Consider the following 57,671-nt stretch of genomic DNA (forward strand, 5'->3'; position numbering starts at 1 on the left):
TACGCAGGCATCGCGCAAAATGCAGCGCTAAAGGGACCGATGACATACACGGTCCGCATTGTCGCCCGCGCATCCGTTGAGCTCCGTTATATCATACTGGACGCGGTGGACCGGCGGACCGAGGAGCTTCTTGGGCGTGTGAAGATGGAGCTCAAAAGCCACAATTGGCAGGAATACGAAGCCAGCCTGCCCGTCTCCAGAAACTGTGCCGACGCGGAGATCTGTGTCTATGTTCCGGCAGACCATCCCCGTTGGACCGACCATGTTTCCACCGGCATGCTGTGGCTCGATCACGTATCCCTGCTTCCTGAGGACAACATCGGGCTGGTGAAACGCGAGGTGATCGATATGGCCCGGCCGCTGAATGCGGGCATGATGCGGCTCTCGGGGAATTACATCAGCGCATACCACTGGGAACATGGCGTGGGTCCGGTGCTGGAACGGCCAGTGATGTACAACGAAGCTTGGGGCGGATGGACCAGCAAGTATTTCGGGACAGACGAATTTATCCGGTTTTGCCAAGAGCTGCAGGTGGAGCCGCTGATCTCCGTCAACGACGGGTCTGCTACGGCCGAGGAAGCCGCACGGTGGGTGGAATACTGCAACGGAAGCATCGACACGCCGATGGGAGCGCTGCGGGCGGCGAACGGTCATCCCGAGCCGTACAACGTAAGGTATTGGGAAATCGGCAACGAAGTATGGGGCGACTGGCAGGTGGGAACCTGCTCCGCCGATGAATTCGCCGAGCGCTGCAAGGCATTCGCGCTAGCGATGAAGGCGGTTGACTCGTCCATCGTCATCTTGGGCTGCGGGCATACCGACCCGGAATGGAACAAGCCGGTGCTCGATATTGCGGGCGAACAGATCGACTACTTGACGATGCATTTATACCACGGCTTCGGACGCTTTGGGATGAACCGCGATACGCCGGCGGAGGAACGATATAAAGCCATCGCAACCTTCCCGGAATGGACCCGTGAAGATATCCGGCAGGCGGAGGAACTCATACGCGCGAACCCGAAGCACAGCCATGTGAAGCTCGCCGTCACCGAGTACAACACCATGTATTTTCCGAACACGGTCCGCAAAGGGCTGCCGGATGAGCACACGCTGGGGGCCGCCGTGGCCAACGCCGCCAACCTGAATGAAATGCTCCGCAGGAGCGATATGGTGCACATCGGCAGCTTCTCCGATCTGGTGAACGGTTGGCTTGGCGGCTGCATCCGTGTGGGCGATTACTACGCCGATCAATACCGCGGCAAGAAGCCCGGCTGGAGCGGCCTGCCGCTTACAGTGTACGGAACGCCGACCTATGAAGTGTTAAAGCTGTACGCCAACCGGGACATCCGGCGAATCCTGCCGGTGGATGCAGAGTGCGGCACCTTTGCCGTGCAGTCGCCGAAGCAGACGCGCATCGGGCTTGATGCGGTGCCTGATTTGGACGTGACTGCTGGTATTAACGAGGACAGCAGCGTCATCACTTTGTTGATCGTGAACCGAAGCCTGCATGAAGTAAAGGCGAAGCTTGACCTGCTTTCATTCGAACCTTTCGGTGACACTATTTTACATGAGATCACAGGCGACTCTTTCGAAGACATTAACTCCGTTTTCGAACCGGACCGCATCAAATGCGTGCCCCGTGTCGTTCCGGTTTCAGCTTGGCAGGACGGTTATCCTTTACGGAAAACATCGGTGTATGCGGTTGAAATCAAGAAAGAACAAAGGTCAGGAGTGGCAAAATGACAACCAGAGGCTATATCAAGGATTATCCCAGGCCGCAGTTCGTCAGAGGCGACTGGATGAGCCTGAACGGAGTGTGGGATTTCCGATTCGACGACCATAACGCGGGAGAACAGGAACGCTGGCAGGAGACGTTCGCTGAAACGCATAAGATCAACGTTCCTTTTACGTACGAAACCCGGCTGAGCGGAATCGGGATCGAAGAGTTCCACCCTTACGTCTGGTACAACAAAAAGGTACATATCCCGAAAGAAGCTGGGGGAAAACGGGTCATCCTGCATTTTCAAGCCGTCGATCACGTTGCCAAAGTGTGGATCAACGGCCAAATGGCCGGCAGCCACCAGGGCGGGTATGCCGCCTTTTCCTTTGATATCACGCCATACTTGGTCTTTGGCGCCGATAACCAAATTACGGTGAAAGCAGAAGACAGCGACAACTGCACCCAACCGCGCGGCAAACAGCGCTGGACGAAGGACAACTTCGAATGCTTTTATGTCCAGACGACGGGCATTTGGCAGACAGTATGGCTGGAATATGTAGAAGAGCAGCGGCTGGAAACCGTCAAAATCACACCGGATGTCGACCGGTCGATCGTCCGTTTCGATTACCAAGTGGAGGGGGTGGAAACTTCAGGCGATTTGAGGCTGGAGGCGATCGTTACATTGAAGGGCAAGCCTGTGAAGCGGGTGAGTTTAGTGATTGACCGCCCCTGCCTGACGGTGGAAGTCGATCTGATTCATGAGGCGAACGGGCCGTGGAAAAAATGCCTTTGGTCGCCGCAGCACCCGAATCTGTACGATGTTGAGTTTGTCCTGACTTTGGACGGCCAAGTGGTGGACCGCGTCATTTCCTATTTCGGGATGAGAAAAATCTCGATCGAAAATGGCCGGGTGCTGCTGAATAACGTGCCGATCTACCAAAGATTGATCCTGGATCAGGGGTACTGGACGGACAGCCATTTGACACCGCCGAGCGAGGAAGCCCTGATCGAAGACATCGACAGCATGTTAGCGATGGGCTATAACGGTGTTCGCAAGCATATGAAAATCGAAGACGCCCGCTTCCTCTATTGGTGCGACGTAAAAGGTCTGCTGGTATGGTCTGAAATGGCTGCGACCTTTGAATTCCACGATCAGGCAGTCGAGGCGTTTACGAAGGAATGGCTGGAGATCGTCCGGCAGCAGTACAATCATCCGAGCATTATCACGTGGGTTCCTTTCAATGAATCTTGGGGGATTGCATCGATCCTTCGCGACCAAAGACAGCAGAAGTTCACCGAGGGCATTTATCATTTGACCAAAGCGATTGATCCGTACCGGCCGGTAATTACCAACGATGGCTGGGAGCATACCGTATCCGATATTTTGACACTGCATGATTATGTCGAAAATGGAGACGGGTTCATGAAGCGGTACTCGAACCTGGAGGCTGTCTTAACATGCGAAACGACCTGTAACCAATGGAAATTCGCTTTTGCGGAAGGGTATGAATACCGGGGTCAGCCTATTATGATCACCGAGTTCGGCGGCATTGCGTTCCGGTCGGACAAAGGCTGGGGTTACGGACGTCAAGTCTCTACTGAAGAGGAGTTTCTGAGCCGGTTCGAGGGATTGACCATGGCAATCAAGAGTGTTGATTCCATCGTTGGCTACTGCTATACGCAGCTGACTGATGTACAGCAGGAGATTAACGGAATTCTGAACGAAGACCGTACGCCAAAATTTCCGCTCGAGAAAATTAAACAGATCAATATGGCATAACCAAACGCCGATACTCCAAGAGCCAAAAGAATCATGTTTCTTTTGGCTCTTCCCGTGTTCAGATCCATTTACGAAAAACGTAATCTATCGTACAAATTAGGGAGGTAATATCATAGTGAAATCCTTGCGATGGCTAATCATGGTAGCGGTTACATTTTCCCTGATCACCACGGTGCCCACCGAAACCTCTGCTTATCAAAACCCGAGAACACTTCCTGACGAATGGGGGCAGTATGGACTCGGAGACCCTTACGTTTTGAAATTTAACGGATATTACTATTTGTATGTGAGTACGCGAGATACGGATGACGGCGTTAAAGTATGGAGCTCCAAGGACTTGGTGAACTGGTCCTACCGGGGTTTGGCCGCAACGGACCCGATTACGCATGGCGCTTATGCGCCTGAGGTCGTCTATTGGAACGGCATGTTCTACATGTATACATCGCCGGCAGGCCAAGGACATTACGTCCTCAGCAGCACGAGTCCTACCGGTCCGTTCAATGTCGTTACCGGCAATCTCGGTAAAACGATCGACGGCCATGTCTTTATCGACGACGACGGATCGTTCAGCTTCTATCATGCAGGGCAGGGGCGCATCGATGCAGCACCGATGAGCAGCCCGACCTCGATCGGAGCGAGCTCGTCTACAGGTGTCGGCATGGGAGGCTGGACTGAAGGGGCGACCGTGTTCAAGCGGAACGGCAAATACTATATGACCTATACCGGCAATCACGTGTTCAGCAAAGGATACCGGGTAGATTATGCAGTGAGTACGACAGGTCCGCGGTCCGGTTACGTTGCCGACAGCCTGAATCCGGCGTTAATCAGCACGGAAGGCCCGACCGTGGGACTTGGTCACAACACCGTGGTGGTCGGCCCTAACCTTGACACCCATTACATCGTGTATCACAACTTGGAAGGGCCCGGCGTGGTTGGTCCGCTCCGTCATCTCAATATGGACCGCATCGTTTGGAACAACGACAAGCTGATCGTTCAGGGACCGACAACAACGCCGCAGCAGGATCCGGCGATGCCCACATTCTACGATTACTTCGACCGGACGTCGATCGGCAGCGGGTGGACCAATGTCAACGGCGGCCATTGGGGCATCTACAATCAAGAGCTGATGTGGCAGGACTCGATCGGCGATACAACCTGGTACAAACAGATTTCGTCGGCAACCAGCTCTTCCGATTATACGGCCGAATTCAATACGAAAGAAATGAAGCGGGGCACTTCCGCTAGCCCAAGATACGGTGCCACCTTCTCGTATACGGACGAGAACAATTATGGCGTAGCGCTGCTAAGCTCGAAAAACAACCGCCTTGCGACGTCCTTCCGGATCAACGGTGTGGATCAAGCGTGGCAAACGTTCGACCTGCCTGCAGGTTTTGATTACACGAAATGGCACAGCATTCGTATCGAGAAGTCCGGCACGACGTTTAAGTATTATGTGGACGGCATGCTGAAAGGAACGCGGACGGCCAATTTGGTCGGAGGTAAAATCGGTGTCCTGACGGAAGATACGCATGCGGATTTCGGCTATGTCGCTGTCAGTAACGATGTCAACGGAAGCAGCGCATGGGATGCTTACAAACCGGTTCCAGGGACGATCGAAGCGGTGCATTACATGAAGGGAGGCGAGGGTGTCGCCTATCATGACACGACCGCGAATAATATTGGCGGCGCGTACCGCACGGACGCGGGCGATATTCGTCTCAACAGCGAGGGGCTGTTTAACCTAGGCTGGAATCAAACGGGAGAATGGTATAAATACAAAGTTAACGTGGAATCAAGCGGTTATTACGATATCGACTTCCGAATGGCCACAACGATGAACGGTGTGCAAATCCGCCTGTGGGACGGATCGACGGACGTAACGGGAATCATCGACGTGCCGAACACAGGGGACTGGGATAACTGGCAGACCGTAACGAAGAAGGGAGTCTATTTGAATGCCGGGCAGCGCGAGCTTCGAGTCGAATTCGTTAAAGGTGAGGCCGATTTCTCGCGGATGACGTTCCATAAGAGCGCACAAGTCACAGCGCTTAGCGATGATTTTAACGATGGTAATGACAACGGGTGGACGCGTTTTGAAGGGACATGGGCCGTAGAGAACGGCGAGTACAGCGCTGGAAGCTCTGGACCTGCCAAGTCCACGATCGGTGACGCGAACTGGGCGGATTACACGGTCGAAGCCGACGTCAAAATGATCGACGCTGGAGGCGACGGTGGATTGCTCTTCAGGGTGTCCAATCCTTCCCATGGCACGGAGCGGGGGCAAAACAACTATGACGCCTTCCAGGGGTACTATGCCTATTTGACGACAAGCGGGGTTAACCTCGGCAAGATGAGTTACAGCTGGACATTCATCCAAAGTGCGCCGCAGACTTATGCGACAAACACCTGGTACCATATGAAAGTGGTGGCGAAAGGGACAAATATAAAAGTTTACGTGGATGATATGAACCAACCGAAAATCGATTATACGGACAACAGTCTGAACCCGTTCACGCATGGTAAAGCAGGTGTCAGAACGGCCAATAAGCATACGCATTTCGATAACTTTAAAGTTTCGCCGTAAGCCGTAACAGGAAGGTATCCCGATCTCTGCGTACTCCCCGTAACAGCAGCAGCCTGCCGATTTCTGGATCGGCAGGCTGTTCTCATGATTGCATCATTTCGATTTATAAAAGTTCTCCGCTTTTTGGATCATATGTTTTTCTTCGTCCGGCACATCCGTATCGTAAAAAACGGCTCCGACCGGACAAGCTACCTCACAAGCACCGCACTCAATACAAATATCCGCCTCGATAAAAAATTGGTCCGGGCCTTCCTCGATGCAGTCTACCGGACAAACGTCCACGCATTCTGCCGCTTTTTCATCAATACATCCCGAAGTAATCACATAAGGCATTGGGTCTCACCCTTTCGATGAAATGCTTACTACCGGCGTATCACGCGTACCGGTAAAGAGATCAGCGTCTGTCCGGCGGCGGATGGGGTCAAGTGATCTTCCAGCTTGAACCCTGGAACGGGATCGATCCGCTCAAATTGGTCCATGAACAGCCCCAGGCCGATGTTGGCTTCTAGCCGGGCCAGCGGTGCTCCCAGGCAGAAATGCGGACCGCTGCCGAAGGTCAAATGCCGTTTATTGTTGGAACGGTGGATGTTCAGCGTGAACGGGTCCTCAAAAACCTCTTTATCCATATTCGCAGCACTCATCCAAGCGACGACGACGTCTCCTTTTTTAAGCTCCACGCCGAGCACGTTATTATCCTTCTTCACTGTACGGTCCATCTTCGCCATGTGGAACCGGTAGCGAAGCATTTCTTCCACCGTATTCGGAAGAAGCTCACGGTTAGCCTGGACCTCACCGTAGATCTGGTCGTTATCATACAGGAAGGAATAGAACGTGCTGGACAGCAGATGGCTTGTCGTCTCAATGCCGGCCCCGAGAATGAACATGGTCATCCGGACGATTTCGTCATCGGTCAAACGTTCGCCATCGACCTCGGCCTGGATCAGATCGGAAATAATATCATCAGTGAGCTGGCTTCTTTTGGCGATGACATGCGGATAGAGATAGTTGTAGTAATTCGTGGCCGCCTGCCGCTTCAGTTCCTGAACGTCTTCGACATTGTCGGCCGGAAGAGGGAGGAACAGATGATCGACCCATTCCTTAAACAAGAAGCGGTCTTCGGACGGAACGCCGAGCAGGTCGGCGATTACGATGGTGGGCAGCGCGCTTGAGAAGCTCTTTACGATATCGATAACCGGTTCGTCATCCATTTTCTTGATCAGCTGGCTGACCACCTCATGGATGCGCGGCTCCCACAGCTTCAAGCTTCTTGGCGTGAACGCCGCTGACAGCAGGCTGCGGCTTTTGCGGTGTTCCGGAGGATCCGAACTGAGATCGACCCGTCCCGAATTATGCTGGCCGGCTTCATTATCGGCGCCGACGCTGATCGTCGTTCGTGCCCTCACGCTGGAGAAGTACTCGTAATCGCTCAGTACTCTTTTAACATCTTCATACCTGAAAACATTCCAGGAATTCGTTTCCTCATTATAGCTGATCGGATCATGTTCCAAGTGGTGCCTGTACCATTCAAAGGGGCTGAATTCTTCCACGGCGGATCGAAATTGGGTGATTTTAGCTAAGGAGATAATTTCCTTCTGCATAATACTCCCTCCCGGTTTGAATTATTTGGATTATGATTAAATTAACATATGTTAATTTAACATATAATCATCAGAGGGACCACGACCGAATGACCTATGCCTAAAGGTCCGCTTACCTGTTGTAACGGTTGGATCAAGACTATGGGCGGACCCTTAGGCCTCACTCACGACGCTTTTTTTGATCGCATCGGATGAAATCTCAATACTCCGGGACGTGCGCTTGATAAAGAACGAGAGCAGCAGGCCAACAATACCGATGCCGATAATGACAACGTAGGCGTCGTTAATTCCTTGGATGGTCGCTTCAAGCACCATTTGCTTCTGATTCGCCGCTGCGCCGCCGGACGCCATCATGTCCGTCAGATGCGTTTTCGTCCGGTCGGACATGACCGTTACCAACAGGGAAGTACCGACCGCACCGGCCACTTGACGCACGGTGTTGGATATGGCTGTTCCATGCGCGTTTAATCGGGCAGGCAGCTGGTTGAGACCTGCGGTCTGAATCGGCATCATCAGCAGTGCCATACCGATCCGGCGTCCCGTCGACATGAGCAGCAGATACGCATAGGTGGTATGATCCGTCAAGTTGATGAATCCGGCTGTGGTTGCGATCGTAATGACCAATCCGGCAACGGCAAGCCATTTGGCGCCGAAGCGGTCAAACAGGCGACCGGTGACGGGCATCAGCAGTCCCATTACAAGCGCGCCCGGGAGCATCAGCAATCCGGATTCCAGAGCGGAATAGCCGCGTGCATTTTGCAGGTATAACGGAAGCAGCATCATATCCGCATACATGACCATCGTAACCATGATGTTGATCACCGTGGTCAGGGAGAACATGTTGTACTTGAAAGCCCTTAGATCCAGCAGGGGTTTCTTGGAAACAAGCTGTCTCCATACAAACAGCCCGAGGGCAATCACGCCGACGGCAATGGACACCAGCACCTCGGCGCTGGACCATCCTTGGCTCCCTGCCTGGCTAAAACCGTACAGCAGCGTGCCGAATGCGACTGTGGACAGAACGACGCTGATGATGTCCATCTTGGAGCGGACTGTCTCCGACACGTTTTTCAAATAAACAAAGCCGCAGATCATGACGATAACGGCAAGCGGGATCATGCCATAGAACATCGTTTGCCATTTGAAATTTTCCAGGATGTAGCCGGCAAGCGTCGGGCCGATCGCTGGAGCGAAAATGATGGCGAGTCCCATCATGCCCATGGCCGCGCCCCTCTTTTCCGGAGGAAACAATACCAAAATCACGTTGGTTAACAGCGGCATGATGATGCCGGCGCCTGCCGCCTGAATCATGCGTCCCGTGAGCAGAACCGGGAAGTTGACCGCGAGGGCGGACACGATGGTTCCGACGAGGAAGATCATCATCGAAGCTTGGAACAGCTGGCGGGTGGTGAACCTCTGCATAAAATAAGCCGTAATCGGAATCAGGATTCCGTTGACCAGCATGTAGCCAGTGGTCAGCCATTGAGCCGTGGTGGCCGAAATGTTGAAATCAATCATCAATTCCGGGGTGGCCACGCTCATGACCGTCTGATTCAGTGTTGCGAGGAAGGCGCCCAAAATCATAATGATCAGAATCGGACCCTTCTTGACGGAACTGCTGGTTGTGTCCATAGGATGACTCAATCTACTCCTTCCTTTCTTTTCTCTCTAGACTTAATTTACAATGTGTTGGATAATTAACATTGTATAAATGAGATTATAGACAGAAGAGTGGAAGCTTACAAACAACGTTTTCACAGAAAATGTAAATTAGTTTTCGTTTCACCGTTTTAATGTTGATTAGTGATAAGATTTACTGCACATTGGTATTAAATTGTCTATTACGCAGGCCAGGAGAAAGGAAGGAAAAAAATGCCCGACGTTTCCAAACAGCCGACCGACCCCAGAGTGCTTCGTACAAGGCAGCTCATCAAGGATGCTTTTATCGATCTGCTGCAGGAGATGGATATCGAGAAAATGTCCATCAGCCGGATCGCCGAACGTGCCACCATTAACCGCGTCACTTTCTATTTGCACTACCGCGATATTCCCGACATGCTGGAGAAGATGGCCGATGATATGATCGAAGATTTCAAGCAGGCCGTGGGCATCGAGCCGGAAAAACCGGCTGCGGCCGAAGAAGAGGATTGGTTCATGATGCTGCGGCTGCTGGAGCATATTGCGGAGCATCACAAATTTTATAAGGTGATTTTGGGATCGCGGAAGGCGCCCATATTCAGTGAAAGGCTGTTAAATATGCTGACTGAGTTAATTTCGGCAAGAATCGAAGAAATGGGGACCGAGTCTTTTTGTTACAAAGCAGGCATACCCAAGGACATCGCCATCTGGCATGGATCGGCAGCCCTCATTGGTACGATTGTGGCCTGGCTGCGCAATGACATGCCGTACACACCGGCCTTTCTCGCCAAGCAGTTTTATTTGCTGACGCGCAGCCGGATTGAAACGAAGGGAGAGTGAATGGCTGGATGCAGGAATTATCTTTAAAAGAGCGGTTGTTGATTTTATCGGAAACGATCCGGATGACCGAAAAAGCATTTGCGCATTGGGAGAGTGCAACCATCACACCTGATGAATTGGGGGAAGCGGCAACAGAGTTTTTCGACAAAGCCGCAGCGGCCGAGAACCGGGCTGATTTTCAAAAGGTGATGTGGGCGTATTTTGGACAGCTTCGTAACGCTCATTCGAATTATATCGACAGGGCGGCGCCGTTCCCGCATGGCGGGGCGTTTCCATTATCACTGCTGGAGTCGGATGGCTCTTGGCTTGTAAAGGAAGACGACACCGGTCTTACCTGCCCCGGGGATATGGTAGTATCCATTGCCGGAAAATCGATGAACGAGTGGCTGAACGAGATGAATCAATGGGCCAGGATTGCGGATTGGCGTATGATGGCTGGCCGTCTATCAGTGTATTTTTCGCATTATTACATGAAGGAGCAGGCAGATATCGAATTGTTGAATGAGCAGGGCCATACTCGAACGGTTACGTTAACTCGTCAACCTATAGATTACAACAGTCACAACAATGGCGATACATCAGGAAAATGGCTGCAGCAAGACAAAACGGCATATATACATATTCCAAGCTTTAACCATTCGAGGTTTGAAGAGAAGGCTCTCGAGCTGATCGGGGAATATCAACACGCTTCATCAATTATCATCGATGTGAGAGGAAACGGCGGCGGGAGCACGCCGGGAAGGTTAATCCACAAACTTATGAACCGGCCGTATCGGTGGTGGAAAGAGATGGCGCGCCATCCTGAGTTTTTATACCGTCGGCATCCGAATGCAGAAATCTCCTTTACAACGGATTATCGGTTTTCCGTATTTGATCCGGACTATACGCAAGCTTCGGCCGAAACCTCCTACCAAGGTAATGTCATCATCTTGGTGGATCGATTCACCGGTTCTGCAGCCGAAGACTTTACCATGCCGTTTATTGACAACGGAAGAGCAATCATCATCGGAGAGAGGACTTACGGTTCAACCGGTCAGCCGCTCGTTCAGCACTTCGATGACGGCAATATCGTTGTGCTGGTCGGAGCCATCCGCTCCTATTTTCCAAACGGGGACCCATTTGAGAATGTTGGCATCGTACCTGATATCGAAGTTCCGGTGAGTAGAGAAGATCTGTATCAACGAAGGGACAGAACGCTGGAGAAGGCGCTTGAGGTTATCAAAAAGGCATCATTGTAAATCGTAATAAAGCGAAGGTCGGGCATACAGTGCCCGGCCTTTATTATTTTGTGAGGACATAAAACCCCACTTATTTTTTCAACTAGGGATTGTCATGCGGAAGAATATGCCTTAATATATTCGATAATGATAATCATTATCATTACATACACAGACATCGGTACACATCGATAGGAGGTGAATTCTTGAATACGAAGGAAGGAACAACGACTAGGTTGGGGAGCGGCTATTATGCAGTGATTTTGATCTTGATGATTCTAATCGTGTTATCCGCTGTTTTTTCCGTATCGATTGGACAGGTACATATTCCTTTCAGGCAGGCGTGGGAGATCATCGTTCATGCCTTGACCAACGGCAAATGGGGATCGATGAGCCATGTCGAGAGTGACTCCTACGTCAACATCATTTTGCAAGTCCGGATGCCCCGAGTCATATTTGCCCTTTTGATCGGCATGGGGCTCTCTTTATGCGGAACGATCATGCAGGCGGTCGTGCAAAATCCGCTCGCTGACCCGTATATTCTCGGCATTTCGTCTGGCGCATCCTTGGGAGCAACTTTTGCAATCCTGGTCGGATTCGGCAGCGGTGCGCTGCTGTCCCAGTTCGGCGTCGCCTTCGGGGCTTTTGCCGGGGCCATGATCACGTCGATTGCCGTGCTGGTGTTATCCAGCATCGGAGGCAAAGCGACATCGGTAAAGCTCGTCTTATCCGGCGTCGTCATCGGTGCCTTGTGCAGCTCCTTTTCCAGTCTGGTCATTTATTTTGCCAACAACGCGGAGGGCATCAAGACCGTAACGTTTTGGTCCATGGGCAGTCTGGCTTCCTCCAGCTGGGATAAAACGCCAATCATGGCCGCGGTTGTACTGCTCGGCTGCGCTTTGTTCCTATTCCAGCACCGTGTGCTCAATACGATGCTGCTCGGGGACGAGTCAGCCATTACGCTCGGTATTAACTTGAGTGCTTACCGCAAGTTTTATATGATCGCCGCGGCGCTTATTACCGGTACGATGGTCGCATATGCGGGCATGATCGGTTTTGTCGGTTTAATCATTCCCCATATCGGCAGGGGGATCTTTGGCGCGGATCATAAGCGGCTGACGGCAGGAACGCTGCTTCTGGGCGGATTGTTCCTGATCTGGTCGGATATTTTATCCAGAACGCTGATTCATAATGTGGAACTGCCCATCGGGATCATTACGTCGGTGATCGGCTCGCCGCTGTTTATCTACATGATCGTGAAAAAAGGCTACAATTTCGGAGGGTGAGACATGGAGTTGACCGCAAAGGAAATGCAAGTCCGGATCGGCAAAAAAGATATCGTGAAGAACGTTTCGATCCAGGTCAAAAACCGGCAGTTCGTAGGCCTGATTGGTCCAAACGGATGCGGGAAATCCACACTGTTGAAAAGCATATACAAGAGCCTGGTTCCGCAGAAAGGGACCGTTTATTTAGACGACCTGGATGTGCTGAAAACGAACGAAAAGAAAGTTTCGCAGCGGCTTGGCGTCGTGGGCCAGTTCAATGAGATGAATTTTGATTTAACGGTCCAGCAGATGGTCATGTTGGGCAGAACACCGCACAAGAAGCTGCTGGAATCCGACAAAGCGGAGGATATGGCGATTGTGGAAGAGGCTTTGGCGAGAACGAATTTGCTGGATTATAAAGAGCGCAGCTATTTGTCGCTGTCCGGCGGGGAAAAGCAGAGGGTCATTTTGGCGCGGACGATCGCGCAGCAGCCGAAATTCATGATTTTGGATGAACCGACGAATCATCTCGACATTCGGTACCAGCTCGAAATTTTAACTTGTGTAAAAGGGTTGAATATCGGGGTGCTGGCCGCGCTTCACGATTTGGAAATGGCCGCTCATTACTGCGATTATCTCTATGCCATGAAGCATGGCGAGGTATATGCGCATGGCACGCCTGAAGAGGTGCTGACGCCGGAGAACATTGAAGCGCTGTACCAGATCAAGTGTAAGACATATATAAATCCGGTTACGAACGGGTTGGGATTTGCGTATGGTCTATAAAAGGGGAGGAAGACAAGTGAAAAAACATCTGCTGCTGACTGCCGGGATTGCGGCAATGCTGCTGCTCAGCGCCTGCGGAAATGCAGCGAAAACCAGTGAACCGGAGGCCCAAGCTGCCAGCCACTATCCGGTAACCATCGAAAATTTCACGAAGGCGGAAGGCGGAACGACTTGGGAGAAAAAAGAGCAGGTATTCGATAAGGCGCCAGAACGCATCATGGCCAATACCCGGCCAGCAGCAGAACTGCTGCTCCACCTTGGACTTGGCGACAAAATCGCCGGGGTCGGCGCAAATTTCGGGGCACCGGATCCAGCGGTCGAATCGGAATATAACAAACTGAATATCCTTAGCGACGAGTACGTCGGCAAAGAGGTTACGCTGGGTACCAATCCTGACTTGGTTTACGGACGGGGCGGCTTATTCGATAACGCCGATTGGGGAGTCGGCACGGTGGACACCTTGAACGGCATGGGAATCAAAACCTATGTTCTGGAATCGTCCGTGACCGGGGGAACCTATGATTCGATTTACAAAGATATTGAACATCTAGGTGAAATTTTTAACGTACAAGATAAGGCCGAGTTGTTCATCAAGGAGCTGAAAGGGAAGCAGGAAGGCATCACCTCCAAACTAGCGGGTATCCAAGCGGAGAAAACATTCGCCTATCTCCATATGAGCGATCCGAAGGAAGTGAGCGTATACGCAGCCCAACAAGAAACATTTTTCAATGATGCGTTCAAAATGGTCAAACTGGACAACGTCTTTAAAAATGAAACGGGCGAGGTCAGCGTCGAAATGCTGATTCAGGCAGACCCCGATGTACTCATCATCCCGGACTGGAGCACGACGGGCGGCACGACTCAGGATAATCTCAAAGAGGCGCTTTATGCAAATCCCAAATTGTCCAGCATGAAGGCGATCAAAAACAAGCAAATCTATGCGGTGGACTACAACTATATGTTTGGCTATGGCTACAATACGATCGACGGGATGGAAAAGCTGGCCAAAGAAATGTATCCTGACTTGTTTAAATAGTTTCATATCATATAGAAGCGCGTCATGACAACACTTTGTAATCGATAGAATCGCTGCTCCTCCATCCGATTTCCTTCCTTCTGATTTGTGTAAATAAGAAGTAACAGCCTGGGCCATACTATGCCAATAGGAAATGAATGGGAGGTGGGAGTGATGAGCGAGACCAGTATTACGATTCATTTTGTCGGCGGAGAAGCACTCAATATTATATCCGATGACGTCAGCGGTGTAATTTCCAGGCTGAAAAGCGAGGAATGGGTAGAATTGAATGAGCATCAGGTGCAAACTTCGAACATTTCCTTTTTTACGGTGTATGAGTCCGGCTTTGGCAAAAACAGCGAAAAACAGCTTCCGTCTAAAAGCTGAATGGGTCATTAGCATCGCGAACGACAGCCTGGAACGATCCGGGCTGTTTTTTTGTCGTGAAGACTTTCATATCTGTACCCAGCAGTAGGCTGATGGGCTTCTCCTCCATCCCGTTATCCTCGACTAAGGTCTAGTGATCACACTGGCCTTTTGATAGGTGTGCTCCATGCGATTTTCCTTATAATTAAGATTATACATAACCAAACAGGAAGAAACTGGGGGTACAAATGAAAAACATAATCACAGGGACGACCGCCGTACTTGCCGTCATGCTGCTCGCAGGCTGCGGAACCATGGAGGATGCTGCACAAAAGCTCAAGCAGGGGGCGCACGAAACGGCAATGACTGCCGGAACAACGGTCATGGATACAGTGAGCGGTATCGAAGAAAGCATCAAAAGCAAGGGTGACAGCATTCAGCTTACAGCCGAACGGGAAGTTGGGGCAGATTCGTCGGTACAAATTCACCATAAAGCAGGGAATATCACTCTCGTACGGGGGACAGGAAATAAGATCACCGTGGAGACCACCATCTGGTTTTTAAATGATCAGACTCATCGCAATATTGCCGAGCAAGCGGTAACCTCCATTGTGGATAAAAACGGCACGATGGAGATCGTGACACATGCAAATGGGGATCCCAAACGAGATTTATGGGATTGGGCAGAGTCCCGTTTCGGGAAATCCGAGCTGTTGATCGAGTATGTCGTCAACGTACCGGAACAGATCACCGGTTATGAAATTATTAACGATGTCGGCGGCATCACGATGAAAAACCTGAACGGATCGTATCAGGTTGAAAATAGTGTTGGCAGTATTACCGTCGAAGGAGCGCATGTTGCAGGGAAATCCAGAATCCAATCGGATGCCGGAAGCGTCCGTGTGGACATCCACGAAATGGAGAAGGACAGCACTCTTCAGGTAGGCACTGATGTAGGCGGAGTCCATGCGGCACTTGCAAGTTCCTTGTCTTGCACCTTGAAGGTTCGGAGCGAACTCGGAACCATTTCCGGTGTATCGAGCGGTTCTACCGACTTCAACGGCGGGGGCCCGGTCATTACGCTTTCCTCTTCGGTCGGAGCGATTTCGGTAGAAGAAGCCATTTGAAATCAGTGATTTGAAACCATGTATGTTTAGATGATTTGTGATTATCTTTGGCACCATGAAGAGGCTGTCCCTGAGTCCGTAGACCTGGGGACGGCCTCTTTGTTTGTTCGACATTAACTTTGAAAATATTGCCTAATCCCCAAAATATTTATATTCCTTAAGCCAGATTTACTATAAGATATAGGAAGTACAGTCGTAATTTGGGGGTTCGACCACATGGAAAACAATTACCTCGCCGAGGTTCGACGACGTTGCATCGCCTATGGAATGCAGCCAACCGATGTTCCCTCACTCCGAACAACCGTGTCCGAAGAGCATCTACAGAGACAGAAGCGGCTTTATGCCGACATTCTGGAGGTTACCAAGGGATTTGGAGAGAACACGATTCAATTACTAAACGGGCAAATGGTTTCATTCGTCGTCACGGATGACAAAGGTTTGGTTATTGATTCCTTCGGTGATCGAATTATGAGAGAAAATCTGTCGCAATTGAATATTAAAGAAGGGAGCTTACTCATTGAGAGAGAGGTGGGGATTTGTGCGACGCTGATCACGCTGGAGTACAAAATTCCATTTCAAACGGTGGGGACGGATCATTTCCATCTTGTTCTGCACGAATCCGCCTGCCACAGCGTCCCGTTTTCGTTTCCTGGCAATCATGGGGTGCGCGAAGGAACGATCTCCCTGATGACAAGCATCGTCGATTTCAGCAATTACCAGCTCGCCATGCTCGTCAATATGGCGGAATCCATGGGAAGGGAGCTGAAGCTGAGAAAAGCGAACCAGCGGCAGCTGGATCTGCACCATCTCATGGTCGACAATTTGGATACCGGAATTCTTTTGGCTGACCGCTCCGGAATTATAGTCGATTTCAACCACGTCGCCCTAAACATCATCCCCGATTATATTTCCGTCGGACAGTCCTCCTATCAAATTGCGGAGCTCGGACCGCATTTTTTGCAAACAATCGCTAACGGCCAGCGGCAGCGGGGAATCGAGGTTCATTTTCACGCCGGCGGGACACGCACGGTTTGCCTTGCCGACATCATTCCGATATTTGAAAATGGGATCATCCAAGGCGCCTATGCGCAGCTGCGGGATATTACCGAACGTTTTTTGTTGGAGCAGCAGATCATCGTCAGCGAAAAGCTATCGGCCATCGGCAAGCTGGCCGCCGGTTTAGCCCATGAAATCCGCAACCCGCTAACCTCCATCATGGGCTTTGTGCAAATTATCCGCGAGCGGCCGCTGGACCCGGACACGACCCGTTATTTGGGTTTCGTACACGAGGAGCTGGTGCGCGTCAAAAATCTCGTATCGGATTTTGTCACGATGTCCAAGCCTTCTTTTCCAATCGTCAAGCCGATCGAAATCAATCTGTTCCTTGACAGCGTGCTTGATTTTATGGAAGGACAGGCCGCGCTGCACGATATCCGGTTTATCCGGGATTACCATACCCGTGACCAGGACATCCTGTATGCCGATGCTTCGCAAATTAAGCAGGTACTGATCAATATTTTACAAAATGCCGTTGAAGCGTCCCAGCCTAAAGAAGCCGTAACCTTAAAATCTACCATTCAAAACAAACATCTAACCATCACTATTTCTGACAATGGCACCGGTATTAGTCCAGAAAACCTCACAAAAATACAGAATCCTTTTTTTACGACCAAAGAGAACGGAACGGGCCTGGGTCTATCCGTATCCTACCGCATTATTAACAACCACAACGGAGAGATCACCGTCGACTCCAGATTGGGTGCAGGAACGGAATTCAATATCCGATTACCTTTGTCAGGCATTTTAAAGGAGTGTCCTGTGTGAAAAATGTCGTAGAGCTCTTAGTTGAAACGCTGGTCAGTCTGGATATTCAGCATGCTTTCGGAATTCCGGGCAAATCCGTTGCCCCTGTGATTCTGGAATTTGGCAACCAGGGGATCGAATTTATTCTGGGAAGGCATGAAAGCGGGGCGGGTTTTGCAGCCGGAGGTTATGCTTTTGCGGGGAAAAGGCTGGGGGTGGTCGTCGGAACTTCAGGACCGGGAGGGACCAATCTGGTCACTGCCGCAGCGCATGCGAAAATGAACTGCCTTCCCGTTCTCTTCATCACGGGACATCAGTCGGCGGCGGAAACAGGGATCCCGCAGTGCCAGGATTCTTCGTTATTCGGCATCGATTTGGCGGAAATTATGAAACCCGTCACGCTGTTCAGCACGATGGTTTCCCGCGCCGATACCTTCCCGGCGATTCTTAATCATGCGCTTCGCGAAGCCATGACCGGACGCAAAGGTCCGGTACATCTGTGCATCCCGTTTGATGTGATGATTTCGCCAGTAGCCGAGACGAATATCCATATTCCGTCAAGCCGCCTAAACTATGCCGCAACCAATCTGACGGATGTGGTGAATCAGGTGCGAGTCGCCCGAAACCCGGTCATTCTGGCAGGAAAGGGGGTCGTCCTCTCCGGAGCTCAGGAGCCCCTCGCCAGGTTCGCCGCGCAGTTTCAGATTCCCGTCGTCACAACTCCCGGTGGCAAGGGGAGCATCCATTCGATGCATCCACAATATTACGGACCTTTTGGTCTGGGCGGACACCAAAAAGCCAAGCACCTGCTGGAGTCGGACGTTGACCTGATGCTGGTGATGGGATCGCGTTTGAGCGATACCGCACTGGCGGGCTTGGACCGTTCTTATTTCCCGCAAAAGATCATTCAGTTCGATATCTCTTATGAATTTATGGGCGGGATTATCCAGGCTGAGCATACGCATGTGTTCGGCGATATTACAACGAATCTCGACGAGTTGCTGCGCCTGTATCCGAATGAAAACGTGAGTGATGACTTGCGGTTTGGTGAGCGGTATCATGATCCGCTGCCCGAGCTTCAATCCCTTTCGGTCGCGGAAGTCTGCCAGGCGGTAGGGGATATCATTCCTGAGCGAACCACGGTTTTTGCCGATGATGGCGCACATGGGTACCATGCGGTTCGATGGCTGGATGTAAAGCCGGGCGTCACATTTTTCTTCGACTCCTATTTTGCTTCCATGGCCAATGCGATCGGGATGGCGATTGGTACAAAATTTGCCGACCGGGACCAGAACGTCATCTGCTTGACGGGAGACGGCTGTTTATTTATGCTGGGCTCCGAAATCTCGACCTGCGTCGCCGAGCAGCTTCCGGTTATTTTTATCGTCATCAATAACGGACAGCTGGATATGGCATTAAAAGGGATGCGCGAGTTTACCGGAAGAACCGACGGCACGGTCTTTAAGCAGCCTTTGGATGCCGCAGCGTATGCGGCTTCAATGGGAGCGGACAGCGCACGGTGCACGACGCTCAGCGAATTTACGGATGTTTTTAAACAGGCACTGCAGCTCAATAAGCCTTTTGTGATTGACGTGATCGTGGACAAAGAGGAGATCCCTTCCACCTTGGCCCGGCAAATGAAGCTCGATTAAGATATTTTTGCATAACCGAATTGACCGGATCACGCGAGAGAAGCGCCATATTGGCGCTTTTTTATTTTTGCAAATTTTCGTTTTTTTGATAGATTGGGAGGATTGTTTAGCGGCATTAGGAATTGGGTTCATCCCAAATATGGGCAAATCATGTGAGTATTTAGCCCTAATTCTTTGGAAAACGGTTTTCATAGCCAGTTATTTCTATTAGCATAATGCTAACAACTCTCAATGGAGGTATGAACAAGATGTATTCATTTCAGTCATTGATCTCAAGGAACAAGCATTTTAAATTATTCTGCTTCGTTGCTCTTTCCATCCTGCTCTTTGGGATGTCGAGTCTGACCGCCTTTGCGGCATCGCCGGGAAAAACCGTCAACGCTTCGGCGAAACTGGCATACAACCTTAAAGGACTTCATCATAAACTGGCGGTTCAGAAAGCTTATATTGCTTCGAAATACGTATATGTTACCCAGCGGTCCAAAGGGACGGTCTATCTATCAAGGCTGGTTATCAACGGCAATACCGCTACATACAAGGATGAAATGAAGATCACCAATGCCGGTCACGGGCAAACGCTTGATATGTATACCTACAAAGGGATCAACTATTTTTACTTCAGCTCAAAAGCCGATCCTTCAACAAGCAATTATTGGTCGCTCCAGGTCGCGAGACTTCAATATTCGGCCGGCAAGACCTTGGATTATACGGACCTTCACCGGTTCACGTATATGAATTACGCTAACAAAAAGGGCACAAGACTAGGCGACACGTACCGTGTTGACGGCGGCGGAAACAGCACATATACTTTTTTTCGGGTTCAAACGAAACAAGGAAAGGTCACCTGGTCCGTTTATGATACGGTTAAACTGAACAAGCTGCTGGACAGCAACGAGCAGGTCCGTCTGGATAGTGCGGCGGCGAGGGCAGCATGTGTATCCAGCTTTACCCAGTCGGGCAGTGCCATCGTGAGACCGAACGGTTCTTTCCAAGGCGCCGACCTGCTTGGCAAAACGGAAATTTATACGTCTGGCGGCGCTGAAGGAAACACCCCGCAGATTGCTATGATATCTAACACGGGAGCTTATAAGAGCCTGGTGAAAATCACCAACGTGGGAAAACATGAAATCGAGGGCGTACAAAACAAAAACGGGAACGTTTATTTTAATATCGTAACCAATCCCGACAGTAAGCAGAATACCCAGAAAATTTTTTACGTTCCAGACAGCATTTTTTAATCGCGATCGTGCTAGCTGGTTCGATGAAAAGACAGAAAACAACCTGAGCATGGTTCAGGTTGTTTTTCTATTGGGAGCGATTATGAAATTTTTCCAGGCGTCCGTTACCATGATAAAATAGTACGGAGCTATTCAACTTCTAATTATTTAACGAATCGTCATTGCAAAGGAAAGGTGAAGAAAATTGTCAGCCAAGACGAATGCCTGCCGAATACTCGACACGCTTCAAATCAAGTATTCGCTGCACGAATATGAATGGGACGAAAATCAGCTAGATGCGGCAACGGTTGCCGCGAAAGTAGGGCTGGAGCCCGGCCAGCTGTTCAAGACGCTCATTTTAAAAGGGGATAAGACAGGGGTCATCGCAGCTTGTATTCCAGGCGACCGGGAACTGAATCTGAAAAGTCTGGCCGCTGCAAGCGGCAATAAAAAAGTGGAGATGGTGCCCGTGAAAGACATTCAATCCTTAACAGGGTATATCCGGGGCGGTGTGTCTCCACTGGGCATGAAAAAGAAGTATCCACTGTATATGAATACATCCGTGAGCTCCATGGAAGTCGTCAGCATTAGCGGAGGAAGACGAGGGCTGCAGATTTTTCTAAGTGGACAGGACTTAGCGGCAGCTGCAGAGGGAGTGCTGGCCGATCTTGTGTACAGTTAGCCCGCGATGATGGAACCGGTTTAAACACATCAACCTGCAGGTCCAATCAGATTTTGCCTATTGAACTCAAAAGCTGCATAAATGCGATAAAAAAGCCGCCAATCAACACTAAAACAATGACCATGATCAATACAAATCTTTTTCCATCCATCGTTAAACACCTCAGGATGATTATACCAAAAGATAGCCCTGATCCATAACAAATATGGAACGCTAGGCGGGAACTTATTAGGAGGTAGTTATGAAGGTAGAAATTGAAGTCAAAGCGTTCGGAAAAGAAAATGTCGAAGGAACCACTGACGCATTTAAAAGCACCGAGCTTTCACGGGTGTATTATCTGTCAGAGGACACAACATTAGTGGAAGTCTTCACCTTATTAAGTGGCGCTTTCGATGAAGCGGAGAGCAATTATGCGGACCCAGAGCAATGTCTGGGGAAAATTGTGATTCGGGCGAAAAAAGAAAACGGTGAAATTCATTTCTTGGGTTAATAACAATCTTATCTATCCATAATTAGTATAGAAGAAAGGAAGGATTTATTATGAACGTACTGATTATCGGAGCCAATGGCCAGATTGGCCGGCATCTTGTAAGAAAGCTGCAGGAATCCAACAAGCACAATGCCATCGCAATGGTACGAAGCGACGAGCAGAAAGCGGCATTTGAAGAGCAGGGTGTGCAAGCGGTGCTTGCTGACCTGGAAGGAAGTATTGATGAGATTGCCCGCGCTGCCGAGGGGGCGGATGCAGTTGTATTTACTGCAGGCTCGGGCGGCCATACAGGAGCCGATAAGACGATGATGATTGATTTGGATGGTGCAATCAAGTCGGTAGAGGCTGCCAAACAAACTGGGGTGCGCCGCTTCATCATGGTGAGCGCGATCGGGGTCCATCACCGCGAGCTTTGGATGGAGAGCGCGCCTTATTACAGCGCCGCGAAGCATTATGCGGATATTTGGCTCGAGCAGAGCGGCCTAGACTATACGATTGTTCGCCCAGGAGGGCTGATCAATGAACCCGGAACAGGGAAGGTCACCGCGGCAGTTGATCTGGATCGGGGGAAAATTCCCCGCGAAGATGTGGCTGAGGCTATACTTGCATCATTGGAAAATCCTCATACCGTCGGTAAAGCTTTTGATATAATTAGTGGCGAAACCCCAATCATGGAAGCGTTAAACGCGTTATAATCACCGTAAGTTCCGTAGGGTTTTATCCCGCTTATCTCTATAGAAAACCAAGTTTATCAAAGCCGCTGAATAAGCGGTTTTTTTCTGTAGCGTCATGCCTGTTACTCAGTCCCATGAGCGTGGCTCTAAGGGAAAAGGTCGAATGGATCAAGGAGGATAACCGATCGTTATCACGAAGTAAAAAAAGATTCCGAATTGTTTTTCGCCAATTTATATCTAGTACCAATATGCCGAGTATTTCGAAAGGGAGCGGATAATCGCATGCATCGTCATCCATCGTATAATTTGCTGCTTCACGACGACGAAGAACTAGCAGAATATCTAGGCAGCCCGGTCTCACAACGGCTCACCATTCACGAGTGGCCATTATCGTGTGTTCAGCGCATGGTTACGGAGCAGGGAGGCCGCTACATTTATAAAGTTCAGGCTCCGCCGACGCTGGAAGCCCAATTTTATGCTCGTGCCCAATCTCCGCTCCTGGTGCCGGTTCGCGTGATTGAAGCGAAGGACAATATGACGGCTATGCTAATGGAAGAAATCCAGTCGCCGCGACTGAAGGACATTCCTTTAAAAGATTCGGAGGCAGCCACCATCGCCAATGATCTGATAGACATGATCTCACAGATCCATGGAGATTTGCCTGTCATGTTCGACATCAGTACGGAAGAAGGATGGGCCGCATATATCGAGGGTGCTCTTCATGATATTTCCGAATGTATTCATGAAGGAAGCTTCAAGGAAGTGGACATCGGCAAGGTCAACAAATTGCGAGAGTGGAGTCAAGCCCCGGCATTGCTTACCGAACTCCGTTCACCTTCAGGATATGTTCATGCAGACCTTAAAGCGGAAAATGTGCTGGTGACAAACGACGGGTACCGGGTCCTCGACTGGCAGCGCCCGATTCGGGGGCCGGTATCGCTGGATGCTGCAACTTTATTACATTCGCTGGGGATTGATCCTGTTCGTTACGTCCCCATCGGCATTATGCAAATCTATCATTTCCTGCATCTCGCATGGTATGCCCAAGCGGCCAGGAAATGGGTTCCTCAGGGGAAGCCGTGGTTCGACCGCCTTATTGCCGAAATTGCTCGCGACCTCGAGCTGAAGCAGATCTAACATAGCAGCGACCAACCCCAATAACAAAAGCTACCGGGCATCGTGCGAACTTACCTCTATCATGCTGATGAAGCTCGTCTCGACCGAAACGTTCCTGATACGTTAACTATAAGACACCTCTTGCATGCCCATGAGGCATTTTTAGAGGTGCCTTATTATGTTCATAACTACATTTTCAGCTCAGGCGACGATCTTTGACCTAATTAAAAGAACAGCGTTCGCTCATTTTACAGCCGTATTCTTGAAAAAGTCGATGGGCGCCGTGCCTTCGGCTTTCCATACCGTGCCGCGCTGCTCGTACTGGAATAAGTTTTCTACAGCGTTAGCGATCTGCGGCCCCAACTCGCGTTCGACCAAATATAGAGCTACGTCCAATCCCGAAGTCACGCCTCCGCCGCTGACCAGGCGTGGTCCATCCTCAACAACTCTGGCCTCTACCGGGATTGCGCCCGCCGCACCTAACGCAGCCATGCCAATCGGATTAGTCACGGCATGCCGGTCTTTCAGCAGTCCATCCATCGCAAGCAATAAGGAACCTCCGCATACCGTTGCTACCGTCACTTCTTTATCGTCCATTGCCTGTTTGATCATGCTGGTTAAGGACGTTTGCTTCGCCTTCCAAAGAAGGTTCGGAATGGTATCAGGAGTATTTCCCGCCGGCTTGCCAGCAGCACCAGGCACCACAATAATTCCCGGTTGATGGGGGTCCAGCTTGGATTTCGCTTCGAGAGAGGGTCCACCCAGTCCGCTCGGAACAGAACGCTTGCCTTCTGCAGACACCAGTTCGACCGTCACTTTGTCACCAGAATACATACCCGCAGCGGTAAATACTTCATAGGGCGCCAAGGCGTCGAGCAAATCGAATCCATCGAACAGCACGACTTGAACATGAAGATTATCCTTCCTGTTTTGATTGTCTGGTGCAGCAGTCGCACTTGCGGCGGGAACAGCCAGACTGAGTACCAATGCCAATGACAAAAATAAGGCAAACATCTTTCTCATTTCTGAATCTTCCTTTCTCTTCGCACCAAGCCCAGGCAATATAGCTCATGCGTTTTTTATTAGCAGTAGAATCATATCAAGCGAATATCACAAACGGCGTTCTATAAAAGTCACAAAAGGATCAACAACTCCTCACAATCCATGGAGCCATGAAAATATGAAAATCTTGACTCCAAAACGAGAACAATCCTTAACCCATCGCACTAAAGCAAACTCTATAATAAAACTTGTCATAAACAATCTTAAGCCTTGGACGGTTAAAGCACAGGAGATTTATTTTACAGAATGTTTTTTGCGCGGATGAAGGAGGCGTTATACATGAGAATAAGACGCAGGCATTTCAGAGCAGCAGTCCTTGTGTCCATTTTGGCAGCCGTTCTTACGGGGTGTGCTAAAGGGGCGGAACCAGCAGCGGCCGCGCTGTCTTCGGCTGATATCCCCATTCAGCCGCAGCAGGGAAAGGAGCTCATTTGGAACGGGAATACCCCGTATGATCTCCCGGTCATCGATTTCGTCGATTCAAAAACGGGATTTGCGGTCAAAGAGCGCACTGACACTCAACTATGGCTGCTGTCCACCCAGGACGGCGGAACGCATTGGCAGGAACAGAATTTGCCTGGGAAGTATATACGCAGCCTGGATTTTATCAATGTCAAAACCGGGTATGCTTTGGTCGAAGACAACTGTTCCAGTAGCGCAGGACAACTGCGGTGCAAACGGATCAGCCTGCTGAAAACCGGGGACGGCGGCCGCACCTGGAACACAAAATGGAAGTCCGAATCCCAAGAGGACCACAGCGAAGGCAATCCCATTCTGCGGAAATTGTCGTTCGTAAATGAGGAAAGCGGCGCGATGCTCGTAAACGGCCGCCTGCTTCTCACACAGGATGGGGGAAATCATTTTCAAACGGCTGTGTTTGGAATCAAGGACTTCAAACCGATCAGCACCAGTTTCCCGAAAGCCGGCACCGGCTATGTGGTCGGTACGGTCGGCAAGGATGATACCAAGCTTGCTGTTGTAAAGACTAATAATGGTGGGCGGACATGGTCCAAACAGCTGGATCTCTCTGCGAAGGATTCGCCATTGTCCGCCTTTCAAATCCAGTTTGCGAGTGAAAATACCGGTTGGCTCCTGACAAATGAGAAGGGGATGCTCAGCGGGGACGTCTATCGTACCGTTGACGGAGGTAAGCATTGGACTAAAATGAGCACACAGCGGACGGGTCGTCCTTATGTAAACGGTATTCAGCTGATCGACGGGAAATCCGGCGTAATATCGCTGCACCCGGGCGCGGGACCGATCGAAGGAGGCATTTGGCTGACAAAGGACGGCGGCCGCAGCTTTACCAGTGTGAGCAAGGCGGTGGCAGTAAATCAGGTACAGATGGTGTCCGCTAAAGCAATATGGGCCGCCGTCGACGGGATGAACGGCTCCGATTTTCTCATTCACTCGACTGACGGGGGAATAAGCTGGCAGGAGTCTTATCCGCTATCCGAGCCGTATGGCAATCCGACGGAGGACATGGCTTTTATCAATCGTCAACTCGGATTTGGCATCGGGACCCAGCTGGACAGCGGTAAGGTCCTGAAAACGATCGACGGTGGGGCGAGCTGGAAGATCATCGCTTCCCTGGATTTTTATATCCGGGTTGAGAAAATCAGCTTTGTCAGTGAGAAAGAAGGCTTCATGATGGCCTTCCGGGATAAAGACCCCCAGCATGTTTTATTGAAAACCCAGGATGGCGGGCTCACCTGGCATGAAGTTTCCAGCGAATCGCTGAACAACCTGGGGATCGCCGACGTTTCCGCCTTCCGGTTTTTTGACATAAAACATGGCGTCTTGTTCGCAACAGGAGAAGGGAAGGCTATTTATCGCACTTCGGATGGCGGAAAGACTTGGGGCAAAACGCTGGTGAGCAAAGAAATTAGTGAGATGCAAGTCTCCTTGACCTCCTATACCAGTGGATGGCTGCTGAAGCAGACGGACACCAAGGGAAGTCTTGAGCTCATTCGGTTCGGTGCGGACCATTCGGAGGAGACGGTATTGACGCTGGACAAGGACTGGTATCCGGATGCGGTGTATTTTAGCGATGAAACGCACGGATATATGCTTTTTGAAGATTTCGAAGCCACAGACGGTGTGATCACCCGCCTACTGACGACGAATGACGGGGGCCGAACCTGGACGGATCATCCTTTTCCCGCAGATGCCGAGACGGTAGACGTCCGATCGATTGGCTTTTCCGATCCGCAGCATGGCTGGATTCAGTTCCTGCAGGGAACTGCCATAACGGCTGATGGCGGGCTGAGCTGGTCCGTTCAGCAGTGATCATCGACAGGGCTAGCCGGAAATCGGAGAAGCTGAAAACATGTGCCCATTTGCTGCCGCCAAACGGCGGCTTTTTTTTATCCTTCACTTGAACTAAAATCTAATTAAATTTAAAGGAATCGTTCGTTACGCCTTTGAAGAAATAAGGTTAAACCGCGTATTTGCGCGTCATTTTGGCGGGAATCCCGCTTCGGGCAAAGTGATGGTTAAGGTAGGGATGAAATATGAAGGCACGTTACGACAGCATGCTAAAAAGAAGGGGAAGTACGAGGATCTTGTGTATTACGGACTGTTGAAAGAGGAGTACCTTTCTTGAAATGACCGGCAGCGGGTCACATGCAGCATGACCGGCTGCCGGAAAGTACTAAATTAAAGAACGGATTGCACGCGGAGAGTTGAATTCGCCAACGGCTACCTGCTGACAACACGCCATGCATTCAGCTGTCTCTGTACTTCTTTACGTACTTCATCAATGCCCGCCTGTTTCAGTTCATGATTAAACTTGGGGAGAATCGCGCCAACATCGACGGAGCCCGTCATCAGGCTGGGGTAGTATTTCTGCCAGACCATCTCAATGTTATCGGTTTGAGCCGTCATTTTGCTAAGATCCGGCGTAAATCCGAGCACGGCCGATTTGACGACTCCGGCGTTATATTGACGGAACTGCTCCCATTTATCGAGGGGATCCGGGTAGTCGCCGCCCATCGTATTCAGGATAAACCAATTCCCTTGAGTATACTGGACTCCAGCATAACGGGACGAGGCATCGGCTCCATCCTTATCTTTTGAGGTGATGGGGACAACCTGGCCTTTGTCATCAAGCGTGTAGTGCACGCCCTCAATACCGTAATTAAATAAATTCCGTATTTCCGAATCTGTGTTTAGCAGATTCAAAAACTTGATGCTCTCGGCGGGATGCTTGGTGTTGGCATTGACCGCCATAATTCCTCCCCGGACCGATTCCGTGGTGACAACGCTCGGCGTGACGGGATTCGCCACAACCTTGTAGCCGCGGTCCTTACTCCAAGTCGTCTCCGAAAGGGGACCGCCGCCGGAGGATTTCCAGAATACTTTGGCTCCCCGCTTCAAGCCTCCAGGCTCCCGCAGCGCGGCGTCCTTGTTAATGAAGCCAGCCTTGTAATAACGTCGCAGCGTATCCAGAATCTGCCGCGCTTCCTTCGTTTCGAATATATTGACGACCTGGGCGCTCGGATCCAGCGATTTGATCATTAAGGGAATTTTGTTGTTCATGATATATTCATAGCCATCGAGTGCAAAGAAATTGTGCGAATCCCGATCAAGCTCCATCGGCACGTAATCCGGTTCTTTTTGTTGAATCATCCGAAGAAGAGGTTCAAGCGATTCCAACGTATCGTACTTGGAGATGTCGATATGGTATTTATCCACGATGGAAGCAGGGTACATCCACTGATCGCGCACAGCCAGCTCCTTATTGGTAGGAATGCCATATATGCCGCCGTCATTCATGCGAACTCCCTGCCAAAAGATCGGATCAACCTCGTCGTACATCTCCTTGCCCAGTCCCTGAAGGTAGTCATCCAGCCTCAGCCAGGCACCGCGCATCGCCGTGGGGGCGTAATCGGGAACAAAGGCGATGTCGAATGGACTGCCGGCGGAGATGAGCGTGTGCAGCCGATCTTCATATTCCTGCCAACCGACCTTGATATACGTGACGGTGACGCCGATTTTGGGTGCCATGATTTCGTTGATCTTATCGTTCACGAGCTGCAAATCCTTATCAGGTTCTCCAATCGTATAATAAATCAGATTGACCGGTGCGCCGTCATCGGAGTCGCTATTTTGGCCGGACTGACGAAAGCAGCCTGTCGACGATAAGAGCAGCAGAATCAGAGAGAGGGTCATTAAGACCGGCTTGCGTCTATAATTCATAACCACCAGCAACCTCCTTTCTGAAAAGTACGCAGCTTAAGCTTTTCCGCGGAGCTCGGAAGGAGATTTTCCGAAAAAGCTATGAAAGTGCGTATAGAAATAATTGAGATTGTTGTAGCCGACGGAAAACGCGATATAAGATATTTTTTCTTCGGTTGAACGGATTCGGTCCTCTGCGAGCAGCATTCGGTATGCCATGAGGTACTCCGAAAACTTCATACCGGTCTCTTTAAGAAACAGCTGTCCCAGGTAAGTACTGTTCATTTGGAAGCGCTCCGCTACGGATTTTAACGTTATGTTCTGGGCGTATTCCATCTTGATCATCAGCAAAATGCGGTTGACCAGCTTGGAGAGGTGCTCATATTGAACCCCTAATACGGAATCTCTGTTCAGGTCCTCGCTGTTCTTATCGCCGATCGTACCGTTAAGATCCTCGACAATGATTTTCTCAATGACTTGCTGCAGCTTGGTGCGCTCCACCGGTTTGAGCAGATAGTCTTTGACGCCGCAGCGAATGGCTTCCTGAGCATATTTGAATTCACTATAGCCGCTCATAATAATGTATTTCGTCGGGATCTTAAATTCGTTAAGCCTGCTGATGGTCTCATACCCGAGCGTCTTGCCAATGCAGACATCAAAGATGGCCACGTCCGGCTGCAGGTCAACCACTTTGGTCATGGCTTCCTCAGTCGTTTCACACGTTTCAATGCGGCCAAACCCGTATTGGTTCCAGTCCAGTATCCGTTTCATGCCTTCCAAAATTTGAGGCTCGTCATCCACAATCATCAACTTGTACATGTTCAATCACCTCTTTTGATATCCGTACCGCAATCTTGACCCCGGCTTCCTCGTTATTTGCGATTTCAATCGTACAGCCGTCCCCATAGAAGAAATGCAGCCGCGTATATACGTTGCGGAGCCCGATACTTCCGGAGGAAGCGTCATCCTGGTTAAACAGCGTGCGCCGAACGGTATTTAAACGCTCCGCCGGGATTCCTTGCCCGTTATCCACAAATTCAAGCACATACCCGTCATCGGCTTCCCAGCCATTAACGACGTACAAATTAAACTCATGACCGGCATCGAAGCCGTGGATGAAGAAATTTTCCGCGAGCGGCTGCATCCAAAATTTCACGGTCGGGATCGAGAGGAGGGCTGGTTCCACATTGACCTGATAATAAAAACGTCCCGGATACTTAAACTCCATAATCTCCAAGTATTTCTGCAGCAGTTCCAGCTCGCTGGCAATCGAAATGATATTTTCCTTCTTCACGATTTCGCGGTAGAGCGTCCCTAAAGTCGCAATGGCATCGGCGGTATCTGTGTCCCGGTTGACCAGCGCAGTAGAGCGGATCACCTCCAGCGTATTGTACAGGAAGTGAGGATTAATCTGATTCTGAAGCGCTTTCATTTCGGTTTCCTGCTGCTTTATTTTCAGCAAATATTCATTGCGGATGTACTTATCCAGCTGCTGTATCATATCATCCAACTCACGGGCGATCATTCCGTATTCGTTTCTCCGGTACCGGGCCGGGCGGCTCGTCGTAAAATTGGCCGTTTTGACGCGTCCGATCGACTGGATGATGCGGTGAAGGAAGAGGGCATCATCCCGTAAATTGTAGACAATGAGCAGCAGTACGCTGACCATCGCGGCCAGCACGATCAGGAAGAGGGTGATCAGCATCCCGGCATGCTGACGAATCAGCGTGGACAAATCGATGATGCTGACGAATTTGAAATTAAACTTGGTGGAGGCGAAGGTGACATAAAATATCGGCTTCAGGATTCCCCTTGAAATAATGCCGTGTGTGCGTCCATTTTCCGCAGCCAGGCGGGACATTTGCTCCAAATCTTCGCCGTGTCCGCCGATCAGGTAGATATCGCCGGCAGCACTGACGGCCGCAGCTTCGCCAACTCGGAAATTTTGGACCGATCTGAAAACCTGCTCACTGCTGACCAAAAAGCGCAGCTCTCCGAATTCCTGAGAGCCCAGCGTAGGATTCGACAGTTTCTTGCGGTATACGAAGCCTTTCGTAATCGTGTCATGAAAAGCCTCATCTTTATTCGGAAGTCCGAACGTATAACTGGCGATACCGTTATCGTTAAAGCGTACTACATTGCCGTATTCGCCGGTGTGCAGGCTGATCTGCGTGATCTCGCCCTGCGCCCAGCTGTATAAGTAGGTCTTAAGATCTTCGGGAAAGGAAACCAGCGGCTGCGAGTAGATGCTGTGATCCAGCCTGCTCGTCAAATAGCCTTCAGCACTGCTGCTCGCAAAGCTTCTGGCATCGTCGAGCAATCCCGGATTGGAGTAAATCCGCTGCATGTAGGCCTCGATACGGTCGGCGTCATACTGCAGTTCATTCTCCACGCGCGAGAATGCGTTCGCCGCCTCGATCCGGGCATTGCCGACCCATTGGTTGAGCAGCATGGCACAGGTCAGCGTGCCCAGCGTGAGTCCGATGCTCACGACGAAGATGACATAGGCGATAAACTTGTGGCGGTAAATTTTGATTTGCAAAAAAGAGCCCATAAGACACCTCGATTGACAGCAACTCGTCGAAAGCATGAATGCTAATCCCAATGTACCACGACTAGTGCAAAGGTACCACGATTAGTACGAAACTTCATCGATGGGAAGGAAAAAGCATCCCTTAAGAGAGTCTCATTAAGGGATGCGCTTCCATTTCTTTTACTTGAAGTAGTTATCGATTTGCTCTTGAGCCGCTTTCATAATCGAGTCCATGCCGGCCGACTTCAGTTCAGCGGTAATCTTCGGCACCATTTTCTCCGGATCGGATGCGCCGGTAATAAGTTCATACTTGTATTTGTCCCATACGGCTTGGCAGTTCGCTACTTCGGTCTGCAGATTGCTGATGTCCAGCGCGAAGCCAAGGATCGTAGAGGAGGAGGCCGCTTCGTTCAACTTTTTAACTTGTTCCCATTGATCTTCCGGAGCGCCTTTCGTCACCGCCAGATTAAAGAACGTGCCTTGAGTGTAAGCAGCCAGCGGCCAAGTATCGGTTGTACGCTCGATGACCTTTTCGCCGTCGACGTTCTTGTAGTCTACGCCCAGCTCGCCAAAGGCCAGCATGTTGCGCAGCTTCGGATCGGTGTTGACCAGTTCAAGGTACTTCAATGCTTCCTTCTGATATTTCGAATTAGCCGAAATCGCGTTCAAAGAACCTTGAATTGTACTTGTGGTGTAGATCGGTCCGTAATGCTGAACCATGTCGTATTTCTGGACGTTATCATTGATCTGCCAGCTGATTTCAGCGCCAGGGAAGGCTTGTGCCGCAAAGAACGGTCTGCCTTTGTCAGCTTCGGTTTTGGTCGGAGCATCCGGATTGATGATGCCGTCTTGATACCATTGATGCAGAAGCTTCAGGTTAGCCATAACGTCAGGCTGCTCCAGAACGGAAACGACCTTGCGCGATGCATCGTCCGCTTTCACGCCAATCGGAGGGAAGCCCAGCGTTAAATCGTCGTAATCGTTAAAGAATCCGTTCAGGCCTTCACCTTGGGTCATCGGCAGCGGGTAGAAGCTTTTACCTTCCCCGGCCTTCATATCATGAAGCGGCTTATCCAGATCCTGCAGCGTCTTGATGTTGTTGATATCGATATTGTACTTCTGCACATACTTGTCATCGAATACCCAATACTGCGTCAACGCGGAATCTTTATAGGTCGGTACGGAATAATATTTTCCGCCGATTTTGGTGCCGTCCCATACGTTTTGCGGAATCAGTTTGTACAGGTCAGGCGTTTCGCTTTGTACCAGATCGGTAATATCGGCAAAAGCGCCCATCGCAACCTGCTTGCTGTACTTGCCGCTGTTCGTGAACATGATGTCGAAAGGCTCGCCGGTATTGACGATGGTGTTCATCTTCGTGTCCCACTCGCCCCAGCTGGCGACCTTGATGTCCACTTTCACGCCGATCTTTTCGGCTGTGTAGGCATTCATGGCGTCAACCGCCTTGCTGAAGTTGCTCGGCACCTGGCCGCCGATCGTCCACCAGACTAGCGTCGGAACATCCTTGGTCGTTGTTGAAGTTTCCTTCGACGGCTCCGTGGTTGTCTGCGATCCATCGGCTGTAGAAGCAGGCTTCGAACCGCCGCAGGCCGCCAGAGCTGTGGCCAGCAGGGTCAGCAAACAGAGCGTCGAGATGAACCTGAAAGATCTTTTCATTCCAAATCCCCCTTATAGATGTTGAATCACCGTGATTAGCAGTGATTTATCATAAACCAAGATGTCTTGGCTTATTTCGTCATTATCCTTTAACAGCACCGACCGTAAGCCCGGAGATAAAATACTTCTGGAAGAACGGGTAGGCGCAGGCTACAGGCAAAACGATGAGGATCGCCACAGCCATCCGCGCGGATTCCTTCGGCATCGTCGCAACAAGTACGGCGTAGCTGACGCCCATGCTTGCGGCATTCTTTGCTAGGGCATCGACATTGCTCATCAGGCTGTTGAGCAGGGCCTGCAGCGAGTACAGGTTCTGGTTGTCGATATACAGCATCGATTGAAACCAGTCGTTCCAGTAGGCGAAGCAGAGAAACAATCCAATCGTCGCGATCACAGACAGCGAGATCGGGAGGACGATAGAGAAGAAGATCCGCAGCTGGCTCGCGCCGTCGATTTCCGCCGATTCGATGAGTCCGTCGGGAATCGTGCTTTTGAAAAACGTTTTGCAGATGATCACGTTAAACGATGAGACGGCCAGCGGCAGAATCAGGGCCCAGATGCTGTCTTTCAGACCCAATAAATTCGTATTGATAAAGTAGCTGGACACCAAACCGCCGTTGAACACCATCGGAATGAATACGATCCAGGTCAGAAACCCCTTCAGCTTGTAGTTGGGGCGGGAAATGACGTAACCCATGGATGCGGTCAGCAGGACGCCGAGCACGGTCCCAATCACAGTGACAAGAACCGACACACCGAGCGCCCTCAAAATCGTCGTCCCCTGTTTGGCGATATAGGCGTATGCATCACCCGATAGTACGGTCGGCAGTAAATGATATCCCGTCTCACGGATCGAGTCTTCACTGGAAAATGAGATGGACAGAACCACAACGACAGGAATGACACAGATCAGCGCCAAGACGATAAATATCAGATGGAAAATGACGTCGACGACTCTGTGGGTACGATTAAATTTCTCCAGGCCCGTATCGTAAGCCGTTCTTGTTGACATCGACCCTACCTCCTTACATCATTGCGCTTTCCGGATCGATTTTGCGGACAATCCAGTTAGCGATCAGAATGGTGGCACAGCCCAGGACGGACTGCACGAATGCAGCAGCGGAGGCCATCCCGACAGTAGCGGTTTTCAGCTGCTTATATACCATGACATCGATGGTTGTAGACACGTTGAACAAGGAATTGGAGTCCCGCGTGACCTGGTAGAACAAGCCGAAATCAGTGTAGAAAATGCGCCCGACCGCCAAGATGAACATCATGACGATGACCAGTTTCAGCATCGGCAGCGTAATGAATCTCGTCTGCTGCCATATCGAAGCGCCATCGATAACCGCGGCTTCGTAATAGGTGCTGTCAATGCTCGTGATGGTGGCCAAGTAGATAATCATTCCGTAGCCAAGGCCTTTCCAGACGTTTAAGAGAATCAGGAAGAACGGCCAGTATTTCGGTTCCATGTACCAGTTCACCGGGTCGCTGCCCATACTGACGAGCAGTTGGTTGACGATCCCCTTATCGAAGCTTAAGAAAGCCCACCCTACGGCGGATACGACCACCCAAGATAAAAAATAGGGAAGGAACATCATCGTTTGATAGATTTTGCTGGCCTTCCGGCTGTGCAGCAGTCCTACCATAATGGCAAATAGAACAGGGAGGACGATGCCTAGAACGATAAAGATCAGGTTGTATCCAATCGTGTTACGGATAATGATCCAAGCATCGTTCGATTTGAACAGGAACTCGAAGTTTTTGAAGCCGATCCACGGGCTGTTGAACACATTGCTCAGGAATCCGCCGCTAATTCTAAAATTTTTAAAGGCGATAATGATCCCGAACATAGGCAGAAAGCAGAAGAGGATATACCATATGGTCGTCGGCAAGGCGAGCAGGGTCAGTTCCGTATCCTGCTTGTGCCAACGTGGACGTAAGCGCTTACGTTTGTGGCTTTGCTCGGCTTTTGAACTCATGTTAGTCACTCCTTCCGGTGGTTTCTCTATTGCAGCTTGCGCTTCGTAAATTCATTGTATAAAAGGAAGATTCCATGCTTCCAGATAACAAACTTGATACTATAGTCAAAAAACGTTAGGTGAACATGAAATTTTGTCGAAATAAACGCATAAAGGCACCCGGTTTCTATGACCGAATGCCTTTTTTAAATGGTGAATTAAGAAGCTTATTTGAATGATAATCGATGGGATCATCTTGAAAAGCGTTAGCCGAACATCTTCTAACCGTCCAACAAATTAGACACGAGCCAGGGCTTGATGACCGGAAGCACGGTCTCCGGGTGCATGGCTTTGGTATGGTCCATCCCGTCTCCCGTTAAGATACGAACGTCCCAGCCCATTTCTTCCAAAGCTTGTTTGGTTCTTTGCAATATCCCGGCAATGTCCACAGTGACGCCGCCGAAGTTTTCCCCATACACGATGGTATCTTTCTCTCCGGCAAAAGCCAGCTTCGGAACGGCCGGGTCCAGACTGATCGCTCGATCGTCAAAATCCATCAAATGCTGGTACAGCGTCATAAACTGTTTGGTCTGATTCGTGTCGATCTTGACCTGAACCTGGTCCCAATCCACCTTTTCCGGACTGCTCGAATCCTGCCAATCTTTCATTATAGGGGTATTTTGATTGCGTACAGCTTGTTCATAAGTGCTGCGGGTCACCACCATCATTTCTTTATAGGGCCCGTCCAATGGCGGAAATCCACCCATGATCAAGCTATCCAGCCGCTCCGTACGGATAGCCAGCTGCAGACCGACCAGTGCCAGCCAGGAGTAACCATAATAGCTAAAATGGCGGACATTCATTTCATCAGCGATGAACAGCAGATCTTCTACAATCTTGTCTGGTGTCAGATGGTCGGGATTGGGGTGCTTCATGCGATGGCCTTCATAGTCAAAGTACAAGACTTGGAACTTATCAGCCAGTCCCTCAACGAAATGCTGTCCGGATTCGGGGTCGACTCCCCACAGCTTCAGGCTTTCAGCTTCTTTGCCGTATACGGATTCCTTGGCGACAGGCAGCATAATTGTTTTGCCTCCGGATCGTCCCGCCAAACCAACTTTGATTTCGGATGAATCCTTGAGCTTGATGACTTTTTCCATTTATTTCACTCCTCAATGGTTTATACAGTCATCATATAACATTCATGCAATCTTTCGGTTTCGCGGGTTTACTTCTTTGATATACTTAAATGATTTGCAAAAATATATTGTTGTAGCACTTGAAGGTTTAACTTTAAACTCGGGCATCTCAGATTCTTCTCCAAGATTCTGTAAATTGCTGGATTCTACGCAGCCCTTCAGCGATTTCCCTCTCTGTCAGATTCCCGTATCCGAGTACCACCTTGCCGGGGGAGCGGCCTTTTAACACGGCATAGTCTTCAAAAGATGAGAGGCGGACGCCGAGCCCTTCCATGTTGTGCCAGTCCATCGGCCCGTAAGCATCCTGCTTAAAATGGAGCTGAACATGCATTCCAGCTTCGTCACCCAGCAGTTCAACGCGGTCGCCGAATAAGTGGCGGCATTGTTCCGCGATATATACGCGTTTTCGTTTGTATATCGCTCTCATTTTGTGAATATGCCTGTCAAAATGCCCGTCCAATATAAAACGCGCAAGTGCCGATTGCATGATACCGGAAGTTGTCAGGTTTAGCTCCGTTTTGGTGCGAATGACCGGCTCGATCAGTTCCGGGGGAATAACGAGGAATCCGATCCGCAGGGCGGGCGACAGCGTTTTGCTAAACGTGCCTGCATAGATGACCTTGCTTGGGGCAAGAAGCTGCAGCGGAGGGACCGGCCCGCCTTTATGCCGGAACTCGCTGTCATAGTCATCCTCAATGATATAGTGACCAGCCCTTTCAGCCAGCGCAATAGCCATCTGCCTCCGTTGAATCGAGAGAATGCTCCCAGTCGGGTATTGGTGGGAAGGCGTCAGCACGATCAGACCAGCAGGGAAGTTATGCTCAATCCGGTGGATCTGCATCCCTTGTTGATCAACCTCGACCGGATGGATGGTATGGTTTAATCTTTGGAAAATATCACCGACAAACCCGATCGTCGGCTCTTCCGTGTAAACCGTATGAAAACGGTCCGAAAGGGTAGACGCCAGCAGCAGAATTCCTTCGGAGGTCCCCGACGTAATGACAATTTGGTCCTTGCTGCACGCCATGCCTTTTACCCGGTACAAATAACCAGCAATGACCTCTCGCAGTGCGGGCAGCCCTTGAATATTGCCATACGAAAATATGTCTTCCACCGCCGAATCGGTCATCTCCCGTACGTATTTGCTCCAGAGCCTGCGGGGAAAATGAGACAAATCAGGGAGACCTCCGTCAAAGTCGATGAGCTTCGGTTTCTTAGGAACGGACTCAGATCGAGCGGTTGGTGCTGAAGAAGGCATAGGGTCGATTTTCATACCTTTGCGGGTTTCGATGCCCTCAGCGACAAACGTTCCGGAGCCGGCTCTGGACGTCAAATACCCTTCGGCGGTCAATTGCTCATACACTTCGATCACGATGTTGCGCGCTATCCCAAGGTCCATGGCGGCCCGGCGCGTCGGCGGCAGCTGGAGTCCGGGTGCGAGTGCACCACTTTCAATTTCCTGACGCAGGTAACTGCATAGCTGCTTGGTGACCGCACCTTCCCCTGGAGCAGCTCTAAATCCGAACATAGCAATGTCTCCTTTACATTGGTTCTTCTTATTTACAATTTTTCGGCACCTATGATGACCAATTATCACCATTATACGGAAGCTGAAGAACACGCACAAAGGGGATGAAGGGATGTTTAAACATGCAATGGATGCCGAGTTGGGCAGATTGCCGAGCTTGTGGCTTTGAAAGAAGAGTAATTGCCTGATTGATTAACGTAATATATATTATGTAAACCTAATTAAATTTGATAAAAATTTATCATGCTGAAACCGCTTGCCTGGGGTTTTTTTGCGCTATTAAAGAAATGGTAATCCTTGTCCTTATCAAAAAAACAACAAATTCCGACATGTTCCGCTCAGTTTTGCAAAAAAGTGATTGAAACCGTTTTAAAAATGTAATATACTCTTATCACGATAATAAATTATTATATTGATAAATTTTATAACAACACATAAGGTTTACAGGGAAGGAGACCATCCGTACATGAATAATAACCGGCAGTTCCTTGAGAAGTTTTTTCCAATTGCCTCATTTATTGCGTCTATTATTGGGCCCAAATGCGAAGTCGTAGTCCATGACGTCAGCGATCCGGAACGATCGATTATTTTTATTGAGAACGGTCACATCAGCGGGCGTAAGGTAGGAGACGCTTCCACGGATTTGGTCTTGAAACTGCTGAAAGCGGAAGCATACCGGGAAGAACAGTTTATCGCCAACTATAAGGCTTCGGGAAAGATGGGGCAAAGCTTCAGATCGTCCACCTTTTTTATCAAAAATGACGACAACGAGCTCGTCGGGCTGATGTGTCTGAACATTGACATCACCCACATGGAGGCTGCCGCAGAATGGATTCAGCATATTTTACAAGGCGGTTCGCCGCTTCCTCCAGCTTCGATTGAGGCTCCGCAGGAAGACAAACAGTCCAAGGAATATTTGCAGGGTAACGCGGATGATCTGCTTACTCATATGATCGCATCCGTAATCAGCAAAATAAACATTCCGGTCGACCGGTTATCCTCACAAGAGAAAATCGAGCTCGTACGTGAGTTAAACGAGCAGGGGGTATTCTTGCTGAAAGGCGGCGTTTCCCAAGTAGCCGCAGCATTAGCGATATCCGAGCCTACTGTCTACCGTTATTTGCAAAAGCTTAAGTAATCAGGAACTGGCATACGCAGGATCAAGGGAAGGTGACATCAATGAAAAATAATTTTGACCACATCATCAGCAGATTCGGTACGAACAGCGCCAAATGGGACGGAATGGCCCAATCCCAGGGGAATGACATGATCGCATTGTCCGTCGCGGACATGGATTTGCCGGCGCCGCTGGCCGTGGTGGACCGGATTACGGAAATGGCCAGACACGGTATTTACGGTTACACCGATCCGTTCCCGCCATATTTCGAAGCGGTGCAAGGCTGGCTGTCCAAAGCCTATGATTGGCAGGTACCGCAGGAATGGATCGTATTCTGCCCTCGAATCGTACAAGCCGTCTCTGTCCTGATTCAGAACCTGACGGAGAAGGGTGACCGCATCCTCATCCATACACCTGCTTATCAACCCGTCGCGAAAGCGGTTGCGATCAATGGCAGAGAGCTGGTTGAAAGTCCGCTGCTGCTTGTGAACGGACGGTATGAGATCGATTTTGCAGACATGGAAGAGCAAATGAAGGATGGCGTGAAGATGGTCATGCTAGTCTCCCCGCATAATCCCACCGGAAGGGTCTGGACAATCCATGAGCTGGAACGGATCAGTGAGCTGTGCATCCAGTACGATGCGCTGATCGTATCCGACGACATCCATGCGGATTTCATCCATCAGGGGCACGAGCATACCGTGATCGCCAAGCTGACGGAGCAGGTGGCAGACCGTTCGATCATTTGCACATCTCCGGGAAAAACGTTCAATCTCGCGAGTCTGGAAATCGCCAACATCATTATTCCTAACGAGCAGCTGCGGAAACGCTTTAAAGATGGGCTGCAGCAGGCAGGGATTCATAATCCGACCTTTTTTGCTGTGCCTGCCCTGGAAGTGGCCTATACGGCTTGCGATGAATGGCTGGACGAGCTTCGCGCATATATAACGGACAACATCGCCTATACGATCGATTTTATACAGACGCATATGCCCGAACTTAAAGTCATTCAGCCTGAGGGTACCTATTTATTGTGGGTGGACTGCACCGCCTGCGGCAAGGTTGAAAGCGATTTAGTGGATTGGATTCAAAACAAGAGCAGGGTTAGTGTCAGCTACGGAACCTCATTTGGGGCGACTGGCGAAGGCTATATCCGCCTGAACGTTGCCGCTCCTAGGTCTCTTCTTCGGGATGCGCTGCAGCGCATGGCAGATCATTATCCTTTGCACGAGAAGTAGTTCACAATTCATTTATCCCAGGGGGAATACAACGATGACAGAGCAAACGAAGGGAAAACAAATCAAAGAACCGACGCTGTTTTTAGCCTTACTTCCAATCATAACGATGGTGGTACTGCTGTGCTTGGGATACGTCATGTTCGAGCTGCCGCCTGAACCGCTCATTATTGCTTCAACGGTTGTCGCGGGGATCATTGCAGTTAGGCTGGGGCACAGTTACAACGATATTTTGAATTCCATTGCCCAAAAAATTGCCAAAACGATGCCGGCCATTCTAATCCTGATTGCCGTAGGGTTGATGATCGGGGCATGGATGGTGGGCGGCACGATTCCGATGATGATTTATTACGGGCTCAAAATTATCAACCCGCAGTTTTTGCTCATCACCGCCTTTTTGGTGACGTCGGTCGTATCGGTCTGTACCGGTACGTCCTGGGGCTCTGCAGGAACGATTGGGGTAGCATTTATGGGCGTTGGCGCCGGACTGGATGTGAATCTGGCAGCCGTTGCCGGTGCGGTGGTTGCCGGTGCCTACTTCGGCGACAAGCTGTCGCCGCTATCGGATACAACGAATATCGCGGCCCTGTCCACAGGCGTAAACTTGTATGAGCATATCGGTCATTTGCTGTACACGACGCTGCCTTCGTTTATCGTAGCCGGAATCGTCTATGTCATCACAGGTTTGAACACACATACGGCAGGTGCAGGTATCCCTGAAAAAGTAGGGACCATTATGGATACGCTGGGCACGATTTACCATTGGAATTTACTGCTCATCGTCCCGATACTCATCGTGTTGTACGGCTCGATCCGGAAAAAGCCTACGCTGCCGGTCATGCTGCTGTCTTCAGCCTTTGCGATGGCAAATGCCCTGATTTTCCAAGGCTTCACATTGCATGATGTCGTAAGCTCTGTATTGAACGGATTCGATATCGCGATGGTTCACGTTCAAGGATTCGACTCGGCTGCGGTCATCCCGGATGTACCGAAGCTTCTGAACCGCGGCGGAATGAACTCCATGATGGGAACATTGTTAATCTGTTTCAGCGCAATTACGTTTGCCGGCACCATATCGCTCACCAAATCGCTTGAGCTGATCGTGAACCGGATCCTTAAGCATGTACGCTCGACGGGGTCTATGATCGTCGCAACGATCGTGACCGGTTTGACGATGATCGGCGTTACAAGTAATGGCCAAGTGTCCATCCTGATGCCGGGCGAAATGCTGCGCGAAGCATACATCCGCCGTGGGCTGCATCCGAAAAATCTCGGGCGGACGGTCGAAGACTCCGCTGCGATTACGGAACCCATCTTGCCATGGACGGCAGCAGGCGCATACATGGCCGGTACGCTGGGCGTCGCAACGCTCTCTTATCTGCCATGGGCCATGCTGTGCTGGACAGGGATCATTTTCGCCATGATCTGGGGCTTCACTGGATTTGGGATCGCCAAACTGACGCCGGAACAGCAACAAGAAATGCTGCAAGAATATGACGGTCCGAATGCAGAAGAAATGAATTCGGAAACGATGGCCGCGGCAAAGGCAGCCCAAACCAATTAACAGAACGTCATTTTTTCAGGTACTTGCAAAAATACGGTTGATACACGCCAAGTTTTTTCAATTCCCATAAACATAAATGTGCTTCAAGCACGACAAGGAGAGAGAAACCATGACATCACAAGAGAGACGAACTATTGCAACGACCGAAGCTCCGGGAGCTATCGGACCATACTCCCAGGCAGTTCAAATCGGTAATATGCTGATTACATCCGGACAGCTCGGGATGGACACAACAGGCGTGTTCCCAGCATCCGTAGAGGAACAGACACAGCGATCGCTCCTCAATGTAAAAGCGATTCTCGAATCAGCGGGCTTTACCATGAACGATGTGATTAAAACGATGGTATTTTTGCAGGATATGAACGATTTTCAGAAAGTCAATGAGGTGTACGCCACGTTCTTCACAGAACCTTATCCGGCACGCAGTGCGGTTCAGGTAGCCAAGCTGCCAAAGGGTGGTCTGGTGGAGATCGAAGTGATTGCCGTCAAGGCTTAAATTGAAAATGTAGATATAACAGCCTCTTGGTTCTCCAAGGGGTTGTTCTCTTTTCACGGGATTCGATGCAGCACAACAAAAGCTGGCCAAGATCGGCCAGCTTTATAATATGTGTAATTCGTGTTAGCTAAATAGATGGGATTGAGCCGCTTGCTTTACTCAAATTCCCCTTCAAAAACAAGCTCGTTCAGCGGGCGGCGGTCATTTGGCACTTCGCGCTGCTGGATCGCTTCCGGAAGTACGGATTTATCGCCCAGATAGCCGAGGGCAATCACGGCGTGAAGCTCAAGGTGATCCGGTACGTTTAATATTTCACGGGCTTTATTGCGGTCAAAACCGCCGATGGCATGCGTGTGCAGACCGAGGATCGTCGCTTGAATCGCCAAGGAAGCCCAGGCTGCGCCGGCATCGAAGGCGTGCGCACCGTTCGGGTCGCCGTTTTCTCTAAGCTTGTCGGAAGCGACCACAATGAGAACTGGCGCACTGGACGCCCATGTTAAATTGAATTCGTTTAAAAATGAATGAAATTTGCTGAGCTGCTCTTCGGTTTTAGCGACGATAAAGCGCCAAGGCTGATCATTATAAGAGGATGGAGCCCAATGTGCGGCTTCAAGGATGGTATAAAGGTCCTGATCACTGACTTTACGGGTGGAAAAAGCCCGTGTAGACCAGCGATTTAGAAAAAGTGGGCTTACCGGGTATTCGGATTTGCGCTGTCCTTGCACCTCCGGTAAAATTTCATTAACGATGGATTGAACGCTGCTCATATACGATTTGTCTCCTTTTCAAATAAATATCTGCAGTGTTGTCATTGCTGCTTACTTAAACTTACGTACTTACTAATTAAATATAATTAAATATATGACTTAACTTGGATATAGTCAAATCAAAATCTTTAATGGATGATTAGGTTTATTTGCAGAATGACCATGGCCGCAAGCAGGGTTTAGAGGCGAATAAAGAGAATATTAGATGCATCTCTTAGAGTGAGAACGGTTACGGTGAACCGGCAATTTTGCATGAAGCACAGTTTTAGTCTACGAATGTATCGAAAAACCAAAAAGCGACAATTCGAAGGAGAAGAAAGGTGGCAGCAAATGAATCAGAACGATCAAACATCCCTATCATTCGAGTGGCATTCTATATTGGAAGCGGTTTCTAATCGATTCATCCCGGAAAATGAATGGCCGTCTGCGGCCGGCGGAGGCGCACTCGTCTATATGGAACGTAGGGCAAATGAGGATCCTTCAACTTGGAACAAGCTGATCGAGCCCGGACTCCGCGCACTCGAGTCGGAAGCTTCGGCTCGGTATGGGCACGCATTTTCAGAATTGTCCGAGGAACAACAGGATGGATTGTTGCAGGATGTCCAGCATGACCGCGTCCGCGATTGGCCTATTTCGTCCGCAATGTTCTTCAACGCATTGTTGGAGCTTGTCGTCGAAGGCTACTATGGAAATCCTGAATCTGGCGGGAATCGCGGTGGTAAATCATGGGAAATGATCGGTTTTCGGCCGGGTCCGGTATCCGGCGAACAGGGACCACCAGTCGAAGCCGATTTGCCTTTACGAACACTCGATCAGCTTCAAGACCGCTACGATGCCGTCGTCATCGGAGCCGGGGCGGGCGGATCGGTAGCGGCGGCGGTGCTGGCTGAGTCGGGCATGCGGGTTCTCGTCATCGAACGCGGCCGTTGGCTTCGGTATGACCAGGTAGGCCGGGACCATTTGCGCAACCACCGGCTGAGCAAATTCGGCCACAACACCGGACCTGATCTGGAGGGCAGTCCGCGTACGTTTCTTGATGTGGCTGGGGAAGAGAGAATCACTGCTCCGCATGAAGGAGATTACCACAACAACGCCATGACGGTCGGCGGCGGTACGCGGGTGTACGGCGCTCAGGCGTGGCGGTTCCATCCGGAGGATTTTCGCATGGCAAGCCACTACGGCATCCCGGACGGGAGTTCCCTTAGCGACTGGCCAATCTCGTACGAGGATCTGGAACCTTATTATGTGAGGGCCGAATGGGAGGTGGGCGTATCCGGTGACGGGAATGCCCACACCGGGCATGCCAAGCGGAGCCGGCCTTACCCGATGCCAGCCATGCCCTTGACGACGGAAGCGCGGCGGCTGGCGGAAGCGGCAGCCCGTTTGGGATGGGACGCCGGATCGGTCCCGCTGCTGATCAACTCGGTCGAACGGGACGGCAGGCCGGCATGCGGACAGTGCGGCCAATGCGTTGGCTTCGCTTGTCCAACCAACAGCAAAAACGGGGGACATAACACGATGCTCGTCCGAGCGGCCGCCACCGGTAACTGCGATATCATCTGCGATACGATGGTGGAGCGGATTGAGACAGAAGGCGGGAAGCGGGCCACGGGGGTAAGGCTGGTGCAAGAAGCAGGCGGGAAGATCCGGCGTCAACTGGTGGCAGCCGGTCAAGTCATCGTAGCCGCCGGCGCGATCGAAAGCGCGCGTTTGCTGCTGAACTCGGCTACCGATGCAGAGCCGGATGGCATCGGCAACCGGTCAGGCCAAGTCGGCCGGAATCTGCAGGGTCATGTCTATACGGGCGCGTACGGTCTCATGGACGATCCGATCCAGGACGGCCTTGGCCCTGGTGTCAGCATCGCTACACTTCGCTTTGCCCATGACAATGGCGGCGGCGTGATCGGGGGCGGACTGCTTGCCAACGAATTCACCCGGCTTCCCCTTATCCATTGGTACAGGGCACTTGCTCCAGACGCCCCGAGATGGGGGCTGGCAGGCAAAGAAGCGATGCGTGACAGCTATTTGCGCACCAGCCAGATCCAAGGACCGATTCAAGAGATCCCGACAGCGGAATCGAGAGTTCGTCTCTCACGATCAGTCAAGGACCGTTTCGGGATGCCAGTCGCCCAGCTCTCGGGCCGGGTCCATCCGGAGTCGCTGCGGGCGGCAGCGATGCTGGGCGAACAGGCCGAGAAGTGGCTTTGGGCTGCTGGTGCGCACCAGGTTTGGCGAACGACTCCGGGAACCGGGCTTAGCGGCGGACAGCATCAGGCAGGCACGCTTCGGATGGGGGATGATCCCGCCACTTCGGTCACCGATCCGACGGGACGCGTACACGGTTACGACAACCTGTGGGTGAGCGACGGATCCGTGCATGTAACCAACGGCGGAGTGAATCCGGTACTGACGATTCTAGCTTTGGCATTCCGGACTTCGGACAACATCGTGAAGCATGGCTAAAACGGTCATCAGCAGTAAATACCAGAATGTTAGTGAGATAACCCTCCATCAATTGGCGTGAGGAAAATTCGATTATAACCTTTTATTACCATTTGATTGTGGTAGGATGATTGTATATGGAATCGAAATGATTCCTCACGCACAATACCTTTCTGAAAGGAAGCACATCGGATGAAGCTGGTTATCACAGGAGCCACGGGAAACTTAGGCGGGCTCGTTATAGACCATTTACTGAAAAAGATTCCGGGAAACCAGATCATTGCAGTCATTCGAAAACTGGATAAAGCCGCTTCGCTAACGGAGGCAGGTCTGGAAGTCCGCCAAGGCGATTACAACGATCCGGGAACGCTTCGCGCAGCTTTTGAAGGCGGGACCAAACTGCTATTTGTATCCAGTCCGGATACCGATGATCCGCTGCGGATCGTTCAGCATGCCAACGTAATCAAAGCTGCCAGAGATGCGGGAATTAGGCATATTGCCTATACCAGCTTCGCTTTTGCCGAGGAGAATCCGTTTGCACTCGTTCATATGGCCACCGAATATGCCATCCGCACGACCCGTATCCCATATACCTTATTGCGAAATGGCGGATATGCGGAGTTTTTCATCAATGCCCACCTTCAAGAAAATGTAGAACGCGGGGCGATCGTCACCAACACGGGCACAGGGAGAGTGAATGCGGTCAGCCGCAGCGATCTGGCACTTGCTGCCGCGACGGTACTGACCGGGGAAGGACACGAAAACAAGGAATACACGCTGGTTTCCAATCGTCCATGGAGTTTCGATGAGTTGGCGGAAGTTCTCTCCGAAGTTTCAGGTAAGCACATCATCCATCAAAAGGTTTCTTTCGACGAAGAGAAGGCCATGCTTGTTCAAGCAGGCATATCGGAATCTTTAGCTCAAATGACGGCCTTTATCTATAACACTGTTGCAGAAGGAACTATGGAGAAAACGACCGGCGATTTACATCAATTGATCGGACATCAGACGACGCTTAAAGAACTTATAATAAAAGCTTTGCAAGCCTAGGCAAAACGGGTAGATAGCCGCTTGAAGTGTTCATGTCTCCTGCGGACTGCTGTTCCTAGGTAACATTTAAGAAGGGCATAAGGTGAGGGTTCACCTGATGCTCTTTTTTTGTTGCGTCCGATCGTTCCCCTTACATGACAACCGTGTAAGTTTGTTGTAAGAAAGAACCCTAGGAGAAGTATGAATCTTGGGATAAACTTGCATAAGATATCCACTCATTCGCAATAGGGAGCAGAATTTATGGCAAAGAATCGCAAGGTTATCCTGATCATCACCATCCTTTATACAGTCCTCATTTTGTATTTTATGTTTTTTGCTTTTGGCAGAATCGGGGCATCGCACCAGATTACAGAGTACGAATTTATTTTTACGCCCATTGATTTTTATCATGTACCGGATTTGCCTGATTTGTTTCGATTTTCCTTAATGGCTCTGTTTGGTTTTGGCAACTTCGCTGCATTTATTCCTTTCGGCTTTTTGATTCCGATGTTGTTTCCCATGCGCTACGTTCGATTTATTACATTGTTCTTTTTGTCCATCATGGTGGTCGAAACAGTACAGATGCTTACTTATCTGGGCAGCGGCGACATCAACGACGCGATTCAGAATTCAATAGGTGCTTCCATCGGATACGCAGCTTACAAATTAGGATCAAACGCAAAAACGATGAAGAAGCAGCTTGTGATTTCCGGATTTTCTGCATTGTTCATTTTCGCTGCCGTATGGGGCTGCTGCGAAGTTATCGAAACGGCGCTGACAAAAAAAGAAGGACCTTTCGTTGCAATCAACGAAGTGAAGGACGCCAGTGGAAATACAGTTCAACACACAGCACCATATCGTTTTGAGTTGGGCGGCGAACAGGTGCTGCCTCAGTACAATGTGTTCTGTTTTAAAGAGCAAACAGCAGCAGTTTACACCTCTGAACTAAGTGGAAAAGATATCATCCTCTACTTCAAGTATGGAGCAACAGGTAAGCTGGGAGGAACGCTTGCGATTACGGTCGATGGGCAGCAGCTCCTGCTGACAGAAGCACCAACCTATCAAGAGGGAGCTGCTGAAACGTACGAAATTCCAATTGAGAAAGCGAATAAACTTACGATCACCATTAAGGGAAATGCGAGATTGTGGGATCTCGGTTACAGGGAAATGAAGTATTTCTGGAATTAGTGCTTGCTGATGCGCAAAATAGAAGTTATTTATATTTAATAATATAAATCATTAATCTGATTAATTATATAGAACAGGGAGTGTCCTATATTAGGATATCCCTGTTTTTTGCTGTAAATGGTAGTTTTCCGTCCTTCCGCACACAGCAAAAATGCCTGAATGCATGGGAAAATTTTATTGACAATCGTCATTAAATGTTGTTTCATTTTATTAAACTAAGTTGAATTTCATTCTATTTAGGAGATCAATGTGATGGAATTGGGGAGTAAGATCCGAAAAATTCGCAAGGACCAAAATCGGACCCTGGACGAAATCGCCCATGCCTGCGGCTTTACCAAAAGCCTGCTGTCCAAAATCGAAAACGGAAAAACGGTGCCGCCCATCGGCACGCTGATCAAAATCGCCGAGGCGCTTGGAACCAAAATATCCATTTTGCTTGATGACAGCGACCAAAACGGGACGGTGTATACCACAATGACGGGGACCCTGGATAAGATGGTCACGTCGGAGAAAGGATATTCGTTTTCGGCCATCGCGGCCGAGCGGCCCGAGAAGCTGATGCAGCCCTTTTATTTTGTAGCGAAGAAAGGGAAGACGGAGAAGCGAACGGTCTCCCATGTCGGGCAGGAATTTATTTATGTGCTCGAAGGGACCATGATTTATTATGTCGGCCAGGAAGCTTATACACTGCATGCCGGCGACAGCCTGTATTTCGACTCCTACGAAAATCATAAATATACGCCCATCACGGATGAAGTAAAGTACTTGTCGGTTTTCTGTTCGGATTCCAAAGCTTGAGTCCGTCTAACCGACAATGCCCGGTAAGTTGATGTCTGTCCTTGTTGTAACATGCTCATACAGGATTCTTGTAAACGGTTGGCAGCGCCATCACCTTCAATTTACTTGAAACCCGGATGGGCATTTTTTGTACCATTCATACGCAGGGGGGGATTGAATATGCTGAACGTCTTAGTCGTTGACGACGAACCAAAGCACAGACAAGGGTTGTCGCGGATGCTGAAAAATCTGAGGCCGGAGTATCACATCTTTAATGCCAGGGATGGTGTGGAAGCGCTGGAAAGGATGGAGATCCATCCGATCGATTTGGTATTTACCGATATCCAGATGCCGATCATGGACGGCCTCGAATTCGTGGAACATTTGACCCGCCGCGGGGGGAGCGAAAGCGTGGTGATTTTGAGCGCATACTCGGATTTCGCTTATGCACAGCGCGCGCTGCAGCTCGGGGCAAGCGATTACCTGCTTAAGCCGGTGGAAGCCCAGAAGGTTACGCCTCTCCTTCAGAAAGCCGAACATAAGGCGGGAGCCCTGCGTGAGGCGATCATCGAATCGGCTTTGTCCGAACTGCTCGAGGGAAGTCCTGCCGAAACAGACATCACTTTGCTGCAGAGGTCCTTTTCAGGCTGGAGACGCGGAATCTCGCTGGGTGCCGTGATCCACACAAGCGGTGCGGACCGGAAGCAGTTGCTGCCCCTGCTTAAACGCATGCTTGCCCACATCATGGAGGAAGCCGGTCTTGCCCATGCCTTTTATGTTACGGATCAATGGTTGACGGGGGTGATCCTTAGCGCCGATGTATCTTTTGACGTTACCTATGCGCTTGAAGCGCAACTGCAGGAACTGATGGATCATTTTCAGAAGGAGCATAACCAGGAACTAACAGTAGGATTAGGCATGTACTTTACAGAGTGGGGGCAAGGAGTACATTCTTCTAATCAGCAGGCGCGCTTTGCACTTCAAAGCTTATTTTACGACGGGCCGGGAAAATTGTATAAGTCTGACCAACAGAGCCCTAAAGACCCGTCCGCGATCATCCATTTGGATGCAGGCAAACTGGCCAAGGGGATTCTATCCGGCAAAAAGGATGACATTCATGCGTGTCTGAAGACCGAACTGGATCGTACATTGGCCCAGGGATATCCCGATCCTTCCAGGTTGAAGTATTCCGTCGCCGCCTCGATTCACCATGTCACTTCAATTTTGAGCGAAAAGGGACTTTCTCATATCCCCAATGCCGCTTTTGAAGGAGCACTGATGCGCTGCAGCCGAATGGACGAATTACGGGCGACAGCGTTCCAGTGGGTTCTAGAGATGGCGGATCATATAGACCAACGTAGACAGTGTAAAAGTGAGACCGTTGTGGACAGCTGCAAAGCCTATATTGAAGCCAACTATGGTGAGGAGGATTTGTCCCTGAGCACGCTGGCCGTGAAGTTTCATTTTAACCCTTCATATTTTTGTATTCTGTTTAAAAACCACACCCGTATGACCATCCACCAATACATCACCCACATTAGAATGAAGGCGGCGGCCAGCCAGCTGCTGCAAACCTCCCAGAAAGTTTACCAAGTGGCCGAGAACGTGGGCTACAGGGACGTGAAATATTTTATCCGGCTGTTTCGGAAGGAGTACGGCACTAGCCCGGATGAATACCGCCATTTATCCGCTACCCGCATATAAGGAAGGGATGTTCATTGAGAAACCGCCGATGGATGCCGCGATTTCAGGATCTGAGCTATCGAACGAAACTGATGTTGTCCTATGCCCTCATTGTCACGATTCCCCTAACGATACTTAGCTATAGGTATTTTGTATCGAGCAGCGGGTTTATTTCCGACTTTGCCAGACAGAACCTGTACTCCATTGTGAAGCAGAACAACGAAATTATGGACGCCGAGCTCGCCAGGGTCGAAGACAGCAGCCTCGCTTTGATCGCGGAGCAGGTTCTGTACGAACAATACCTCACTGCGAATCCGAAAGACGAATACCAAATGATCACGATGGAGAAAAAGGTAAGCCGGGCGCTGAATACATATTTTCCAGACTTGAAGCACATGTACTCCATCCACTTAATCACCAGCTATTCAGACATCGGGCCTACCGGTGCTACCGCCTTTATCCCTTATGAAGGGTTTAACCAAACAGCCCTATATCAGGCTGCCGTACAAGCGGATGGGGGAATGGCCTGGGTCCCGACGTTTTCGTTTGGTGACATGTTTCATCGGGATGCCGGGTCTCCCGTGCCCTCCGAGAACGTTGAGCTTCTGGCCGGCGTCCGACTGCTGAAATTGTTTCGGATCAATAACGGGGAGGTGATCGAGCTGCAGGGTGCAGCCGAACTTCCCGTGCTGGTCATCACCTATCAGCCCGATTATTACCGTTCCCGCTTCGCCAGCGTGCTCCCAGCCACCGGGGCTTCTTTTTTTATCATGAGCCGGGACGGTAAGAGGGTAGCCGATTCGCAGGAAAAGGATTCCACGATGGATGAAACCTCATTGAAAAGAATGGCGGAGATGAAAAGCGGCACTCTCACGATCACAAGAAACGGTAAGCCGCTCATTGTATGCTTCGACACTTCCGATGTGACCGGCTGGATTTCCGGTGTCACGATCTCGCCGGAGGCGCTCGGCAGCGCCTTTTTGCCAGAGGTGAAGTCGTACACGTTCTATTTGACGCTGATCCTTCTGCTGGTCTCGCTTCTCTTGGCATTTTTTCTGGCCAACTCCATCACCAAGCCCATTCAACAGCTGCTTCGAGCGATCAAAAAAACGGGAGAAGGGGAATTCGATACCCGTATCCCGGTCAAATCCTATAACGAGATGGGGCTGCTCATCCACAAGTACAATCAAATGAATGTTAAAATCAACAACCTGATCGAAGAAAACTATAAAGTGAAGCTGAGAGAAAAAGAAACTCAGATTATGTCCCTGAACATTCAGCTGAATCCGCATTTTCTGTATAACACGCTCAACATCATGAACTGGACGGCGCTCGAAAACGAGCAAAACGAATTGAGCGCCATGATCGTCAGCCTGTCTTCCATGCTGCAGTATACTTCTGCAAGCAATCAGGACATCGGCGATCTGGAAGAGGACCTGAATTGGTTGAAGCATTATTTTTCGATTACCGAGCAGCGGTTTGAAGGCAAATTCACGGTGACCTATGACATCTCGCCTGAGCTGTATTCCTTCAAGGTCCCAAAGCTGTTCCTGCAGCCCTTTGTTGAGAACGCTATCGTTCACGGCTTCGCCCGCCTGCACAGCGGTGGACAGATTGTGATCCGGGGGCGGCTTATTGGGGATGAGCGGATTTTCATGGTGGAGGATAACGGAATCGGCATCCCTCATCACAAATTGGCTGGTTTGACACGGGAAGAAAGCCGCTCCATCGGCATCCGCAACGTTGATCAGCGAATCAAACTCATCTACGGTGATTCCTACGGCGTGACCGTAACCTCAGAAAAACGCAAGGGGACAACCGTCATCATCAAACTGCCGAGATGAACAACACATAAAAATTGTCCACCATTCCAAAAATGTTCGAATTTTTTTTGAACCTCCTCTTTTTTACAATGAATTTACAAACATCAATTCCATGTGATTGGAGGGTAAAAGAATGAGAATTTCCAAATTTCTCGCTGGGATCGCTTTACCCGCTATACTCGCTGTAACCGTTTCCCTTTCGGGTTGTTCGGGCAGCGGAGGATCAGCCCAAAGTGAGGGTGGCACCAAGGATGGGGGCAACAGGGAAGAAAAGGTCACCCTAAAGTTTGCCTTTTGGGGAGACACGATCGAAAAGAAGACGGTCACGGAAGCGCTCGAAAGCTTTGAGCAAAAAACCGGCATTCAGGTGGAGCCTATGCACATTCCGGCGGACTATTTGACCAAGCTGACGACGATGGTCGCAGGCAATGTCGCACCAGACCTCGGATATTTATCATCCGGAGCGGCACTAAGCTGGGGGAAAGACGGGAAACTGCTGAACCTGGCTCCGCTGATCGAGGAGGACAAGGAATTTAAGAAGGAAGATTACCTGGATCAAGTATGGTATGAAATCGAACCGGGCAACACGATCGGCATGAGTACGGCTGTAGAAGGATACGGACTCATGTACAACAAGGATATGCTCCTTGAGGCGGGTGTCGAGCTTCCTCCCACGCAGGCAGATAAGGCATGGGACTGGGACACATTCATTGAGTACGCAAAGAAGCTGACCCTGGACGATCAGGGACGAAATGCGCTCGACCCTAATTTTAATCCGAATAAGATCAAGCAGTTTGGCCTCCAATACGACCCGTACAACATGATGGCAGCCGTGGTTTCGAACGGCGGTAATTTCCTGACGGAAGACGGAAAAGGATTCGGGCTGGCGAAGCCGGAGGCGATCGACGCGATTCAAAAGCTGGCGGACTTAATGTATGTGCATCACGTATCGCCGACGCCGCTGCAGACCAAGAGCCTGCCTGACATGGCGCTCCAGACCAAGAAGGTCGCCATGACGGTATCCGGCAACTGGGCGCTCCAGGCTTTTGCAGAACAGGATTTCAATCTTGGCGTCGGGGTCCTGCCTAAATTATTGAAAAGCAATACGCTGCTGGACGGCGCGCCGACGGTCATTTTCAAATCAACCAAGCATCCGAAAGAGGCATGGATGCTGTATAAATACATGGCGGATCCGGAATCGGTGCTGCCGCTGATCGAAGGCGGCTTGTGGATGCCGCTCAAGAAAGAGTGGTATACGAATCCGGACCTCATCAATAAATGGGCGTCGGGGAACAAGGCTCACCCGGAAGGATACACAGATGCTTACATGAAACAGACGATTGAAAACGGCATCCGCACCCCGGGCTTTGAAGTGAAGAACCTGGATAAAATCAATGCGCTGGTGACCCCTGCCCTTGACTTGGTATGGACCGGCAAGAAGTCGGCGGAGGAAGCCCTGAAAGAGATCGAACCTAAAGTACAGCCGCTGATTGAAGGCTATTACGGCAAATAACCCCGTCCGAACAAACCGATCCAGAAAGGAGGGATTCCCATGCTGCACAAACGCCGTATCGCCGTGGCGGGCATTCTCTTCGCCCTGCCCAGTATCTTTGGGATTATGCTGTTTGTCGTTCTGCCCATGCTCACCAGCATGCTGCTCAGCTTTACGGATTACCGGATCGTGAATACGCCCAAATTCATCGGGTTTACGAATTATAAGCGGCTTTTCGACGGAACGGATCCCTATTTTTACAATTCGCTGTGGGTGACCTTTAAATACGTCATTCTCCGCGTTCCGCTCGGACTGATCGTCTCATTTATCGCCGCTTTCCTGCTGAACATGGAATTTATCCGCGGCAAATCGGTCTTCCGCACGATCTTCTATCTGCCGGCGATCGTGCCGGCCGTTGCGTCCTCGATGATCTGGATCTGGCTGTTCAGCCCGGACCTCGGACTGTTCAACAGCTTCCTCGAAGCGCTGAATCTGCCCACCTTAAATTGGTTGTACTCTGAAAATACGGTGGTTCCTTCCATTGTGATCATGAGCCTGTGGGGGATGGGAAGCACGATCATTATTTTCCTGGCAGGACTCCAGGGTGTACCCAGATCCCTGTATGAAGCCGCCATCGTAGATGGTGCTGGTGCGGTCCGGAAATTCCGCCATATCACCATTCCGATGATGACGCCGATCATTTTCTTCAACCTGATCATGGGGTCGATCGGGGCTTTCCAAGTGTTCACGGAAGCCTTGATTATGACGCAGGGAGGACCGAATAACGCCAGCTTGTTCTACAATTACTACATCTACCGTCAAGCTTTTCAGTTTGGCGAAATGGGGCAGGCCTCAGCCATCGCCTGGATCCTCTTTATCATCATCCTGATCGTCACGGCGATCTTTTTCCGGACATCCAAGTCCTGGGTATTTTACGAAAGTGAGGTGTAGCGCCCATGAGGAAAAGCCGCCGGGTCTCGCAGATCATCGTATACGCCATTCTCATCCTGGGGAGTGTATTCTGTTTGCTGCCATTGTTCTGGTTAGTACGCAGCTCCATGATGTCGTCCATGCAGATATTCGAGATGCCGCCCAAATGGATTCCCTCGCCGTTCCGGTTTCAAAACTATACGGAGGCGCTGACGACCATCGATTTTCTCCGCTTTTTTCGGAACACCTTGACGATCACCGCCAGCTGCCTGATCGGAGCGCTCATCAGCAGCTCGCTCGGGGCATACAGCTACGCAAGGCTTGACTGGCCGGGGAAGAAGTTTTTCTTTGGATTGCTGCTTGCCAGCATGATGCTTCCCGGCGCGGTCACGCTGATCCCTACTTTTATCGGCTGGAGGCTTGCCGACCTGATTAACACTTACGTGCCATTGATATTGCCTGTTTGGTTTGGTTCCGCATTCGACATCTTTTTGCTGCGGCAGTTTTATGCCGGTATCCCGAGAGATCTCGATGAAGCAGCTTATGTGGATGGGGCTGGCCCCTGGACAATTTTCTGGCGGATCATCATTCCTTTATCCAAACCGCCTTTGATTGTCATCGGCTTATTCTCGTTCATGAACTCGTGGAACGATTTCATGGGACCGCTCGTGTACTTGAACGAAGAAAGCAAGTTTACGCTGGCGCTTGGGCTCCAAATGTTCCAGTCGCTTCACAGCGCGCAGTGGCATCTGCTTATGGCAGCCTCCACCGTGGTCATCCTGCCGGTCATTATCGTGTTTTTCATCGGCCAGCGGTATTTTATCGAGGGGATTACGCTGACTGGCATGAAGGGATGAGGAAGTGAATTTGCAGATTTGTGCAGCCGTCATTCAACAGTGTTGAATCTTGTTACATTAGATTGATTATGAAGAAACCATAGCATCCTTTGCTGCTGCGAGGATGAATAAGGAGCGTGAACCTAACATGGAAGCACAGCGCCTCACCAAGGTAAGGGAAGAGCTTGAGCGTCAAGGTATCGACGGACTCTTGATTTCCAGCCCGTATAACCGCAGATATGTGACCGGATTTACGGGCACAGCCGGCTTTGTCGCTATTACGAAAAATCAGGCCTTGCTGATCACCGATTTTCGCTATACCCGTCAAGCGGCGGAACAGGCCGAAGAATACCAGGTTGAACAGCATACGGGCCAGCCGCTCGAAATGATCCGGGAGAAGCTGAGTGCTGCAGGGGTGCGGAAGGTCGGGTTTGAGCAAGATCATCTCACGTACGCGTCATACCAAACCTATGTTGAAACCTTTCAGGGTTTTGAACTGATCCCGACGCAAAATCTTGTGGAAAAGCTGCGCGGAATCAAAGATGAGCGGGAGCAGGAGCACATTCGAAAGGCGATCGATATTACGGACATGGCCTTTGAGCATATCCTGGGCTACATGAAGCCAGGCGTTACCGAAATGGACGTTGCCACGGAGCTTGAATACTTTATGCGCAAAAACGGCGCCGTCTCGTCCGCGTACCCGACGATCGTGGCTTCCGGCGTCCGTTCGGCGCTGCCGCATGGTCTGGCCAGCTCCAAGCCGCTGGGAAGGGACGAATTTGTGACGCTCGATTTCGGCGCGAGCTACGAGGGATATTGTTCCGATCTGACGCGGACGGTTTTTATTGGTGATCCGACGGAGCGGCATCAAGAGATTTACCGGATTGTGCTTGAAGCCAATCGAAAGACCTTGGAAGGCTTAAAGCCGGGGATGACCGGAAAGGAAGGGGACGCTTTGGCTAGAGACTCCATTGCCGGCTATGGGTATGGGGAGTATTTCGGACACGGGCTCGGTCATGCATTTGGCCTGGAGATCCATGAACTGATGCGCCTTTCCGAAAAGACGGAGGATTTGCTTGCGCCCGGCATGGTTTTGACCGTGGAACCCGGCATCTATTTGCCCGACTTTGGAGGCGTCCGCATTGAGGATGACATTCTCGTGACGGACACCGGGATTGAAGTGCTGACGAAATCAAACAAAGAGCTGATTGTCCTATAAAACGAAAGAAGTGATTGCATCCATGCGTGATGAAACCGCAGAAATCGTCATCATCGGGGGAGGGATCATCGGCATGTCTATTGCCTACTATACCGCGAAAGCCGGCATGGACGTACTCGTCGTGGAACAGGGGGAAATCGCCGGCGGTACCTCTTCCAAATGCGACGGCAACATCCTCGCCATCGACAAGGATCCGGGCTTCGACAGCCAGATGTCGCTGAAGTCGCAGGAATTGGTCAAGGAGTGGGTACGGGATCTCGATGAGGAGTTCGAATACAGGGCTCCCGGAAGCATTCTGGTCTGTGAGTCTGACGAAGAAATGATCGCTGCCGAATCCTGGGTCGCACGCCAGCGTGAAGCCGGCCTGCCCTTCCGCATGCTTGATCAAAAGGATCTAAGGGACGAATGGCCATACATGGCCGAAGACCTGCCAGGCGGATTGGAATGTGCGACGGATTCAACGGTCAATCCTGTGCTGCTGACCTACTCGCTGGCGTCCACAGCCCGGCGTTATGGGGCAAGGCTTCGAACCCATACGCCCGTCACCGGCATTCAGCTTGACGAGGGAAGGAATGTACGCGCCGTCGAAACCTCGGAGGGCAGAATCCGCACGAGTATCGTCATTAACGCGGCCGGGGTATGGGCAAAGCATATCGGACGGATGGTGGGCATCGATATTCCGATCGAGCCCCGCAAGGGACACATTCTTGTCGCATCCCGGTGGGCGAACATCGGGAAACGGAAGGCGATGGAGTTCGGATATTTGATGAGTAAATTCGGCGGGACCCGCACAGTGGACCCCAAATTCGACCAATATGGCGTTGCGCTCGTCTTCGAGCCCACCGCTTCGCAAAACTTCCTGATCGGCTCCAGCCGCCAATTTGTCGGGATGGACAGCGGCGTAGATCAGCAGGTCATCAGCTTGATTGCGGAAAGAGCCATTCGTTTTTTCCCTGTGCTGGAACAGATTCCGCTCCTGAGAACCTATGCGGGCTTGAGGCCGTGGACGGCGGATCATCTGCCGATCGTTTCTGCAATCGACGAAGTCCCCGGATTCTTTGTGGCGGCGGGACATGAAGGGGACGGGATCAGCCTGGCCGCCGTAACCGGGAAAGTGATCAGCGAAATGCTGAGCAGGGTGGAGACCTGCATTCCGGTGGACCGTCTTCGTTATGACCGATTTCGGAGCAAGCCGCACCCCCAGGAGGTGATTCGATGAGATGGTCCAAGATGGTCACCACGATCGACACGCATACCGGCGGGAATCCGACCCGGACCGTCATGTCCGGGGCTCCGGAGCTCTTCGGGAAAACGATGACCGAAAAGATGGTCTACATGTCCGAGCATCATGACGATTTCCGCAA

The 57,671-nt window shown here is 50.6% G+C and carries 48 protein-coding genes (2 of these 48 running past the window's edge); 35 read left to right on the forward strand and 13 right to left on the reverse strand.

Annotated elements, in window-relative coordinates; all coding sequences use genetic code 11:
• From GCU45_RS33045 to GCU45_RS33055, 3 genes are all read left to right on the forward strand, one after another.
• Positions 1 to 1,743: the 3' portion of an alpha-L-arabinofuranosidase C-terminal domain-containing protein gene (locus GCU45_RS33045; protein ID WP_152404422.1), read on the forward strand. Its footprint begins 291 nt before the window's first position; the window shows 1,743 of its 2,034 coding nt (coding positions 292-2,034); the start codon falls outside the window, past its left edge; it ends in the stop codon at positions 1,741 to 1,743.
• Positions 1,740 to 3,500: a glycoside hydrolase family 2 protein gene (locus GCU45_RS33050; protein ID WP_152404424.1), complete on the forward strand. Its 1,761-nt coding sequence runs from the start codon at positions 1,740 to 1,742 to the stop codon at positions 3,498 to 3,500. Before GCU45_RS33045 ends, GCU45_RS33050 begins: the two co-directional genes overlap by 4 nt.
• Positions 3,501 to 3,615: 115 nt before the next feature.
• Entirely contained in the window at positions 3,616 to 6,084 is a 2,469-nt protein-coding gene (locus GCU45_RS33055) for a family 43 glycosylhydrolase (protein ID WP_244364715.1), read from the forward strand.
• A 93-nt stretch (positions 6,085 to 6,177) separates the two neighbouring features.
• On the opposite strand, the gene GCU45_RS33060 is transcribed toward GCU45_RS33055, so the two are convergent.
• From GCU45_RS33060 to GCU45_RS33070, 3 genes are all read right to left on the reverse strand, one after another.
• The gene (locus GCU45_RS33060) at positions 6,178 to 6,417 is read right to left on the reverse strand and encodes a DUF362 domain-containing protein (protein WP_105442987.1); all 240 of its coding nucleotides are present in this window, start codon (positions 6,415 to 6,417) and stop codon (positions 6,178 to 6,180) included.
• 29 nt (positions 6,418 to 6,446) lie between these two features.
• Positions 6,447 to 7,682, reverse strand: coding sequence for a cytochrome P450 (locus GCU45_RS33065; RefSeq protein WP_152404426.1), 1,236 nt, complete (start codon positions 7,680 to 7,682; stop codon positions 6,447 to 6,449).
• 153 nt (positions 7,683 to 7,835) lie between these two features.
• Positions 7,836 to 9,314, reverse strand: coding sequence for a DHA2 family efflux MFS transporter permease subunit (locus GCU45_RS33070; RefSeq protein WP_152404747.1), 1,479 nt, complete (start codon positions 9,312 to 9,314; stop codon positions 7,836 to 7,838).
• 240 nt (positions 9,315 to 9,554) lie between these two features.
• Here GCU45_RS33070 and GCU45_RS33075 point away from each other — a divergent pair, with 240 nt between their 5' ends.
• From GCU45_RS33075 to GCU45_RS33140, 14 genes are all read left to right on the forward strand, one after another.
• Entirely contained in the window at positions 9,555 to 10,160 is a 606-nt protein-coding gene (locus tag GCU45_RS33075; RefSeq protein WP_152404427.1) for a TetR/AcrR family transcriptional regulator, read from the forward strand.
• 8 nt (positions 10,161 to 10,168) lie between these two features.
• Positions 10,169 to 11,398, forward strand: a complete 1,230-nt coding sequence (locus tag GCU45_RS33080; RefSeq protein WP_152404429.1) for a S41 family peptidase — start codon at positions 10,169 to 10,171, stop codon at positions 11,396 to 11,398.
• Positions 11,399 to 11,583: 185 nt separating this feature from the next.
• Entirely contained in the window at positions 11,584 to 12,663 is a 1,080-nt protein-coding gene (locus tag GCU45_RS33085; RefSeq protein WP_244364716.1) for a FecCD family ABC transporter permease, read from the forward strand.
• A 3-nt stretch (positions 12,664 to 12,666) separates the two neighbouring features.
• Entirely contained in the window at positions 12,667 to 13,428 is a 762-nt protein-coding gene (locus GCU45_RS33090) for an ABC transporter ATP-binding protein (protein WP_152404431.1), read from the forward strand.
• 16 nt (positions 13,429 to 13,444) lie between these two features.
• On the forward strand, positions 13,445 to 14,464 hold the full coding sequence (locus tag GCU45_RS33095; protein WP_152404432.1) for an ABC transporter substrate-binding protein: 1,020 nt from the start codon (positions 13,445 to 13,447) through the stop codon (positions 14,462 to 14,464).
• Between the two features lie 153 nt (positions 14,465 to 14,617).
• On the forward strand, positions 14,618 to 14,830 hold the full coding sequence (locus GCU45_RS33100; RefSeq protein ID WP_076165586.1) for a hypothetical protein: 213 nt from the start codon (positions 14,618 to 14,620) through the stop codon (positions 14,828 to 14,830).
• Between the two features lie 227 nt (positions 14,831 to 15,057).
• Positions 15,058 to 15,936, forward strand: coding sequence for a hypothetical protein (locus tag GCU45_RS33105; RefSeq protein ID WP_152404434.1), 879 nt, complete (start codon positions 15,058 to 15,060; stop codon positions 15,934 to 15,936).
• Positions 15,937 to 16,152: 216 nt separating this feature from the next.
• Positions 16,153 to 17,760 (forward strand): ATP-binding protein, encoded by a 1,608-nt coding sequence (locus tag GCU45_RS33110; RefSeq protein WP_152404436.1) that lies wholly within the window; start codon positions 16,153 to 16,155, stop codon positions 17,758 to 17,760.
• Positions 17,757 to 19,391, forward strand: a complete 1,635-nt coding sequence (locus tag GCU45_RS33115) for a thiamine pyrophosphate-binding protein (RefSeq protein ID WP_152404438.1) — start codon at positions 17,757 to 17,759, stop codon at positions 19,389 to 19,391. Before GCU45_RS33110 ends, GCU45_RS33115 begins: the two co-directional genes overlap by 4 nt.
• A gap of 248 nt (positions 19,392 to 19,639) precedes the next feature.
• A complete protein-coding gene (locus GCU45_RS33120) occupies positions 19,640 to 20,629 on the forward strand; it encodes a helveticin J family class III bacteriocin (RefSeq protein ID WP_152404440.1) in 990 nt (329 codons plus the stop codon).
• A 184-nt stretch (positions 20,630 to 20,813) separates the two neighbouring features.
• Positions 20,814 to 21,290, forward strand: coding sequence for a Cys-tRNA(Pro) deacylase (gene ybaK / locus GCU45_RS33125; protein WP_152404442.1), 477 nt, complete (start codon positions 20,814 to 20,816; stop codon positions 21,288 to 21,290).
• Positions 21,291 to 21,531: 241 nt separating this feature from the next.
• Positions 21,532 to 21,780: a hypothetical protein gene (locus GCU45_RS33130; protein ID WP_152404444.1), complete on the forward strand. Its 249-nt coding sequence runs from the start codon at positions 21,532 to 21,534 to the stop codon at positions 21,778 to 21,780.
• Between the two features lie 50 nt (positions 21,781 to 21,830).
• A complete protein-coding gene (locus tag GCU45_RS33135) occupies positions 21,831 to 22,475 on the forward strand; it encodes an SDR family oxidoreductase (protein ID WP_152404446.1) in 645 nt (214 codons plus the stop codon).
• A 261-nt stretch (positions 22,476 to 22,736) separates the two neighbouring features.
• Positions 22,737 to 23,591: a phosphotransferase gene (locus GCU45_RS33140; RefSeq protein ID WP_152404448.1), complete on the forward strand. Its 855-nt coding sequence runs from the start codon at positions 22,737 to 22,739 to the stop codon at positions 23,589 to 23,591.
• A gap of 222 nt (positions 23,592 to 23,813) precedes the next feature.
• On the opposite strand, the gene GCU45_RS33145 is transcribed toward GCU45_RS33140, so the two are convergent.
• Positions 23,814 to 24,569, reverse strand: coding sequence for a DJ-1/PfpI family protein (locus GCU45_RS33145; protein ID WP_244364718.1), 756 nt, complete (start codon positions 24,567 to 24,569; stop codon positions 23,814 to 23,816).
• Between the two features lie 342 nt (positions 24,570 to 24,911).
• On the opposite strand from GCU45_RS33145, the gene GCU45_RS33150 reads away from it, so the two are divergent.
• Both GCU45_RS33150 and GCU45_RS33155 read left to right on the forward strand, forming a co-directional pair.
• On the forward strand, positions 24,912 to 26,921 hold the full coding sequence (locus tag GCU45_RS33150; protein WP_167527313.1) for a WD40/YVTN/BNR-like repeat-containing protein: 2,010 nt from the start codon (positions 24,912 to 24,914) through the stop codon (positions 26,919 to 26,921).
• Positions 26,922 to 27,063: 142 nt separating this feature from the next.
• Positions 27,064 to 27,237 carry a GNAT family N-acetyltransferase gene (locus GCU45_RS33155; protein ID WP_244364778.1) on the forward strand — a complete coding sequence of 58 codons (174 nt, stop codon included), beginning with the start codon at positions 27,064 to 27,066 and terminating at the stop codon, positions 27,235 to 27,237.
• Between the two features lie 95 nt (positions 27,238 to 27,332).
• On the opposite strand, the gene GCU45_RS33160 is transcribed toward GCU45_RS33155, so the two are convergent.
• From GCU45_RS33160 to GCU45_RS33195, 8 genes are all read right to left on the reverse strand, one after another.
• Positions 27,333 to 28,832 carry an ABC transporter substrate-binding protein gene (locus GCU45_RS33160; protein ID WP_152404454.1) on the reverse strand — a complete coding sequence of 500 codons (1,500 nt, stop codon included), beginning with the start codon at positions 28,830 to 28,832 and terminating at the stop codon, positions 27,333 to 27,335.
• A gap of 36 nt (positions 28,833 to 28,868) precedes the next feature.
• Positions 28,869 to 29,630: a response regulator transcription factor gene (locus GCU45_RS33165; protein WP_152404456.1), complete on the reverse strand. Its 762-nt coding sequence runs from the start codon at positions 29,628 to 29,630 to the stop codon at positions 28,869 to 28,871.
• Complete coding sequence (locus GCU45_RS33170; RefSeq protein WP_152404457.1) at positions 29,605 to 31,365, reverse strand: sensor histidine kinase; 1,761 nt, start codon at positions 31,363 to 31,365, stop codon at positions 29,605 to 29,607. Before GCU45_RS33170 ends, GCU45_RS33165 begins: the two co-directional genes overlap by 26 nt.
• Before the next feature lie 159 nt (positions 31,366 to 31,524).
• Entirely contained in the window at positions 31,525 to 33,021 is a 1,497-nt protein-coding gene (locus GCU45_RS33175) for an ABC transporter substrate-binding protein (RefSeq protein ID WP_152404459.1), read from the reverse strand.
• Positions 33,022 to 33,103: 82 nt separating this feature from the next.
• Positions 33,104 to 34,033, reverse strand: a complete 930-nt coding sequence (locus tag GCU45_RS33180; protein WP_152404461.1) for a carbohydrate ABC transporter permease — start codon at positions 34,031 to 34,033, stop codon at positions 33,104 to 33,106.
• 13 nt (positions 34,034 to 34,046) lie between these two features.
• On the reverse strand, positions 34,047 to 35,003 hold the full coding sequence (locus GCU45_RS33185; protein WP_152404463.1) for an ABC transporter permease: 957 nt from the start codon (positions 35,001 to 35,003) through the stop codon (positions 34,047 to 34,049).
• Between the two features lie 260 nt (positions 35,004 to 35,263).
• The gene (locus GCU45_RS33190; protein WP_152404465.1) at positions 35,264 to 36,142 is read right to left on the reverse strand and encodes an alpha/beta fold hydrolase; all 879 of its coding nucleotides are present in this window, start codon (positions 36,140 to 36,142) and stop codon (positions 35,264 to 35,266) included.
• A gap of 148 nt (positions 36,143 to 36,290) precedes the next feature.
• Complete coding sequence (locus GCU45_RS33195; RefSeq protein ID WP_152404467.1) at positions 36,291 to 37,709, reverse strand: MocR-like pyridoxine biosynthesis transcription factor PdxR; 1,419 nt, start codon at positions 37,707 to 37,709, stop codon at positions 36,291 to 36,293.
• 466 nt (positions 37,710 to 38,175) lie between these two features.
• Here GCU45_RS33195 and GCU45_RS33200 point away from each other — a divergent pair, with 466 nt between their 5' ends.
• The 4 genes from GCU45_RS33200 (at position 38,176) to GCU45_RS33215 (ending at position 42,121) form a co-directional block, all read left to right on the forward strand.
• On the forward strand, positions 38,176 to 38,847 hold the full coding sequence (locus GCU45_RS33200) for a helix-turn-helix transcriptional regulator (RefSeq protein WP_152404469.1): 672 nt from the start codon (positions 38,176 to 38,178) through the stop codon (positions 38,845 to 38,847).
• A 41-nt stretch (positions 38,848 to 38,888) separates the two neighbouring features.
• The gene (locus tag GCU45_RS33205; protein WP_152404471.1) at positions 38,889 to 40,064 is read left to right on the forward strand and encodes a MalY/PatB family protein; all 1,176 of its coding nucleotides are present in this window, start codon (positions 38,889 to 38,891) and stop codon (positions 40,062 to 40,064) included.
• 34 nt (positions 40,065 to 40,098) lie between these two features.
• Positions 40,099 to 41,625, forward strand: coding sequence for a Na+/H+ antiporter NhaC (nhaC, locus tag GCU45_RS33210; protein WP_152404473.1), 1,527 nt, complete (start codon positions 40,099 to 40,101; stop codon positions 41,623 to 41,625).
• A 109-nt stretch (positions 41,626 to 41,734) separates the two neighbouring features.
• Complete coding sequence (locus tag GCU45_RS33215; RefSeq protein ID WP_152404475.1) at positions 41,735 to 42,121, forward strand: RidA family protein; 387 nt, start codon at positions 41,735 to 41,737, stop codon at positions 42,119 to 42,121.
• A gap of 155 nt (positions 42,122 to 42,276) precedes the next feature.
• Here the strand turns inward: GCU45_RS33215 and GCU45_RS33220 are convergent, their stop codons facing one another.
• Complete coding sequence (locus GCU45_RS33220; RefSeq protein ID WP_152404477.1) at positions 42,277 to 42,888, reverse strand: nitroreductase family protein; 612 nt, start codon at positions 42,886 to 42,888, stop codon at positions 42,277 to 42,279.
• A 330-nt stretch (positions 42,889 to 43,218) separates the two neighbouring features.
• On the opposite strand from GCU45_RS33220, the gene GCU45_RS33225 reads away from it, so the two are divergent.
• The 12 genes from GCU45_RS33225 to GCU45_RS33280 all read left to right on the forward strand — a co-directional run.
• On the forward strand, positions 43,219 to 45,351 hold the full coding sequence (locus tag GCU45_RS33225; protein ID WP_152404479.1) for a GMC family oxidoreductase: 2,133 nt from the start codon (positions 43,219 to 43,221) through the stop codon (positions 45,349 to 45,351).
• A 171-nt stretch (positions 45,352 to 45,522) separates the two neighbouring features.
• Positions 45,523 to 46,380, forward strand: a complete 858-nt coding sequence (locus GCU45_RS33230) for an SDR family oxidoreductase (protein WP_152404481.1) — start codon at positions 45,523 to 45,525, stop codon at positions 46,378 to 46,380.
• Between the two features lie 240 nt (positions 46,381 to 46,620).
• The gene (locus tag GCU45_RS33235) at positions 46,621 to 47,547 is read left to right on the forward strand and encodes a VanZ family protein (RefSeq protein ID WP_152404483.1); all 927 of its coding nucleotides are present in this window, start codon (positions 46,621 to 46,623) and stop codon (positions 47,545 to 47,547) included.
• Positions 47,548 to 47,799: 252 nt separating this feature from the next.
• Positions 47,800 to 48,345: a helix-turn-helix domain-containing protein gene (locus GCU45_RS33240; protein ID WP_116230480.1), complete on the forward strand. Its 546-nt coding sequence runs from the start codon at positions 47,800 to 47,802 to the stop codon at positions 48,343 to 48,345.
• Between the two features lie 159 nt (positions 48,346 to 48,504).
• Positions 48,505 to 50,028, forward strand: coding sequence for a response regulator transcription factor (locus GCU45_RS33245; protein ID WP_167527314.1), 1,524 nt, complete (start codon positions 48,505 to 48,507; stop codon positions 50,026 to 50,028).
• Between the two features lie 14 nt (positions 50,029 to 50,042).
• Positions 50,043 to 51,851: a cache domain-containing sensor histidine kinase gene (locus GCU45_RS33250; protein WP_152404487.1), complete on the forward strand. Its 1,809-nt coding sequence runs from the start codon at positions 50,043 to 50,045 to the stop codon at positions 51,849 to 51,851.
• Positions 51,852 to 51,963: 112 nt separating this feature from the next.
• Positions 51,964 to 53,343, forward strand: a complete 1,380-nt coding sequence (locus GCU45_RS33255) for an ABC transporter substrate-binding protein (RefSeq protein WP_152404489.1) — start codon at positions 51,964 to 51,966, stop codon at positions 53,341 to 53,343.
• Positions 53,344 to 53,382: 39 nt separating this feature from the next.
• A complete protein-coding gene (locus tag GCU45_RS33260; protein WP_167527315.1) occupies positions 53,383 to 54,273 on the forward strand; it encodes a carbohydrate ABC transporter permease in 891 nt (296 codons plus the stop codon).
• A 5-nt stretch (positions 54,274 to 54,278) separates the two neighbouring features.
• Positions 54,279 to 55,109, forward strand: a complete 831-nt coding sequence (locus GCU45_RS33265; protein WP_105442956.1) for a carbohydrate ABC transporter permease — start codon at positions 54,279 to 54,281, stop codon at positions 55,107 to 55,109.
• A gap of 127 nt (positions 55,110 to 55,236) precedes the next feature.
• Positions 55,237 to 56,307, forward strand: a complete 1,071-nt coding sequence (locus GCU45_RS33270; RefSeq protein ID WP_152404491.1) for a M24 family metallopeptidase — start codon at positions 55,237 to 55,239, stop codon at positions 56,305 to 56,307.
• A gap of 22 nt (positions 56,308 to 56,329) precedes the next feature.
• On the forward strand, positions 56,330 to 57,526 hold the full coding sequence (locus tag GCU45_RS33275) for an NAD(P)/FAD-dependent oxidoreductase (protein WP_152404493.1): 1,197 nt from the start codon (positions 56,330 to 56,332) through the stop codon (positions 57,524 to 57,526).
• A protein-coding gene (locus GCU45_RS33280; protein WP_152404495.1) for a proline racemase family protein crosses the window boundary here: on the forward strand, positions 57,523 to 57,671 show its start. Its footprint extends 853 nt past the window's final position; only the first 149 of its 1,002 coding nucleotides appear in the window; it begins with the start codon at positions 57,523 to 57,525; its stop codon lies beyond the right edge, outside the window. Before GCU45_RS33275 ends, GCU45_RS33280 begins: the two co-directional genes overlap by 4 nt.

This window comes from Paenibacillus cellulositrophicus, assembly GCF_009363095.1.
GTDB classification, from domain to species: Bacteria; Bacillota; Bacilli; order Paenibacillales; family Paenibacillaceae; genus Paenibacillus_AQ; species Paenibacillus_AQ favisporus.

Bases quoted from the DNA above. Each gene is read 5' to 3' on its own strand.
- GCU45_RS33050 (WP_152404424.1), top strand. From the start codon at position 1,740: ATGACAACCAGAGGCTATATCAAGGATTATCCCAGGCCGCAGTTCGTC.
- GCU45_RS33060 (WP_105442987.1), bottom strand. From the start codon at position 6,417: ATGCCTTATGTGATTACTTCGGGATGTATTGATGAAAAAGCGGCAGAA.
- GCU45_RS33065 (WP_152404426.1), bottom strand. From the start codon at position 7,682: ATGCAGAAGGAAATTATCTCCTTAGCTAAAATCACCCAATTTCGATCC.
- GCU45_RS33070 (WP_152404747.1), bottom strand. From the start codon at position 9,314: ATGGACACAACCAGCAGTTCCGTCAAGAAGGGTCCGATTCTGATCATT.
- GCU45_RS33075 (WP_152404427.1), top strand. From the start codon at position 9,555: ATGCCCGACGTTTCCAAACAGCCGACCGACCCCAGAGTGCTTCGTACA.
- GCU45_RS33080 (WP_152404429.1), top strand. From the start codon at position 10,169: ATGCAGGAATTATCTTTAAAAGAGCGGTTGTTGATTTTATCGGAAACG.
- GCU45_RS33090 (WP_152404431.1), top strand. From the start codon at position 12,667: ATGGAGTTGACCGCAAAGGAAATGCAAGTCCGGATCGGCAAAAAAGAT.
- GCU45_RS33100 (WP_076165586.1), top strand. From the start codon at position 14,618: ATGAGCGAGACCAGTATTACGATTCATTTTGTCGGCGGAGAAGCACTC.
- GCU45_RS33105 (WP_152404434.1), top strand. From the start codon at position 15,058: ATGAAAAACATAATCACAGGGACGACCGCCGTACTTGCCGTCATGCTG.
- GCU45_RS33110 (WP_152404436.1), top strand. From the start codon at position 16,153: ATGGAAAACAATTACCTCGCCGAGGTTCGACGACGTTGCATCGCCTAT.
- GCU45_RS33120 (WP_152404440.1), top strand. From the start codon at position 19,640: ATGTATTCATTTCAGTCATTGATCTCAAGGAACAAGCATTTTAAATTA.
- GCU45_RS33130 (WP_152404444.1), top strand. From the start codon at position 21,532: ATGAAGGTAGAAATTGAAGTCAAAGCGTTCGGAAAAGAAAATGTCGAA.
- GCU45_RS33135 (WP_152404446.1), top strand. From the start codon at position 21,831: ATGAACGTACTGATTATCGGAGCCAATGGCCAGATTGGCCGGCATCTT.
- GCU45_RS33140 (WP_152404448.1), top strand. From the start codon at position 22,737: ATGCATCGTCATCCATCGTATAATTTGCTGCTTCACGACGACGAAGAA.
- GCU45_RS33150 (WP_167527313.1), top strand. From the start codon at position 24,912: ATGAGAATAAGACGCAGGCATTTCAGAGCAGCAGTCCTTGTGTCCATT.
- GCU45_RS33160 (WP_152404454.1), bottom strand. From the start codon at position 28,832: ATGAATTATAGACGCAAGCCGGTCTTAATGACCCTCTCTCTGATTCTG.
- GCU45_RS33165 (WP_152404456.1), bottom strand. From the start codon at position 29,630: ATGTACAAGTTGATGATTGTGGATGACGAGCCTCAAATTTTGGAAGGC.
- GCU45_RS33170 (WP_152404457.1), bottom strand. From the start codon at position 31,365: ATGGGCTCTTTTTTGCAAATCAAAATTTACCGCCACAAGTTTATCGCC.
- GCU45_RS33175 (WP_152404459.1), bottom strand. From the start codon at position 33,021: ATGAAAAGATCTTTCAGGTTCATCTCGACGCTCTGTTTGCTGACCCTG.
- GCU45_RS33180 (WP_152404461.1), bottom strand. From the start codon at position 34,033: ATGTCAACAAGAACGGCTTACGATACGGGCCTGGAGAAATTTAATCGT.
- GCU45_RS33185 (WP_152404463.1), bottom strand. From the start codon at position 35,003: ATGAGTTCAAAAGCCGAGCAAAGCCACAAACGTAAGCGCTTACGTCCA.
- GCU45_RS33190 (WP_152404465.1), bottom strand. From the start codon at position 36,142: ATGGAAAAAGTCATCAAGCTCAAGGATTCATCCGAAATCAAAGTTGGT.
- GCU45_RS33195 (WP_152404467.1), bottom strand. From the start codon at position 37,709: ATGTTCGGATTTAGAGCTGCTCCAGGGGAAGGTGCGGTCACCAAGCAG.
- GCU45_RS33200 (WP_152404469.1), top strand. From the start codon at position 38,176: ATGAATAATAACCGGCAGTTCCTTGAGAAGTTTTTTCCAATTGCCTCA.
- GCU45_RS33205 (WP_152404471.1), top strand. From the start codon at position 38,889: ATGAAAAATAATTTTGACCACATCATCAGCAGATTCGGTACGAACAGC.
- nhaC (WP_152404473.1), top strand. From the start codon at position 40,099: ATGACAGAGCAAACGAAGGGAAAACAAATCAAAGAACCGACGCTGTTT.
- GCU45_RS33215 (WP_152404475.1), top strand. From the start codon at position 41,735: ATGACATCACAAGAGAGACGAACTATTGCAACGACCGAAGCTCCGGGA.
- GCU45_RS33220 (WP_152404477.1), bottom strand. From the start codon at position 42,888: ATGAGCAGCGTTCAATCCATCGTTAATGAAATTTTACCGGAGGTGCAA.
- GCU45_RS33225 (WP_152404479.1), top strand. From the start codon at position 43,219: ATGAATCAGAACGATCAAACATCCCTATCATTCGAGTGGCATTCTATA.
- GCU45_RS33230 (WP_152404481.1), top strand. From the start codon at position 45,523: ATGAAGCTGGTTATCACAGGAGCCACGGGAAACTTAGGCGGGCTCGTT.
- GCU45_RS33235 (WP_152404483.1), top strand. From the start codon at position 46,621: ATGGCAAAGAATCGCAAGGTTATCCTGATCATCACCATCCTTTATACA.
- GCU45_RS33240 (WP_116230480.1), top strand. From the start codon at position 47,800: ATGGAATTGGGGAGTAAGATCCGAAAAATTCGCAAGGACCAAAATCGG.
- GCU45_RS33245 (WP_167527314.1), top strand. From the start codon at position 48,505: ATGCTGAACGTCTTAGTCGTTGACGACGAACCAAAGCACAGACAAGGG.
- GCU45_RS33255 (WP_152404489.1), top strand. From the start codon at position 51,964: ATGAGAATTTCCAAATTTCTCGCTGGGATCGCTTTACCCGCTATACTC.
- GCU45_RS33260 (WP_167527315.1), top strand. From the start codon at position 53,383: ATGCTGCACAAACGCCGTATCGCCGTGGCGGGCATTCTCTTCGCCCTG.
- GCU45_RS33265 (WP_105442956.1), top strand. From the start codon at position 54,279: ATGAGGAAAAGCCGCCGGGTCTCGCAGATCATCGTATACGCCATTCTC.
- GCU45_RS33270 (WP_152404491.1), top strand. From the start codon at position 55,237: ATGGAAGCACAGCGCCTCACCAAGGTAAGGGAAGAGCTTGAGCGTCAA.
- GCU45_RS33275 (WP_152404493.1), top strand. From the start codon at position 56,330: ATGCGTGATGAAACCGCAGAAATCGTCATCATCGGGGGAGGGATCATC.